The organism is Acetobacter sp. JWB (assembly GCF_003323795.1).
GTDB classification, from domain to species: Bacteria; Pseudomonadota; Alphaproteobacteria; order Acetobacterales; family Acetobacteraceae; genus Acetobacter; species Acetobacter oryzifermentans.
Genome location: NZ_CP030871.1, coordinates 1,622,672 through 1,680,342, shown reverse-complemented (window position 1 = coordinate 1,680,342; position 57,671 = coordinate 1,622,672). Strand labels below are relative to the sequence as shown.

At 49.0% G+C, this 57,671-nt stretch carries 43 protein-coding genes, 1 tRNA gene and 2 pseudogenes (1 of these 46 cut by a window edge); 26 read left to right on the top strand and 20 right to left on the bottom strand.

The window, feature by feature from the left end:
* Positions 1-208 precede the first annotated feature (208 nt).
* The 17 genes and pseudogenes from aspT to DS739_RS07880 all read left to right on the top strand — a co-directional run bounded on the left by aspT (position 209) and on the right by DS739_RS07880 (position 25,186).
* The gene (gene aspT / locus DS739_RS07960; RefSeq protein WP_006117249.1) at positions 209-1,900 is read left to right on the top strand and encodes an aspartate-alanine antiporter; all 1,692 of its coding nucleotides are present in this window, start codon (positions 209-211) and stop codon (positions 1,898-1,900) included.
* 25 nt (positions 1,901-1,925) lie between these two features.
* Complete coding sequence (locus DS739_RS07955) at positions 1,926-3,515, top strand: bifunctional aspartate transaminase/aspartate 4-decarboxylase (protein ID WP_006117248.1); 1,590 nt, start codon at positions 1,926-1,928, stop codon at positions 3,513-3,515.
* Positions 3,516-3,631: 116 nt separating this feature from the next.
* Complete coding sequence (locus DS739_RS07950; protein WP_006117247.1) at positions 3,632-4,732, top strand: asparaginase; 1,101 nt, start codon at positions 3,632-3,634, stop codon at positions 4,730-4,732.
* A 31-nt stretch (positions 4,733-4,763) separates the two neighbouring features.
* Positions 4,764-5,753, top strand: a complete 990-nt coding sequence (locus tag DS739_RS07945; protein ID WP_006117246.1) for a transporter — start codon at positions 4,764-4,766, stop codon at positions 5,751-5,753.
* Between the two features lie 273 nt (positions 5,754-6,026).
* A complete protein-coding gene (locus DS739_RS07940) occupies positions 6,027-6,779 on the top strand; it encodes a tetratricopeptide repeat protein (RefSeq protein WP_231621162.1) in 753 nt (250 codons plus the stop codon).
* Between the two features lie 149 nt (positions 6,780-6,928).
* Positions 6,929-9,367: a TonB-dependent siderophore receptor gene (locus tag DS739_RS07935; RefSeq protein WP_006117244.1), complete on the top strand. Its 2,439-nt coding sequence runs from the start codon at positions 6,929-6,931 to the stop codon at positions 9,365-9,367.
* Between the two features lie 103 nt (positions 9,368-9,470).
* On the top strand, positions 9,471-10,160 hold the full coding sequence (locus tag DS739_RS07930) for a Fe2+-dependent dioxygenase (RefSeq protein WP_035350985.1): 690 nt from the start codon (positions 9,471-9,473) through the stop codon (positions 10,158-10,160).
* A 539-nt stretch (positions 10,161-10,699) separates the two neighbouring features.
* A complete protein-coding gene (gene cydD, locus DS739_RS07925; RefSeq protein ID WP_170315340.1) occupies positions 10,700-12,388 on the top strand; it encodes a thiol reductant ABC exporter subunit CydD in 1,689 nt (562 codons plus the stop codon).
* Positions 12,385-14,075, top strand: a pseudogene (gene cydC, locus DS739_RS07920) (thiol reductant ABC exporter subunit CydC). Before cydD ends, cydC begins: the two are co-directional and overlap by 4 nt.
* A 64-nt stretch (positions 14,076-14,139) precedes the next feature.
* Positions 14,140-15,753: a cytochrome ubiquinol oxidase subunit I gene (locus DS739_RS07915; protein ID WP_006117238.1), complete on the top strand. Its 1,614-nt coding sequence runs from the start codon at positions 14,140-14,142 to the stop codon at positions 15,751-15,753.
* Positions 15,754-15,767: 14 nt separating this feature from the next.
* Positions 15,768-16,907 carry a cytochrome d ubiquinol oxidase subunit II gene (cydB, locus tag DS739_RS07910; protein WP_006117237.1) on the top strand — a complete coding sequence of 380 codons (1,140 nt, stop codon included), beginning with the start codon at positions 15,768-15,770 and terminating at the stop codon, positions 16,905-16,907.
* Between the two features lie 13 nt (positions 16,908-16,920).
* Complete coding sequence (locus DS739_RS07905) at positions 16,921-17,115, top strand: hypothetical protein (RefSeq protein WP_035350982.1); 195 nt, start codon at positions 16,921-16,923, stop codon at positions 17,113-17,115.
* Between the two features lie 342 nt (positions 17,116-17,457).
* A complete protein-coding gene (locus DS739_RS07900; protein WP_006117236.1) occupies positions 17,458-18,798 on the top strand; it encodes a sorbosone dehydrogenase family protein in 1,341 nt (446 codons plus the stop codon).
* A 326-nt stretch (positions 18,799-19,124) separates the two neighbouring features.
* Positions 19,125-19,943 (top strand): mechanosensitive ion channel family protein, encoded by an 819-nt coding sequence (locus DS739_RS07895; RefSeq protein ID WP_081461466.1) that lies wholly within the window; start codon positions 19,125-19,127, stop codon positions 19,941-19,943.
* Positions 19,944-20,143: 200 nt separating this feature from the next.
* On the top strand, positions 20,144-22,420 hold the full coding sequence (locus DS739_RS07890) for a TonB-dependent siderophore receptor (RefSeq protein ID WP_035350979.1): 2,277 nt from the start codon (positions 20,144-20,146) through the stop codon (positions 22,418-22,420).
* Between the two features lie 292 nt (positions 22,421-22,712).
* Positions 22,713-23,234, top strand: coding sequence for a DUF4142 domain-containing protein (locus tag DS739_RS07885; RefSeq protein ID WP_006117233.1), 522 nt, complete (start codon positions 22,713-22,715; stop codon positions 23,232-23,234).
* A gap of 344 nt (positions 23,235-23,578) precedes the next feature.
* Complete coding sequence (locus DS739_RS07880) at positions 23,579-25,186, top strand: B12-binding domain-containing radical SAM protein (protein WP_006117232.1); 1,608 nt, start codon at positions 23,579-23,581, stop codon at positions 25,184-25,186.
* Positions 25,187-25,359: 173 nt separating this feature from the next.
* Here the strand turns inward: DS739_RS07880 and DS739_RS07875 are convergent, their stop codons facing one another.
* On the bottom strand, positions 25,360-27,720 hold the full coding sequence (locus tag DS739_RS07875) for a TonB-dependent receptor (RefSeq protein WP_006117231.1): 2,361 nt from the start codon (positions 27,718-27,720) through the stop codon (positions 25,360-25,362).
* A gap of 301 nt (positions 27,721-28,021) precedes the next feature.
* Between DS739_RS07875 and DS739_RS07870 the strand changes: the two genes are divergently transcribed.
* The 3 genes from DS739_RS07870 to DS739_RS07860 are packed head-to-tail and all read left to right on the top strand — an operon-like array spanning position 28,022 to position 30,068.
* Positions 28,022-28,612: a PadR family transcriptional regulator gene (locus DS739_RS07870; protein WP_006117230.1), complete on the top strand. Its 591-nt coding sequence runs from the start codon at positions 28,022-28,024 to the stop codon at positions 28,610-28,612.
* Between the two features lie 24 nt (positions 28,613-28,636).
* A complete protein-coding gene (locus DS739_RS07865) occupies positions 28,637-29,260 on the top strand; it encodes an O-methyltransferase (protein ID WP_081461465.1) in 624 nt (207 codons plus the stop codon).
* 28 nt (positions 29,261-29,288) lie between these two features.
* Positions 29,289-30,068 (top strand): siderophore-interacting protein, encoded by a 780-nt coding sequence (locus DS739_RS07860; RefSeq protein WP_006117228.1) that lies wholly within the window; start codon positions 29,289-29,291, stop codon positions 30,066-30,068.
* A gap of 567 nt (positions 30,069-30,635) precedes the next feature.
* Here the strand turns inward: DS739_RS07860 and DS739_RS07850 are convergent.
* The 3 genes and pseudogenes from DS739_RS07850 to DS739_RS07840 form a co-directional block, all read right to left on the bottom strand.
* On the bottom strand, positions 30,636-33,125 hold the full coding sequence (locus DS739_RS07850) for a phosphocholine-specific phospholipase C (RefSeq protein WP_006117226.1): 2,490 nt from the start codon (positions 33,123-33,125) through the stop codon (positions 30,636-30,638).
* Positions 33,126-33,155: 30 nt separating this feature from the next.
* Positions 33,156-33,428 (bottom strand): annotated as a pseudogene (locus DS739_RS07845) (purine nucleoside permease); the annotation flags it as partial.
* Between the two features lie 229 nt (positions 33,429-33,657).
* Complete coding sequence (locus DS739_RS07840; RefSeq protein WP_006117224.1) at positions 33,658-34,428, bottom strand: phosphatase PAP2 family protein; 771 nt, start codon at positions 34,426-34,428, stop codon at positions 33,658-33,660.
* Between the two features lie 145 nt (positions 34,429-34,573).
* Here DS739_RS07840 and DS739_RS07835 point away from each other — a divergent pair, with 145 nt between their 5' ends.
* Positions 34,574-35,668: a nitronate monooxygenase family protein gene (locus DS739_RS07835; protein ID WP_006117223.1), complete on the top strand. Its 1,095-nt coding sequence runs from the start codon at positions 34,574-34,576 to the stop codon at positions 35,666-35,668.
* On the opposite strand, the gene DS739_RS07830 is transcribed toward DS739_RS07835, so the two are convergent.
* Genes DS739_RS07830 through DS739_RS07810 form a run of 5 tightly spaced genes read right to left on the bottom strand, consistent with a single transcriptional unit; the run spans position 35,663 to position 41,337 of the window.
* A complete protein-coding gene (locus DS739_RS07830) occupies positions 35,663-36,643 on the bottom strand; it encodes an ABC transporter ATP-binding protein (RefSeq protein ID WP_035350972.1) in 981 nt (326 codons plus the stop codon). The two genes, DS739_RS07835 and DS739_RS07830, sit on opposite strands and share 6 nt — an antisense overlap.
* Positions 36,640-37,671 (bottom strand): ABC transporter ATP-binding protein, encoded by a 1,032-nt coding sequence (locus DS739_RS07825; protein ID WP_035350967.1) that lies wholly within the window; start codon positions 37,669-37,671, stop codon positions 36,640-36,642. The genes DS739_RS07830 and DS739_RS07825 overlap by 4 nt, the downstream gene beginning before the upstream one ends.
* A 1-nt stretch (position 37,672) precedes the next feature.
* The gene (locus DS739_RS07820; RefSeq protein ID WP_006117220.1) at positions 37,673-38,647 is read right to left on the bottom strand and encodes an ABC transporter permease; all 975 of its coding nucleotides are present in this window, start codon (positions 38,645-38,647) and stop codon (positions 37,673-37,675) included.
* A gap of 12 nt (positions 38,648-38,659) precedes the next feature.
* The gene (locus DS739_RS07815) at positions 38,660-39,679 is read right to left on the bottom strand and encodes an ABC transporter permease (protein ID WP_006117219.1); all 1,020 of its coding nucleotides are present in this window, start codon (positions 39,677-39,679) and stop codon (positions 38,660-38,662) included.
* Positions 39,676-41,337: an ABC transporter substrate-binding protein gene (locus tag DS739_RS07810; RefSeq protein ID WP_035350965.1), complete on the bottom strand. Its 1,662-nt coding sequence runs from the start codon at positions 41,335-41,337 to the stop codon at positions 39,676-39,678. Before DS739_RS07810 ends, DS739_RS07815 begins: the two co-directional genes overlap by 4 nt.
* Before the next feature lie 213 nt (positions 41,338-41,550).
* Between DS739_RS07810 and guaB the strand changes: the two genes are divergently transcribed.
* The 3 genes from guaB to DS739_RS07795 all read left to right on the top strand — a co-directional run bounded on the left by guaB (position 41,551) and on the right by DS739_RS07795 (position 46,280).
* On the top strand, positions 41,551-43,029 hold the full coding sequence (gene guaB, locus DS739_RS07805) for an IMP dehydrogenase (RefSeq protein ID WP_035350963.1): 1,479 nt from the start codon (positions 41,551-41,553) through the stop codon (positions 43,027-43,029).
* A 9-nt stretch (positions 43,030-43,038) separates the two neighbouring features.
* Entirely contained in the window at positions 43,039-44,352 is a 1,314-nt protein-coding gene (locus DS739_RS07800) for an RsmB/NOP family class I SAM-dependent RNA methyltransferase (protein ID WP_006117216.1), read from the top strand.
* Between the two features lie 95 nt (positions 44,353-44,447).
* The gene (locus DS739_RS07795; protein ID WP_006117215.1) at positions 44,448-46,280 is read left to right on the top strand and encodes a sodium:proton antiporter; all 1,833 of its coding nucleotides are present in this window, start codon (positions 44,448-44,450) and stop codon (positions 46,278-46,280) included.
* Here DS739_RS07795 and DS739_RS07790 read toward each other — a convergent pair.
* Complete coding sequence (locus tag DS739_RS07790; RefSeq protein ID WP_170315339.1) at positions 46,277-46,792, bottom strand: L,D-transpeptidase; 516 nt, start codon at positions 46,790-46,792, stop codon at positions 46,277-46,279. The genes DS739_RS07795 and DS739_RS07790 overlap by 4 nt on opposite strands.
* A 146-nt stretch (positions 46,793-46,938) precedes the next feature.
* Between DS739_RS07790 and DS739_RS07785 the strand changes: the two genes are divergently transcribed.
* Entirely contained in the window at positions 46,939-47,661 is a 723-nt protein-coding gene (locus tag DS739_RS07785) for a response regulator transcription factor (protein ID WP_003623877.1), read from the top strand.
* Between the two features lie 575 nt (positions 47,662-48,236).
* Here the strand turns inward: DS739_RS07785 and DS739_RS07780 are convergent.
* Positions 48,237-48,311, bottom strand: a tRNA-Val gene (locus DS739_RS07780).
* Between the two features lie 122 nt (positions 48,312-48,433).
* On the opposite strand from DS739_RS07780, the gene DS739_RS07775 reads away from it, so the two are divergent.
* Positions 48,434-49,165 (top strand): YoaK family protein, encoded by a 732-nt coding sequence (locus tag DS739_RS07775; protein WP_035350995.1) that lies wholly within the window; start codon positions 48,434-48,436, stop codon positions 49,163-49,165.
* Between the two features lie 13 nt (positions 49,166-49,178).
* On the opposite strand, the gene trpS is transcribed toward DS739_RS07775, so the two are convergent.
* From trpS to DS739_RS07730, 9 genes are all read right to left on the bottom strand, one after another.
* On the bottom strand, positions 49,179-50,174 hold the full coding sequence (trpS, locus tag DS739_RS07770) for a tryptophan--tRNA ligase (protein ID WP_006117212.1): 996 nt from the start codon (positions 50,172-50,174) through the stop codon (positions 49,179-49,181).
* A gap of 33 nt (positions 50,175-50,207) precedes the next feature.
* A complete protein-coding gene (locus tag DS739_RS07765) occupies positions 50,208-50,672 on the bottom strand; it encodes a cytochrome c (protein ID WP_035350992.1) in 465 nt (154 codons plus the stop codon).
* 59 nt (positions 50,673-50,731) lie between these two features.
* Positions 50,732-51,229 (bottom strand): FKBP-type peptidyl-prolyl cis-trans isomerase, encoded by a 498-nt coding sequence (locus DS739_RS07760; RefSeq protein WP_012813070.1) that lies wholly within the window; start codon positions 51,227-51,229, stop codon positions 50,732-50,734.
* 43 nt (positions 51,230-51,272) lie between these two features.
* Positions 51,273-52,514, bottom strand: coding sequence for an argininosuccinate synthase (locus DS739_RS07755; RefSeq protein ID WP_006117209.1), 1,242 nt, complete (start codon positions 52,512-52,514; stop codon positions 51,273-51,275).
* Positions 52,515-52,624: 110 nt separating this feature from the next.
* A complete protein-coding gene (rlmN, locus tag DS739_RS07750) occupies positions 52,625-53,851 on the bottom strand; it encodes a 23S rRNA (adenine(2503)-C(2))-methyltransferase RlmN (RefSeq protein ID WP_006117208.1) in 1,227 nt (408 codons plus the stop codon).
* A gap of 121 nt (positions 53,852-53,972) precedes the next feature.
* Positions 53,973-54,554, bottom strand: a complete 582-nt coding sequence (locus DS739_RS07745) for a hypothetical protein (protein WP_035350957.1) — start codon at positions 54,552-54,554, stop codon at positions 53,973-53,975.
* 137 nt (positions 54,555-54,691) lie between these two features.
* Positions 54,692-55,429, bottom strand: coding sequence for a TlyA family RNA methyltransferase (locus DS739_RS07740; RefSeq protein WP_006117206.1), 738 nt, complete (start codon positions 55,427-55,429; stop codon positions 54,692-54,694).
* 6 nt (positions 55,430-55,435) lie between these two features.
* Positions 55,436-57,424 (bottom strand): 1-deoxy-D-xylulose-5-phosphate synthase, encoded by a 1,989-nt coding sequence (gene dxs, locus DS739_RS07735; protein WP_096884302.1) that lies wholly within the window; start codon positions 57,422-57,424, stop codon positions 55,436-55,438.
* A gap of 4 nt (positions 57,425-57,428) precedes the next feature.
* Positions 57,429-57,671, bottom strand: the 3' end of a protein-coding gene (locus DS739_RS07730; RefSeq protein ID WP_006117205.1) for a polyprenyl synthetase family protein. It continues 696 nt past the right edge of the window; the window shows 243 of its 939 coding nt (coding positions 697-939); its start codon lies off the right edge, out of view; its stop codon occupies positions 57,429-57,431.

Genomic DNA, 57,671 nt, shown 5'->3' with positions numbered 1-57,671 from the left:
TCAGTATATTAACAATGGTAAAAATTATAATAAATAAAAAAGTAATACTTATTATAAGTATAAAATTAGAATATTTTAAGTATTGTTACTTAAATGAAATGTAATAACAAAAATAAAATTAAATTAATTGACTCGAATCAATTACAAGTGCGTGAGTTCATATATATGTTGCGCAGTTCGGATAGAATAAATTCTAAGGAACTTCATTTTGCACGCATTCACTGCTCTTTTATCCGGCCTGTTTGGTGCGTGTCCGGAAATGGCTCTGTTTCTTGCGCTGGTTATAGGGTGCTGGATTGGGCGCTTTCGTTTCGGTTCGTTCCAGCTTGGTGGTGTGGCAGGCTCGCTTCTGGCGGCCGTGCTTATTAGCCAAGTGGGCGTTCATATTGATTCTGGCATCAAGAGCGTTCTGTTTGCTCTTTTTATCTATGCTGTAGGCTATCAAAGTGGCCCGCAGTTTTTCCGTTCCTTGGGGCGGCAGTCTCTTAAGGAAATTCTGATGGCTGTTGTGCTGGCTATTACGGGGTTAATTACCGTTGTAGCTGTTGCGCGTATATTCCATCTTGATAAAGGGCTTGCTGCGGGGCTTGCTGCAGGTGGGCTTACCCAGTCGGCCATTATTGGCACGGCAGGATCATCATTGGAAAAAATTGGCCTGCCGCTTGCGCAGGTGCAGCAGCTTCAAGGCAATGTTGCTGTTGGATATGCCGTAACGTATATCTTTGGTTCCATCGGGCCTATTCTTCTATGCGTTAACGTTCTGCCATGGTTCATGAAGCGTGGTATCCGTGAAGATGCCATCCGTGCTGAAGCCGAGCAGGCGGGCGGGGTGCATGTTATGGGCGAGGGTGAGGTTTCTGCTTTCCCTAATCTTGTTGGGCGTGCGTACCGTTTAACACAGTCTGATCTGACTGTTGCAAGCGTGGAAAGCATGACTGCTGGCGTTACGGTAGAGCAGGTGCTGCGTAATGGTAAACCAGCCGGAGTAGGGGCTGATACGCCGCTATTGCCGGGTGATCAGATTTTGCTTGTTGGGCAGCGTCCAGATGTTCTGGCCGCTGGGCAGAGCATCGGGCAGGAAATTGGTGAAGTTCCGGGGCTGGATCTTTCCCTCATTCGCCGGGATGTTGTCTTGTCTCGTAAGGATTTTGTAGGAAAAACTGTTGATCAATGCGTGCAGTCTCTTTCTGCTGCTGTGCGCCATGGTGTTTACCTTGTTGCGCTCTCCCGCGCAGGTAAGGCTATGCCTATTACGGGCTCCATGCAGGTAAAAGACGGAGATATTGTGACGTTGCTTGGCACATCAGCAGATGTGCAGAGGGCAGCAGCCCAAATTGGCACAATCCTTCTTCCCAGTATCAAAACCGATCTTGTTTTCCATTCTCTGGGTGTAGCCCTTGGTTTGTTGATTGGTTTGGGGGTGGTGCATATGGGATCTGTTCCGCTTACACTTGGCAGTGGTGGCGGAGCTTTGCTGTCCGGGCTGCTGTTTGGTTGGTATCAAAGCCGACATCCCGTTATGGGGAATATGCCGCAGGGGGCCTCAACTTTTCTGGTAGATTTCGGGTTGGCTGGCTTTGTGGCTGTAACTGGTTTGCAAACGGGCCAGCAAGCCATTGCCACCATCATGCAGCATGGCATAACGCTCTTTCTCTTGGGCGTGGTTGTTACACTGGTGCCACTTATTCTCACCATGTTCTTTGGGCGCTATGTGCTGCGCTATAATAATACGGCCATTTTTGCAGGTGCTCTGGCTGGTTCTCGCAGTGCCAACCCTGCTTTTGGTGAAGTGCTGAACAAGGCGGGTAACGCTGTTCCCACCACACCCTTTGCCATTACTTACGCGGTTGCAAACGTACTGCTTACGCTACTTGGACCACTTGTGGTCGCATTTTCCTGAATACTGAAAAAAAGGAAACGTAATAATGACACTCGACTATTCGAAGTTTCGTGATCTCAGCCCATTTGAACTCAAAGATACGCTCATCAGTCTTGCTTCATCAAAGGCTGATCGCGTTATGCTAAATGCAGGCCGGGGGAACCCCAACTTTTTGGCAACACTTCCACGTGCTGCTTTTTTCCTGCTTGGGCAATATGCTTTGGCAGAAGCGCGCCTGTCTCTTTCTTATCTGTCACCGGGGCTTGGGGGCACGGTACGGATTGAAGGTATTGAAGCACGCTTTGATCGCTTTATTGAAAGCAATGAAGATAAAGAAGAAGCTGCACTTTTGGGGCATGCCCTAAGTTATGTGCGTGATCAGATGGGGCTGCCTGCCGATACATTTCTTGTTGAAATGGTGGAAGGTATTCTGGGCTGTTACTATCCAACTCCCCCACGTATGCTGACACTGAGCGAGAAAATTGTTGGCCAGTATGTGCTGCGCGAAATGGTGGGGGGCCGGATATCTCTGGATTCCACAGATTTTTTCGCAACAGAGGGCGGCACGGCGGCTATGGCCTATGTGTTTAATTCGCTCAAGCAGAATAATCTTATCAAAAAGGGAGATAAAGTGGCTATCGGTATGCCAATCTTCTCTCCCTATATCGAAATTCCACAGCTTGAAGAATATGGCCTTGAAGTTGTGCCTGTACAGGCAGACCCTTCTCTGGATTGGCAGTATCCGGAAAGCGAGTTGGAAAAGCTGCGTGATCCAGCAGTTAAAATGTTCTTCTGTGTGAACCCCAGCAACCCGCCATCAGTCAAAATGAATGATGCATCGCTGGAGAAAATTGCATCCATTGTTAAAGATCGTCCAGATCTGATGATCCTGACAGATGATGTCTATGGCACGTTTGCTGATGGTTTCCGCTCGCTGTATGCAATCTGCCCGCGCAATACGATCCTTGTTTACTCCTTCTCTAAATATTTTGGGGCAACGGGGTGGCGTCTTGGCGTTATCGGCATGCACAAGGATAACGCGATTGATGCACGTTTGGCGCAGCTTCCGGCAGATGCAAAAGCAGCACTGGCAAAGCGTTATTCCAGCCTGACCACAGATTCTGCTGATCTGAAGTTTATTGACCGATTGGTGGCGGATAGTCGTGCTGTGGCACTTAACCACACGGCGGGCCTTTCTACGCCACAGCAGGTTCAGATGGTGCTTTTCTCTTTGTTTGCACTCATGGATCACGAAGGCCGTTATAAAGCTACACTCAAGAGTGTTATCCGCCGTCGAGAAGCTGCGCTCTACCATGAACTAGGTGTGGCGCCATCAGAAGATGCAAACGCGGTAGATTACTACACGCTGATTGATCTGGAAGACACCTGCCGTGCTCTGTATGGCGAAGACTTTGCTCAGTGGATGCTCAAGCGCGCCAGCACAGGTGAAATTCTGTTCCGGATTGCAGATGAAACTGGTATTGTGCTGCTTCCCGGCGCAGGGTTTGGAACCACACGCCCATCAGCCCGTGCATCTCTCGCCAATCTGAATGAATTCCAGTATGCCGCAATTGGTCGTTCATTGCGCAAGATGGTTGAGGAATATCATGCTGAGTTTGTGAAGCCTCAGGCGTAATGAACGTTGTGTCTGGAAGGATAAGGTTCTTCTTTCGGTAGGTTTGGTTTTTTAACGATGAGAAAGAGAGGTAAGGGCATTCCCTTATCTCTCTGCGTCGGAAAGAGTGTTCTTTTATGGTTTCTGTGCGTGGTCTGCCTATTCTTGCTGCAATTTTGGGAGTAGCTTCTGTTATGCCTGTTTTTTCCCACGCAGAAGGGGCCAGTGCACCTCCTGTTGCGCATAAGCAGGTTTCCTTGCCACGTGTGCTTGTGCTGGCTACAGGTGGCACAATATCCGGTAAGGCCGATACCCGTTCTGCTATTGGCTATGATGCCGGTGCCGTAACTGGTGAGCAGTTGATTGCAGGTGTGCCAGGAGTTGAAAAACTGGCCCAATTGCAGGTGGAGCAGATCTCCAACATCGCTTCTCAGAACATGAACAGTCAGGTCTGGTTTAAGTTGGCTGAACGTATTCGGCAAGCGTTTGCCAATAACGAAGTTGATGCCGTTGTGATCACTCACGGAACTGATACGATGGAAGAAACGGCCTTCTTCCTGGATAATGTGATTGGGGATGCACGCCCGGTTATTTTAACTGGAGCAATGCGGCCGAGCACGGCCATTAGTGCAGATGGCCCCGCTAATATGTATGAAGCCGTAAAGGTAGCGGCAGACCCGCAGGCCCGCGGAAGAGGCGTTCTGGTTGTGCTGAATGATGAAGTGCAATCTGCTCGTGGCGTGAGCAAAATGCATACAACTGCGCTACAAACATTCCACTCACCTAATCTGGGCCCAGTGGGTTATGTTGATCCAGCAAGCGTGCGTTTTGTTGCCCCAGCCAAACCTCAGCAGCATCTCGATTTACCGGCAGATCACACATTGCCACGGGTGCAAATTGTATATGCCCACGCAGATATGGATGCCCAGCAAATTGATGATGCCGTAAAAAATGGGGCTCGGGGTATTGTCATTGCAGGTATGGGGGATGGAAATGTCTCAACAGATGCCTTGGCAGGCATAGAACGCGCCACAAAGTCTGGTGTGATTGTTGTGCGTTCTACCCGCGTAGGCAACGGTTTTGTAAACCGCGATGTGGAAGTGGATGATGATCACTACGGGCTTGTGGCCTCTATGGATTTGAACCCACAAAAGGCACGGATACTTTTGCAGCTTTTGCTGGCTAATGGAAAAACCTCAGCAGCAGATATTCAAAAAGCTTTCAGCGCAGGCTTTTGAGCAGAAAGAACTCAGCAGGATGAGTAAGTGAATGAGAGTACGCCTTAAGCAATGGGCATATGCAGGTGGCAAGGTTTCCGTAAGAAAAGCGTTTGTCTGCTTTCTTGCATCTGGTGGGAGCTTTGCATCCGCCCATGCAGATCAGTGGTATACAGGCTCGCTCGTTTCCCCTTCTGGCACAACGCGGGAAGGGGTGCTGAATGTTGAACCTTATTATTCCTATAGCCAGCCCTTAGGGTCTTTTGATGCGCATGGACGGGCAGAGCCTGCATCTCACCCTATGCAACGCATGTTTTCCAATTCAACTCTTTGGAAATACGGGATTTCTCAGGATTTCAGCATTCAAGTCCATACCATTGTAGATTATGGATGGAAGCATGCAGATGGCCATTCTCATGGCCCCAAAACAGGTGATGTGCCTGTTGATCTTATCTATCGTTTGGTGCGGCCTAATCCTAAACGTTACATTCCGGCGTTTAACCTGTTTGCAGGTATGATTTTTCCTACAGGGGATTACAAAAAACTTGGTGATGCACAGGACGGAGTAGGGAGTGGTGCATACGTTTTCCGCTTTGCCTTGACTGAGCAATCTACTTATACATTACCGGGCAACCATGAACTGCGCCTGCGTGTATGGAACTGGTTCCGGCGTGCTGTAACATCAGCTAAACTGACGGATGTGACCAGTTATGGCACAGCTCACGGGTTCCGTGGCCGTGGTCAACCGGGAATGAGCGGCCAGACGGGTTTTTCATTAGAATATGGTTTAAGCCAGAAATGGGTTCTGGCCATGGATCTTGCACGAGACTGGTCTAATGGGTCTACGCTTCGTGGGCATGATGGTAACGGCAATTACATCCATAAAACAGGAACATCCGGAACGGATTGGCAAATTGCTCCTGCGTTTGAGTATAATTGGAATGCACGTTGGGGGGTTATTGTGGGCTCGGCATTTTATTTTGCAGGACACAATAAGAGTATTCAGGTTTCCCCACAGTTTGCAGTCAATGCCATGTTCTGAGGTTAACTTTGTAAGGTTTTTGAGTATTGCTTTAACGCGAGCAGAATTTTTATAGGTAACACTTGTAATGACAAGAACAATGGTGGATGCCGTGTTCTTGTCTGCGACCTGCTTTGGTGATTTTAACCAGATACCTGTCATAACAATTCAATGATATTTTGTTGCTGGATGCTCATTTCAACGTGAGAATTAAAAAATCTCAGTATATGTATTATTGAGAATAATTTGCATTATCCTTATGTTGCATCCCCTTATCAGGGAGGGTTTACGGTAATGTATTTTAGAAAATTCTGGAGATATGGGAAAAGGAAGAAAGACGTTTCTAAACCGGTGGAATTACCCTCTGAGATAGAAGCTATTCGCCAGAAAGCGTTGCGTGGGTACCATTTGGAGCAGGTGTTATGGGGTAAAATCCTTTTAGACAGTGTATATGTACCTTCAGATCCCGAAACGGCGATGATATGGTTTCGCATGGCTGCTCAGGCAGGGTATGGGCCAGCACATAACATGCTGGGGCGTTGTTATTATTTTGGCTGGGGATGTACCCAAAGCCATCAGAAAGCCATTACCCATTACACTTTAGCGGCAAAATTACATGATAATTGGGGGCGCTATAATCTGGCGATCATGACAATGCGGGGTATTGGCATGCCGCAGGATCTTCCGTCTGCATTTGTGCTTTTTCAAGAAGGAACCCAAGCTGGGCACGCAAAGTCCATGAATGTTTTAGCAAGATTTTACGAAGAGGGGTGGGTTATTTCTCGAGATAAGAAAAAAGCGATCACGCTGTATAAGCAATCAGCACAAAAAGGTGATTACCGAGGCCAGCACAATTACGCGGTATGGCTGGCAGAGCAAGGGCATATTGAAGAAGCAATGTTATGGTGGCAGCAAGCTGTACCGCAAGCCACATTAGATGTTTTGCTTGCAATACGAGATATTACGCAACATTTGCAACACAGTTCAATTTATAATTTGAAAAATATGATAGAAAAAAGAATAGGTTCAAATAAAAATAATAATTAATAAAATATACTTTTCTAATTGAGTGTGCATATTGATATATTTATAAGAATATAGATATCATAAAATTATTTTAATAATCTTTAAGTTGCGAATCATTCGCGGAAAATTCTATATGCAACTCATTCGCATTAATATTTTTGTAAAGTCTCATGACAGATTTATCTTCATCTCGGCAGATACCTACATCTTCTTTTATGTTTGGCTTGGCTATGGGGTGGGGTACACTTTCATTGCTAACAGGGGATGCATACGCAGCGTCTGCCGCAGCAGAAGGGCAGTCTCTTAAAAATCAGAAGGCCCCGGAAGCCATAGATGCTTCATCCAAAGCAACTCTTGCCACATCAGGTAAGAAAGGGCCGCATTCTGCCAAGCAGAAAGATGGCTCAGAGGCAGAGGAATGGGTGGTTACTGCATCCCCCATGAACACGCTTCGGACACCCATGGGTATTAGCCGAATGCCGCATGATGCTTTGCATACCCCGCAAACTATTAACGTGGTGCCGCAAATTCTCATGCAGCAGCAGAATGTGAAATCTCTGGATGAGGCTCTTAAAAACGTTCCGGGTATTACGGCTTCCGTTGGGGAAGGTGAAGGCGGAATGGCAGGAGATCAGTTTCTGATCCGAGGCTTTGCCGCTCAGAATGATATTTATGAAAATGGCTTACGCGATTTTGGTGTTTATACGCGTGATAGCTTTGATTACGAAAATGTGGCCGTTATTAAAGGTCCATCATCACAGGTATTTGGTAATGGCACCACAGGCGGCGCTATTAATATTACAACCAAAACACCCACATTAAAAAATCATATTCGCGCTTCGTTTTCTGGCGGAAGCGGACAATATTATCGCGGCACATTGGATTTTAACCGCATGCTTACGGATAGTATTGGTATCCGTATTACAGGCATGGGGAATGAAAACAATACTGTCGGGCGAGATTATGTTTATTCTCACAGATGGGGTATTTCACCGTCTATTACATTCGGTATGGGAAAAAAGCTTTCTTATACCCTAGAATACTTTCACCAAACAGATAATCGTGTTCCAGATTACGGTGTGCCTGTGCTGAAAAAACCGGGAGCGGCTTATGGCAAACCAGCCACAGAATATGGTGTCAAACGCACCAATTGGTATGGCACCACGTTTGATCAGGATAACTCCAGTGTGGATATGCTAACAGGGCGTTTAAAGTGGGAGGCTTCTCCCTACGTTACTGTGTATAATGATACACGCGGTGGGCTTTATAGCCGGTATTTTTCTGCTTCACAGGAAGGCTGCACAAGCAGTCAGCTCTCTTATAATGCCAGCGGTGGGCTCAAGAATGGGGCTGCCTATAATTGTAATACCGATTTCTTTGGTGGGAATGCGGCAGCGGCCAAGCTTTCCAGAACTGGTGGCGTGTTTGGGCCAAATCCGTATCAGCAAAATGATTGGTCTGTGCAAAATGTGCTTTCTGCAGTTGCCAAGTTTGATACAGGTAGCGTGAAGCACGAAATGATTGGCGGCGTAGATATCATGCATGTGTATGATCGCCGCGAAAATTTTGCCTATAATAATGCAGTTGCGCGTCAATACGTAAATCTTCTGGATCCATCTCCAATCGTGCCGGGGCTGAATGTTGTAAATGGGTCTTCTATGCCCGGAGGGTTGGTCAACACAGCTACAGCTGGGCAGAAAAAATGGAAAACAGGCGATGCAACAGATGTAGGGGCTTTTTTTTCAGAACAGGCCCAGCTTGCCCCGTGGTTTTCTGTTAGGGCAGGTTTTCGGTGGGATCATTGGGATACGCATTACAGCATGACTGGTGGAAGCTACGCCAAACCGGATGTGCATATGGGGCAGACGCAGGATACATTTAACCCTAACGTGAGCTTGATGTACACGCCTAATGATCACGGCATGATCTACTTTAACTGGTCGGAATCAACAACGCCATTGGGCTTGTATGTTACAAACAGTTCTGAACCATTGAACTTGAAGGATCAAGGCTCCAAACCAGAACGTAGCCGGCTTTATGAACTAGGGGCTAAATATTCAGCTTTTCATGATCGCATTGGTTTTGCTGCCTCTGTTTTTCGTTTGGAAAAGGGTAATTCCATTCAAACAGACCCAAGCTCTGGTACTGTTACGCCAACCAGCGATACGCAGCGCAACCAGGGTGTGGAGCTGAGTGTTTCTGGCATGATCATGAAAAACTGGAACGTGATTGCCACTTATGCACGGTATGATAGCAAAACGCTTTCTGGCACAGCCACAGATGTTGGTAAACAGGTGCAGTATGTTCCCAGAAACCAGGCAACGGTTTGGACAACATATGAGATTGCGCCTTCTAAGCCCTACAATTTTCTTGTAGGCGGAGGGATGACATGGCGGGAAGGTGTGTTTCTTGATAACGCCAATACAGCGCGTGTTCCAGCAAACGTAGAGTTTGATGCAGTTGTTTCCCATCGTTTCGATCAGCATTGGAAAGTTACGATGAATGGTTACAATCTTGCTAATCGTCTGAATTACGGAAATCTGTTCAGTAACCGTGTTACACCATCTATTGGGCGGGCATTTTTGTTCAATTTGGCAGCGGATTATTGATAGGCTTGCGGCCAGAAATAACGGAGGGAGCGTATAAAAAGTGCTCCTTCCGTTTCTAATATAAAAATAGAACATTCATCAATTATTAGAAAAGTTTTTGACTATGTTCCTGCGCATTCCTTCTGTTCTGACGGCTGATGAGCTTGCCTATTGTCGGATGAAGTTGGAGGCAGCGGAATGGACGGATGGGCGGGAAACAGCCGGAGCGCAATCTGCAAAAAGCAAGAACAATCTACAGTTGCCGCGTCATTCAGACATCTGTTTGGAGTTGGGTGAAGTGGTTTTGCGCGCTTTAGGGCGAAATGCCACGTTTAATAGTGCAGTTTTACCTTACAAAGTAACGCCTCCTTTATTTAACAAATATAAAGGAGGTATGAATTTTGGTGCTCATGTTGATAATGCTATCCGGGGTGTTTTTGCTGGCGGCATTCATACGCGCATTCGTACAGATGTTTCCTCAACATTATTTTTTTCTGCGCCAGAAGAATATGATGGTGGAGAACTGATTATGTATGCCAATGGCACAGAGCAATCGGTCAAGTTGTCTGCTGGTGATATGGTTATATATCCTACCACGGTATTACATAGTGTCGCACCAGTTACGCGGGGTGTAAGGCTGGCTGCATTTTTTTGGTCACAATCAATGATAGCGGAAGAAAGCCGTCGGCAAATTATGTTTGATCTGGATACACAGATTATATCTCTGCGCGAAAGGTTAGGGGATACGGATCATACTGTTTTAGCACTTACAAATACTTATCATAATTTGATGCGCCAGTGGTGTATTCTGTAATAAATAATTTATAATTACCATAATAAACGTATATTTATCATCATAATTATTTATAGTATTTTAGTATATAACTCTTCTGTATTATTTTTTAATTTAATTATTATCAGCGTTTTGGCCAGTTTAAAGCGTACATGGGTATTCTCATGTGCGCTATTACGCATTGGGTCATGACGAACACGCGGAGGAGTGTGCCGTGTTGTTCCTTAAAAGCGTTCTTCTAGAAGCAGATTAGCATCATGTGTTCTGTAGGCTGTGCCTCGATCATATGCCTTATCTATTCATAACCCTGCATAACCAGAAATCTTTCTTCATGCCTATTTAGCGTGAAGATAGTTAATAAAAATATGTAAGTTAAAGGGCGCATAATCCCAAAAATTTTAGATATTCTATATTTTTATAAATCATATTTTCGAAAATATCCCTTCCCAAGATATCTTGACATAAATAAATACATAATTACATTAACTATGAATTGAGGTATGGCGCATTCTAAATCCTCATCCGGTTTTTTGTGATGGTGGGGGTATGGGTCAATGAGTGTGAAAGTGATGATGCAATCTTCGGGCAACAAAACTCTTGCGGGCTTTACGCGGCGCATAAGCTTTTGGCTTGGTGCATCTGTGCTGCTTGGTGGCGTTGCTGCCGTATTATTGGTGCTACAACTTACTGTTTTCGCGCAAATTGTTGCTGGTCTTGCTTTTCAGCATCACTCTTTGGCAGATGAGATTCCAGCCTTAAAGTGGTTGGTGTTTTTTCTGGTTGCTCGTGCGCTGTTGCAATGGGCTGCCGATATGGTTGCCGCACAAGGTAGCCTGCGCTTGATCTCTAATTTGCGGAGTGAGCTGTTACAACATTTGTTTAATGTTGGCCCAGTGGGTATGGTCGGCCACGCAACAGGGGCGACAGTTACGGCGCTGGATGCTGGGCTAGAAGGGCTGGAACCCTATTTTACCCAGTATATGCCACGTGCTGCCATGATGGTTGTCTTGCCATTTATGATATTGGCAACCGTTTTGCATCTAGATGGCTGGAGCTTTCTAATTCTTGCCTGTACTGGGCCGCTTATTCCCGTTTTTATGGCGCTGGTTGGGTATCGGGCACAGGCGATTATGGATCGACAATGGACCCAACTGCTTCTGCTGGGTTCATCCTTTCTGGATGCATTGCAAGGGATGACAAGCTTGCGGTTATTTGGCCGCGCGCGGGATGCTGTTGCTGCGGTGGCTGACATGGCAGATGAATATCGCTGCACAACTATGTCTGTCATGAAAGTGGCATTTCTTACCTCTGCGGTATTGGAGTTTTTTGCCAGTCTGTCCATTGCTCTTGTGGCTGTTGTGTTTGGTGCCCGTTTGCTAGAAGGAAAAGCAGATTTTCAGTCTGCTTTTCTGGTGCTGCTTCTCGCACCAGAATATTTTATGCCTCTGCGGGCTTTTTCTGCCAGTTATCATGCACGGCAAAATGCAACTGCAGCTATGGCAGGTATTAGCAAACTGTTTGCGCTCCCAGCGATGGCGGCACGTCATGAAAATCAGCTCCTTACAGAGACTTTGGTATCTGTAAAGTGCGAGAATCTGTCAGCAGAATATGAAGCGAATAGACCAGTTTTATCCAACATAAACTGCACATTTGCACGTGGCACACTCAGCCTGATAACCGGCGAAAGTGGCGCAGGTAAAACAACGTTAGTGCGTCTGCTGCTTGGCCTGTTGTCACCCGTTACAGGGCGCATTGTTGCGGAAGATGCTTGCGGCATAGCACATAAGGATTGGCAATCTAATATTGGCTGGGTGCCACAACGGCCTTGTCTCGTACATGGCACAGTGGCGGAAAATTTACGCATGGCAAACCCACAAGCAGATATTGCAAGCCTTCGCAATGTAGCTCGACAAGCCGATGCGCTCTCATTTATCGAAGCTTTGCCTCAAGGTTTTGATACTTTGATAGGTGAGCGCGGGACATGTCTTTCTGGTGGGCAGGTGCAGCGGCTGGCATTGGCGCGTGTGTTGTTGCGGAAGCCGCAAATTCTCATTCTGGATGAACCTACAGCCCACCTTGATTCCGAAAGTGAGCGACGTGTGGCGACTGCCATCGCGCATGTTGCAACCCATTGCATTGTCATCGTGATCGCTCATCGTGGGGCAATCATCACTCACGCACAGCAAGTATTGAGGGTGCATAAGGGGCAGGTTTTTAGTGGTCCACATCTGTTGGAGCACGCAGCATGACGCAGTTTTCACGCCTTGCTGTGCTTATGAGACCTATCCGGCGTGAAATGCTGATGGGGCTTGCTCTGGCAGTGTTGGCATCTCTGGCTAATTTTGGGCTGTTGTTTCTGTCTGGATGGCTTTTGGCGGCTGCAGCAGTAGCCGGACTTGGGGGATTGTTGCGCAAAATGCCTTCAATATTTTTCTGCCCGCGGTAGGCGTCAGGTTTTTTGCCACTGTGCGTATTCTTGCTCGGTACCTGGAGCGTGTGGTGACGCATGATGCCACGCTGCGGTTTATTGGGCGTGTGCGGGCATGGAGTTTTGAGAGCCTTGCACCGCAGGCTCCAGCTGTTCTGGCTCGGCAACGTAGTGGGGATATGCTGTTCCGTTTTGTGTCTGACACAGACCGGATGGGGCAGTTTTATCTGGAAGTCATGTTGCCTTTTGCTGTGGCGGCCATTTGTTGCGCTGCATATGTGGTGGTAACGGGCCTTTTTTCTGTTTCAGCCGCCTTGGTGCTGGCGACAAGTCTTTTGTTGTGCGGAACCATCATCCCGTTGATAGCGGCCAAATTTTCAGCATGTGCAACCGCACAGATCAGCCTTCAGCAAGACATTATGCATGCGGATCTGACGGAGATATTACAGGGCATGGGTGAATTTATGTTTCTTGGCGCTGCAGGCAGCGTGCAGGAGCATATTGCACGCCAACAAACCAATATTCGCGTATGCCGCCAAAAAGTGTTGCTGCTGGAAGGAGGCGCCCGCTTCCTAAGCACTCTAATCGGCACATTAAGTGCAGTAGCAATGCTGGCTCTTGCTACGCATGCTTATCATGCAGGCACTCTTTCTGCGGCATGTTTGCCTATGCTGGCGTTAGGTGGGCTTGCTGCGTTTGATGTTGTGGGGCCTTTGCCAGCAGCATGGCAGTTACTGGGGCATGTGCGTGTGGCAGCGCAGCGCGTATTTGCTGTATGTGATCAGCCCCCATGCGTGCCTCTGCCTGCTGTAACAGCCTCTCCAGTTCAACCATTGGATCTGTGCTTTTGTAATTTGGGAATGCGTTACCCAGAAACAAAATACTGGGCGCTTCGGCATGCAAATCTGTTGATCCGGCAAGGGGAGCATGTCGCTCTGGTTGGTCCATCGGGGGCAGGTAAAAGCACGCTGATAAATCTGCTGTTCCGTTTTTATGATTATCAGGAAGGAACAGCCAGTTTTGGCAACGTTGATCTGAAAAACGTTGATGCAGATACCATGTCGCAACATGTTGGTGTTGTTGCGCAGGACTTTCACCTATTTCTGGGCAGTATTCGGCGTAATCTGATGATCGCCCGCTCCAATGCCACAGAAGATGAAATGTGGCAGGCGTTAAAAATTGCGCAGCTAGCAGAGTTTGTGCGGGCTGAGCCAGCAGGGCTTGATACCTTGGTTGGTGAAGAAGGTATTTGCCTTTCTGGCGGCCAGGCGCGGCGGTTGGCCATAGCGCAGGTTGTGCTGCGTGCGCCTGCATGGATCATTTTAGATGAGCCAACGGAGGGGCTGGATGCACAGACGGAGCAGGATCTTATGGCTGCCTTACTTGCTGCACTACCGCCGCAGGCAACCATCATGTGCATTACCCACAACCGCAAAGTGGCGGGATTGATGGACCGTATCGTGCGCGTTGCAGAAGGCCGGTTTTATGAGGTCGGGAGAGCGCCATGATCCGACGATGATCTGATCCTCCCCAAACCTTTATTTGCTTTTACCGTAATCAGGAGATCTGACGGTGGAATTTATTGATCCCAATGTCGTTGATCTGTCGCGCTTTCAATTTGCGCTGACGGCATTGTACCATTTTATGTTTGTGCCGCTTACCCTTGGCCTTACATTTATGCTGGCGGCTATGGAGACAGTTTACGTTGTTACTGGTCGGCAGATTTATAAAGATATGGCGCAGTTTTGGGGTAAACTGTTTGGAATAAACTTTGCCATTGGTGTTGCAACTGGCATCACAATGGAATTTGAGTTTGGCACCAATTGGTCCATGTATTCTCATTTTTTCGGGGATATGTTCGGTACACCCTTAGCGATTGAAGGCCTTATGGCCTTTTTTATGGAATCTACATTTGTAGGTCTCATGTTTTTTGGTTGGGATAGGCTGAGCAAGCAGGCGCATCTGGCTATCACTTATTTGGTGGCGTTGGGCTCTAATTTATCAGCCTTATGGATTTTAATTGCCAACGCCGGGATGAATATGCCCGAAGGTGCACATTTTGATCCTGAAACAATGCGGATGCAGTTTGAAAGTTTTGTAAATCTGGTTTTCAATCCAGATGCACAAGCCAAGTTTGTTCATACATCTGTTGCGGGTTACGTCTCGGCAGCAATGTTTGTTATGGGTATTAGTGCTTTTTACCTACTACGCGGTCAGCATCGGCAGTTTGCGGCACGTTCGTTCCGTATGGCAGCGCTATTTGGCATTATCTCCACTGTGGCTGTTATTACGTTGGGAGATGTATTGGGCCGGTTGGATTATGAAAAACAGCCCACCAAAATTGCGGCAATCGAAGGCCTTTGGCACACCAGCAAACCGCCGTTTGAACCGTGGATTTTGGCGGCTTTGCCAGATGACGCCAAGCAGGAAAACCATTTTGAAGTTGGTGTGCCGCTTGTGCTCACTCCACTGATTACCCATACGTTTGACCAACCCATTACCGGTATGCATGAGCTGGAAGATGCAGCCGGACCGCGTATTCGTGCGGGTATCGAGGCTGTGAGCGCTTTGCGCCGCTATGGTGTTACGCATAGCGATGCAGATCTCACTCTGTTTACACAGCATGAGCAGGACATGGGATACGGCCTGTTGGCCGCACGCCACGCCCCCAATCAGGATGTTACGAACATTCCTGAAGATCAGATTGACGCTGTGGTGAAAGCAACTCAGCCCGATATTCTCCCCAACGTATTTGTTACGTTCTGGTCTTTTCGGTTTATGGTATTGCTGTCTCTATGGTTTTTCGCGCTGTTTGCCATCTCAGCCTATGTCAGTCTGAAACGTCGGCTAGAGCATAACAAGCTGCTTCTAAAACTCTGCATGTGGTCAATTCCTTTGCCAATTTTGGCAACAGAATTTGGATGGATTACTGCTGAAGCAGGCCGTCAGCCGTGGACAGTGTTCGGATGGTTGCCCACCTTCCTTTCCGCTTCAAGCCATGGCGTGTCTTACATGGTGTTTTCGCTCATTGGTTTTGTGCTGCTTTATAGTGTGTTTATTGCCGCAGAACTTTACCTCATGTTCAAGTTCGCGCGTCTGGGGCCAGAACACGACAGCATGGAACCACATGCTCAACTGCATGCTCCCAAACCGTCAGCCTTTGACATGCACCCTACGGCCTCCTGACAGGAAACGGTGATATGGAACTTTACGCGATACTGAAGATAGTTTGGGCCGTTATGTTGGGTGTGCTGTTTATTGGCCTTGGCACCATGGTTGGTATGGATATGGGGGTAGGCACATTGCTGCGCTTTGTAGGGCGCAATGATGCCGAACGCCGTACAGCACTCAACATTATTGGCCCGCATTGGGATGGTAACCAAGTCTGGTTTATTTTAGGGGGAGGGGCAATTTTTGCCGCTTTTCCTACACTCTACGGCACATCATTTTCGGTTTTTTATGTGGTTATGATTACCCTGCTGTTCAGCATGATTTTGCGGCCTGTAGCGTTTGAATATCGTTCCAAGGCAGATAGCAAGTTGTGGCGCGCAAGCTGGGACTGGGTATTTCTTGTTTCGGGCTTTGTGCCAATGTTTATCTATGGCGCAGCGTTTGGGAATATTCTGGAAGGAGTAGGATACCATTTTGGCTGGACGGGGCAGTATTATCAGGATGAATCCTTCCTGTCTTATCTGCTTAATCCCTTTGCCGTTTTATGTGGTTTTATGTCTGTCAGCTTAAGTATTTATCAAGGTGGCGCCATGCTGATGTTGCGGGCTGATAATCCCATTTGGGCACGTGCACGGCATTATGCCATTGCCGGAGGTATATTTGCGGCCATCCTGTTTGTGGCTGGTGGCATATGGATGCAGTTTCTGCCCGGATTTGTTATGACAGCTCCGGTTAATCCGGCCATGCCAGCAAACCCTCTACATGGTCAATCTGTGGCAATGGTTGCCGGGGGGTGGATGCATAATTTCCGTCATCATCCTGCCTTATGGCTGTTACCACTTATGGGGGTAAGCTGCATGCTGGCAGGTTCTGCAATGCTGTCGGCTGGGCGTACTGTGGTTGCGTGGTGGTTAGGTTTGGGCGCATGGGCCGGTACTATCACGACAGTCGGCTGCGCTATGTTTCCATTTCTCATGCCGTCTTCCACCGTGCCAGACCAAAGTTTGACGGTATGGAACAGCACGGCAAGTGAATACGGTTTAGGCTGCATGCTGGCCGTTGCAGCCATTTTTGTGCCGATTATCCTATCTTATACTTCGTGGTGTTATTACGTCATGCGCGGGAAGGTTCATACCGCTGATGTCGTTAATGATACCCATAGCTACTGATTGTGAGGTCGTGATGACAAAGCTTTTGCGTCTGGTCGGTCTGGCTGTTGCTCTTGTTGTTTCTTTGCTGTTTGCCGTGTTTGTGGGGGATCAGGGGCCATGGTATTTTGCGTGGGTGATTGGTACGGTCATGATCATCCTGATTTCCGGGGCAGGGGCCATTATGCTGGATGCCCAATCTAACCTTTCATCCGATGAGGAAATCTAACCATGATGGGTGATCTTGAGCGGATTATTTTCTTTATTCCCGTTGTATATATGGGCCTTTACCTAATTGCTTACCAGTGCGGACGGCGTTGGTTTCCATAAGTAAAAATGCGCCACCCAGCAGATGCGGGTGGCGCGATTATGAGGTTAAGCAGACAATATAGCTGGCAGGGTGTGGAACTCACTGAGATGTTCGGATGTTACACACGCACTACGCATTGACCAGACGATCATGCTGTTGTGCTTACGCTTGCTTTATTCTTGGTTTGTCTTCCAAAAAATAGGGCAAAGGTTTTTTGTTGGGTGCATGATCTTGGTCGTAACATAGAGCCGAGAGAATGTTATGAAAACATGGGTGTACTGGGCCGGTGTCGGAGTGCTGAGCCTTGCGGTTATGAGTGCCGCTGGGTGGAAACTTTTGCTGCATCCAGAGGCAGCAGAGTTGCCCATTGCGGCCGGGTTTGGCCCTAGTCCTGATCTTCCCAAACCCAACCATACCTTGTTCCCAACGGTTAATATTGCAACGCCTATTGGGTGGTCGGGCACACAAACACCATCACCCGCGCAGGGGTTGGCTGTTACAGCTTATGCAAAAAACCTGAACCACCCCCGATGGCTCTATAAGTTACCCAATGGTGACATTCTGGTGGCCGAGAGCAACTCCCCCAAAACGGACTTTAAAAGCGTTAAAAATCGTATTGCTGGGCTTGTAATGGGCAAGGCCGGTGCGGGCGATAGCAGTCCGAACCGGATTATTCTGCTGCGTGATACATCAGGGAGCGGAGCCGCAGATACGCGCACGGTTTTTCTGGATCATCTTTATTCTCCCTTTGGAATGGCGCTTATAGGGAATAATCTGTATGTCGCTAATGCCAATGAGATTTTGCGCTTTCCTTATCACGATGGTGATACGCAGATTAATACACCCGGCACCAAAGTGGTGGATCTACCTGCTGGATATAACCATCATTGGACCAAAAACTTGCTTGCAAGCCCAGATGGCAGCTTTTTGTATGTAACTATCGGATCTAACAGCAATGTTGCTGATAATGGAATGGAGGTTGAAGAGGGCCGGGCACGGATAGACAAACTTGACTTATCCACAGGAAAGCTCACTCCATATGCAACCGGATTGCGTAACCCAAATGGCTTGGCCTTTGAGCCAGACAGTGGAGCCCTATGGGTGGCGGTGAATGAGCGGGATGAAATAGGGAGTGATCTTGTGCCCGATTACATTACCGCCGTGAAGGAAGGCGCATTTTATGGCTGGCCTTACAGTTATTACGGCCAGCATGTTGATAGCCGTGTTTCACCTCAACGTCCGGATCTTGTAGCGCAAGCGGTTGTGCCTGATTATGCTGTTGGTGCGCATACAGCTTCTATTGGTATTGCGTTTTCTCATGATGCCATGCAACTCCCTGACGTATGGCGGCATGGATTGTTTGTGGCGCAACATGGATCTTGGAACCGTAGGCCTAAAAGTGGCTATAAGGTAATCTATGTGCCGTTTGCCGATGGGCGGTCAGCAGGAATGCCTATTGATGTGCTTACGGGCTTTTTGACACCAGATGAATCACATGTGCATGGCCGACCAGTTGGTCTTGCGCTTGATCGTGCAGGCGCGTTGCTGGTTGCTGATGATGTTGGCAATGTTGTGTGGCGTGTCATAGGCCAGAACCCGTAATGATAATTGTTTTGAATACCTTTCCTGATATTCATGATGATAAAACAAATATCACAGTTATGTGATTTTGGTGCCTAACAGATGCGTATGTTTTCAACGTGATGGAAGCATACGCGCTCGGCTATCTATTTGTTTGCCAAGAAGCCTGTATGGCTTGGCTCGGCCTTCCTAATGTGGTGGTGATGCATAGTTAATGAATTTACAACAATGTGTGTAAATTTTAGTCAGGCCATAATGATGACGGATAGCAGTGAGATATCTTACCATGTCAGGAAGGTGCGGGCGTTGCATGCTGTCGTGTGGCGCACGCGAAATATGATTTAGGGATGATTATGGAAAATCAGGTTCATTCAATTTGGTCGCAATTAAGCGGGCTGTTGCCTGTATTGTTAGGGTATGCAAGCCAGTTTGTTCTGGCATTGATCGTTCTTTTTGTGGGCTGGAAAGTTGTTAACGCTGTAACGCGGGCAATGGGCCGGATGATGACGGCCAGCCATATAGAACCAACATTGCGTGGTTTTTTGCTAAGTGTTGTTGGCCTGTTCCTAAAAGCTCTTTTGCTCATCAGCGTAGCTTCTATGGTTGGCATTGCTACAACGTCGTTTGTTGCGGTGTTGGGTGCAGCGGGCTTGGCTGTTGGTATGGCATTGCAAGGCAGTCTTGCGAACTTTGCCGGCGGTGTTTTGATTCTGCTTTTCCGTCCTTTCAAGGTAGGGGATTCCATTACTGCGGGTGGTAGCTCGGGCACAGTGACATCAATCGAAATGTTCCGCACTGTGCTGCTGGATGCAAACCACGAGATTATTTACGTTCCTAATGGAACCCTTTCAAACAACATTGTTATTAACAGCTCGGAATCAGATCGGCTTCTGGGCTCGGTCAGTTTGCTGATTGATTATAATGATGATCTCGATAAAGCGCGGACACTATTGCTGGGGCTGACAGAGCAGGATCCGCAGGTTCTGAAAGACCCGGCAGCTTCGGTTTCCTTTTTGCCCAAGCCTGCAAATATTCAGGTTACTCTGGGGTTCTGGTGTGCTCCGGGTGATGTTTCCTCTCTCGTGGCAAAATATTCCGAGGATTCAATCAAGGTGCTTCAGCGGGAAGGTTACCGCTTGGGGGTAACTGCACGAGCTGCCGCGTAATTCAGGGTATTCTTGTTAGGAGCTTAATAAGAGCCATCTGCTTAGGCGAAGGGGTAGGCATTGTCCTACCCCTTTCTGATTCTATGGGGTGTTGCGTGTCTTGCGGAGGATTCAGCGGAAACTCATGGGATTACGTACTTGCAATTTATTCTTAGTTGCTAGATAAGGCGCAGGCATATTCCTATGCAGTGAGCCTTGCCATGAGTTTTCGTGTGTTTTGTTTGAATACGCTTTGTGTTTCCAGCTTGCTTGCAGGCATTGCAGAAGGCGTTTTTTTTCCTGGTTATGTGCAGGCAGAAGATATCAAGCCGTCACATAAGCCAGTACATGCACCTCTTTCGGATACAAAACAGCCAAGTGCAGGCCAGACAAAAAAAACGATACAGGGGCAAAATAAGCAAACAACAGATACGGTTGCAGCCAAGCAGGAAGATCTGGTTGTTAAAGCATCGCGCAGCAACCGTATGTATGTGACGAATGGAGGAGATCTGGGGGTTTTAGGCCATAAAAAGGGCTTAGATGTTCCGTTTAATATACGAAGCTATAATTCCAGCCTTATCTTGAACCAGCAGTCTCAAACGCTTGGTGATGTTTTGCTGAATGATCCAACCGTTCGCACAACTATGGGGTATGGTAATTACGCCCAGCTTTTCCAGATACGTGGTTTTACCCTGTATGGCGATGATATTGCGATTGATGGCTTGTATGGCGTTACACCGCGCCAACTTGTTTCTCCTCAGCTCTATGATTCAGTGCAGGTTCTTAATGGCGCCAGTGCGTTTTTGAATGGTGCGGCGCCGGGCGGTTCTGCCATTGGCGGGAATGTAAATCTTATTCCCAAACGTGCGGCATCTACTGATATCACCCGCGTTACAGGTGATTATACAAGTAGCGGGCAGGGCGGTGGCGCTTTTGATTTAAGCCGTCGGTTTGGTAAAGATCGCGCCTATGGTTTCCGCTTCAATGCCGCTGGCATGGATGGTGAAACACCTATCAAAGGAGAACGGCATGATGACATTGCCCTTGGCGGTTCCTTTGATTGGCATAATGATGATACGCGCATCAATATGAATATGAACTACCAGAAACAGCAGGTTTTTGGGGGGCGTAGCGCTATTATTGTTTCCAGCCTTGCAACAGATATGCCTACACCAAAGGCTACCTCTCCCTCCAAAAACTGGGGGCAGCGCTGGGCTTACACAGATCTCTCCTATCTGTTTGGCACGCTGAATATTGAACATGACTTTGGCGAGCATATTACCACCTACGCAAAGTTTGGTGCCCAAAGTGGAAACGAAATGGGTAATTACGCCACAACCACACTAAGCAATTCTCGTACAGGGGATGGCTCTGTGGGGGCTATGGCGGATGCTTATAATGTTATGAACGAGGCAACGCAGGCTGGGGTGCGTGCCCATGTAAATACAGGCTTTATCAAGCATGAAATCAATGCGGGTGGTTCTGCAATCTGGGAAGAATCAGACGCAGCTTATGCTATGAGTCTGGTAGGGGAGTCCGGGAATATTTATCACCCAACTCAGTTTACGCCCAATGAGACGTTTGCCGGAGGCAATTTGCGCAACCCAGGGCGCGTTTCATGGAACAAACTCTATAGCTTGTTTTTGTCTGATACGATGACATTCTGGCATGACCGTATCGCGTTGACAGGTGGCTTCCGGTATCAGGATATCCTATCAGATTCCTATAATTACGGGAGCGGAAGTCTGCTTTCGCATTATAATGCTTCAGCTTTTTCGCCTGTTATCGGCCTTGTAGTGCACCCGGTTAAGAATGTTGCGTTGTATTTCAACCGTATTCAGGGGCTTTCTGCTGGCACCACTGTTGGTTCTACCTATGTAAATGCAGGGCAAACCTTTGCGCCGTATCAGAGCACGCAGTACGAGGTTGGTGCCAAGTACGACGTGGGGCGTTTTTCTGCCGGTGTCGCATTTTTCCAGACATCCATGCCGTATGGTATGACAGAACCTTACGGAGATACGGGTGAATCTATCTATACCCAAAGCGGCAAGCAGAGAAACCGGGGTATGGAACTGACATTTAATGGAGAAATCCTGCGTGGGTTGCGGTTTAACGGAGGCCTTACGCTGATTGATGCCAAACAGGTGCATACAGCCGGAGGTGAATATAATGGCAAGACCGTTATTGGTGTTCCAAACTATACAATTAACGGAAATCTGGAATATGATGTGCCCTTCGTAAAAGGGCTAACGCTTGTTGGCCGTGTTGTTAGTACTGGCAAGCAGCAGTTCAATAACGTCAATTCAGCCCACCTGCCTGCATGGTCTCGGTTTGATCTGGGGGCACGTTATACCTTTTTGGTTCATAACAAGCCCCTTACGGCACGGTTTGAAGTCGATAACGTTGGAAACCAACGGTATTGGGCTTCTGTTTATCAGAGCGATCTGGTTATGGGGGATCCGCAAACATTTAAGTTTTCTGTAAGTGCTGATCTCTGATAACGGTAGATGAGAAAATAATACCATTTTTTGCCGGATGTTGCTCAATAGACAGTGCAGCATCCGGCTTTATTTATGGGTAAATGCGATTTATTACTGTATAGGCCATAAATTTTTTCTAATAAAGGGAGTTCCAGAATTTTTAAAAGTTTTTTGTAAATAAAAATTATTCAATAGCAGAATTGTTCTTTGATTGCGTGAAACCTTTAGTAAAGGGCGCCGTTCAACATAGTGCGTACTTTGCGGATGTATCTTTTTTCAAGAAATTACCGCTTTCAAAAGGACAATACTCATGAAAAAGACGTACTTTCTTGTTGCGGCTTTGTGTGTTGCGACGCCAGCATTTGCAGAATCTTTACCAGAACGAACCGGCATAAATTCTGCAATGGGTATAGCCCCTAAAACGGATGATTTTATTCAAGGTGCTGTATGGAGCGATCTTTTCGAGATTCAATCCAGCCAACAGGCACTTTCAGAACCTTCTCTTAAAGATTTTGCATCTAAAATGATAGAAGATCATCATAAGACATCAGCAGAACTGAAGCAGATTGTAAGTGATAACAACATAAACAATATGCTTCCGGTTGACGTTGATGAATCAAGCCAAAAAAAGCTTGATACGCTCCACGGCCTGCATGATGAAAGCTTTGTGCGGCAGTATAGGCAAGATCAGATAACGACGCATGAAAATGCTCTCTCACTTTTCCAGCGTTATGCAAAAAATGGGGATAATCCTGCCTTGAAAAAGTGGGCCGCAAGCACTGTGCCAACGCTTGAAGAGCATCTGAGACTGGCAAAGAACTTGCCTCAGTAAATTTGTATTTTTATGTGAGTTGTAGAGTGCCAGCGTTCTGGCTGGAAATTTCATACCGAGGTGATAAGCATCTTGGTATGTCTTTTTCTTCTAGGATAGTGATTGATTTGCAATACATGCGTTCTTGAGCGTATAAGCAGAATTCACTCAGATGAAAGGTCATGAAATGACCTTTTGCTGGCTCTTGCTACCCCCAGCTCTCAGATACGACGCCCATATGGAAGGTGTCCAGAGCATTCACCCTCCATAGGAAACCAAGCCCTGCAGGGGGCTGCGCGCCGTCGAAGAGAGCGAGATATCGTCCGCTTTGATTGTGATCAGCTGTTCAATCAAAGGATATCTCCGTGACGACCGATAGCTGCAAGGTCTTGATGATCTTTCCACTTTTTAATGCCAGTTCGTTCTGGAATTACAAAGAGGCCTGTGATCTGGCTGGGGCGCGCTATCCGGCGGCTCCGCTTGGTTTGATTACGGTTGCAGCGTTGCTTCCCAAACACTGGGAGGTTAAATTGGTGAACCGGAACACCGAGCTTCTGACAGATGAGGATTTCGCTTGGGCCGATATGGTGATGACCGGCGGAATGCTTCCCCAAAGAAATGACGCCCTGCGCATTATAGAAATGTGTCGCACTAGCAATAAGCCAGTGGTGGTTGGTGGGCCGGATGTGACATCCAGCCCAGATTTGTATAGCGCGGCAAATTTTCAGGTGCTGGGTGAAGCTGAAGAAATCATGATTGATTTCATAACAGCTTGGCGAAAGGGGGACACGCAGGGCGTCTTTAAGGCCCCGATGGGGAAAACGGACGTTACAAAAAGCCCTTTGCCGCGTTTTGATCTGTTAAAGCTGGATCAGTATTTGCATGTAGGTATTCAGTTTTCACGTGGATGTCCGTTTAGCTGCGAGTTCTGCGATATTATTGAGCTTTATGGCCGTGTACCGCGAACCAAAACAAACGCCCAGGTTATTGCAGAGCTGGATGCATTGTATGCTCTTGGTTATCGGGGGCATGTGGATTTTGTTGATGATAATCTGATTGGTAACAAAAAAGCGCTTAAGAAGTTCTTGCCGGATTTGAAACTCTGGCAGAATAAAAAGAAATTTCCATTTGAGTTTTCAACCGAAGCATCTATCAACCTTGCAGATGATACGGATTTGCTGCGCAGTCTGGCAGAAACAAATTTCTTTGCTGTATTCATCGGGATTGAAAGCCCGGATACAGATACGCTGGTGATGACGCAGAAAAAACAGAATACTCGGCGCAGCTTGCAAGAAAGTATTACCAAAATTCATGAGGCTGGTATTTTTGTAAACGCTGGCTTTATTGTTGGCTTTGATAGCGAAAAAAGCAGTGTTGCAGCAGGGATGGTAGAATGTATTGAAGATACTTCCATTCCGGTTTGCATGGTTGGGTTACTTTATGCCCTGCCAACAACACAGCTTACGCGCCGCCTGCTAGCCGAGGGGCGCTTGTTTTCTGGGGGCGAGCAGACGCAATCTGGAGATCAGTGCACAGCGGGGCTGAATTTTGAAACAAACCGCCCGCGCCGCGATGTATTGAATGATTACAGAACCGTTCTGGCAGAAATTTACAATCCAGTTGCATATTTTGGGCGTGTTCGACGGATGGGCCGGATGCTCAAGCGTGAGCGCGCCCATAAAATGATACGGGGTGATTTGCGCAGTTTTGCACGTTTGCTTTTCCGTATTCACCGTGCTGGCCCAGGAACAGCCAAACAATTCTGGCGTATGATGATTGATTGTGGCCTGCATAACCCAAAGGCAATACCTTATGTGGTTATGACGAGTGCACTTTATTTACATCTCGGCCCATTTTCACGGCAGGTGGTGCGTGAGATTGATAGGGAAATTCAGAATGTAGACGAAGGGCGCTGGCATGCTCCACCAGTGCAGGTTTCGCCAACGGCTGCGGCAGCACTTTTGCCTGCATAACCTAAAAGGGTCTTCTCATAAGGCTTGTGGTTAGGTGCACTGTGGATGTGCTTTTTGGAGCATTACGCTGTGTGTTCTGCGGTATCAAACTATTGGGTGTTCTATAGTGGTTCTGTGCACTGCTTTTAAGAAGCAGAACACAGAACGACTTAATATCCTGATAATGTGCAAAATTAAAAATCAGCAGAAAGGGTGGCAGTTACCACAAATGGGGAACCAATAACGTAAGTAGGCTGTGAGCCAGAAAGGCTTTTGCCCGTAAGCACACCATGCTGTGTTTTGGCGTTTGTTGTATAGCCATACATTGAAGACAGATAATGGTTGTCCCCAAGGTTAACGAGGTTCAGCTTGATTTTAGGAGAGACGTGGCCAATTTGCGGCAAGCGCCTGCCAAAGCCAAGGTTGGCCGTAACGTAACCGGGAATACTCTGATCATTCATGAGTGTGGCGTATTGAGCACCAGTATATTGCAGCGTAAAGTTGCCAAACCATTTGCCATCATTATAGGTCAGGCCCAGAGAACCAGAAAATTGTGGAGCACCGACTTCTTGCTTGCCTTTGGTTGCAAGATAATCTCCTGCATAAGCAATATTGTTTCCATTTTTAGTGTGCATATACTGGCCAGATGCGTAAGCGCTTACATTGTGCCAGGGGCGCGTGGCAAGTTCTGCCTGAATACCGTAGGCTTCCAGACCACCGGCGTTGATTAACTGTGAAATTGTTGATGTTGATCCCGGTTGATAGCTTATGGCCGAAACCTGATGGTTCGTTACGTTATAATGAAAGCCTGCAAGGTTAGCCATAAAGAGGCCACTATAGCGATACCCTATTTCTTCTGTAATCATATATTCTGGCTTGTAATCGGACATCGGGAGCGATGTCGCCTTGCCAGTGTTATAGCTGTAGGATGCAAGCTGTGAACTTAACCCTGCAGGAAGGTGGTAACCAGTTGTGCCGTTAACATAGATCTGATGGTTGGGATTGAAGCGGTAATTGATAAGCACCTGAGGGGAGGGAACAAACACATTTTTAATGGATTTGCTTGCCGTTACGCCCGGCAGATCCTGAGTGTATTGGCGGTTTGCCATTACCATTCTAATACCACCATCAATAGTCAGGCGGTCATGCAGGAACGACATTTTATCGTCCACAGCAAAGCTATTCAACTGCTGTAAGGCGTTTTCATTATCTTGGTTAATAAGCAGTCCGCCGTTAGCTGTAAGGGGGGCACCATTAGAGTTCCAATGCCCATTGCCATTTACAGGATAAAACTTCTGGGTGGCGGCTTCCTGAGCGTAAGAATACCAATAGGTAAAGTTAAGTGTATTGAATTTATGCTTCCAATGTCCGGTAAGGGTTAAACCGGAAGAAATTGTATACCAATCTGAAACTTCAACAGACGTTAATTTGCTAACTGATGGGTCATATCCAGGTAGGTTTTTATAATCGTCAAGATGTGCGTATTTTTCCGCGCCAGCATAACCATTGGAGACAGGCACGGTTTCGCCGTAATAATAAGGTCCATGAAATTCAACAGAATAGGCTTGTGCGTCTAAGCTTAACCCATGCCCAAAGCTGAAATGATTTTTTAATGTACCGTAAATAGCCCCAGTATTTTTGCCGTTCAGCCCAACGTAGTGTGTATCACCATTATAATACTGGTTGTTCAGGCCATATTTGGTTCCGTAGGTTTTCCAATTCGCCAAGGATGGATAAAGCCATTCACCTTGTGCGGCATCTGTAAAACCAAAAATAGCTTCTGAATGGCTACCGGGAGCCCAGCTTTTTGTAAGTGCTGCATCTACGTGCCACTTGCGAATGTCACCAGCACCACGCCACATATCACTGCGGGCATAGGAACCAGAAACAAAGCCCCGCACGCCGGAGTGTCCGATTTCTCCGCTATCGTAGCGGATAAAGTCTTTGTTCGTGCCGTAGGAGCCGCCAGAGGCCGCAACATGCACATTTTGGTGGTCCATCGGGTGGCGTAATGTTGCAGAAACCTCAGCCCCCGTTGCGTTGTAGGTGGGGGAATTAATATCCACCGAGCCCTGCATCACATTCACTTGGCCCATATTCTCACTATCAACGAGAGAAGGGGTATAGGTACTGTATGTAAAGGGGTTGGCTGCTGGCATGCCTTCAAGCGTGACACCAATTTCTGCTTGCGCCATCCCGCGAATATGAATGGTGGAAAAGGAGGTTGTAAGAGGCCCTTCACTGGCAGAAACCACGCCAGGCACTGTTTGGATCAGTGATTCGATTGTGGAAGTGGGAGACTGCATCTCGATATAGCTATGGGAAAGTGAGCTTATCGTTTTGGCAGATGTGTGTTTCACCATCATTCCGCCGCCTGCTGTTTTGCGCGAGACGACGTCGACGTTCTCATCCTTGGGTTTCGGCAATTTAGCCGTTTTTTTTGCAGCAAGGGGAGCGTGGTTTTTGTGTTTATCCGGGTAGCTGCTCGCTTTGGCTATGGTTGTGGTGTTTTGAGCAAATATACAAACTGTGCTCAGGATCAGGAACTTTTTCATTGCGGTGTCTCATTTTCCCATAAGGCGCCGCAACCTATCTGACTTTTTGTGGGTTTTTGAGAGATATTTAAAAAATTCATTTATATTAAATAGAGTATTCATAAAACATTCACGCATTGTGCGAAAAACGGGGATTCTACATATATGGTAAAATATCGACTGCTTGTGTTTTGCCGCATTTGTATGCCTGCGCACGTGTGCCTGTTGCTTGTGTGAAGAGGGTAGGGAGCAAAACAGATCGACTAAGAAATATATCTAGATATATCTTGACATACGATATATCGGAACATATATCGGAATTATGAAACACAGAAACAAACACGCAGGCGGTCGTAACCGCCCGGTTTTCTCCCCTGAAGGAACAGCAGGTTCTGGAGGGAAGCATCGCCATCAACATGGTCGGGGTGGAGGCCGACGGGGTGGCCGCAGCAGGCTTTTTGATTATGGCGAAATCCGTTTGCTGGTTCTTAAGTTAATTTCGGAAAAACCAACTTATGGTTATGAACTTATCAAGGATATCGAAGAAAAATTTGGGGGAAGTTATACCCCAAGCCCCGGTGTTATTTATCCAACACTCACTTGGTTGGAAGAAGCAGGATATATTCGCCCATCTGAAGGTGAAAGCCGTAAAAACTACCAGATAACACCAGAGGGTGAGGCGTTTTTGTCTGCCAACCAGGCCGGGTTGGAAGAAATCCTTTCTCGTGCAGCGGCAGCGGAACCCGAAGGAAGAGGTGGGCGTAAGAATATTCCCATGCCTATAATGCGCGCCATGGAAAACCTGAAAATTGCGTTGCGTCTTCGGTTGCGTAACGGTGGGCTTGACCCAGCGGCAGAAGAAAAAATTGCAGCACTTTTAGATGAAGCTGCACGTGGTGTTGGGCAAGTTTAAATCTGTAAGACAATAAGAGGGAAGATAATCATGGATGATAAAATTCAGACAGTTCTCAACCTCTATCATGAACGTATACAGCAAGAACGTCGCCAGCCGCGTATTGAAGCGCCTGGCGGTCGTGATGGGGGGCATGACCAGCGCATGCGTTCCATCGGGCCAGAAACAGGGCAACTGTTGAATATTTTAGCCAAGAGCCTGAAAAATCCAACTATTCTGGAGCTCGGCACATCCTTCGGATATTCTGGCATCTGGCTTGCCGAAGCTGCCCGCGTTGCTGACGGTAAGCTGATTACAATGGAACTGCATGATTATAAATCTGCTTATGCTCAGAAAATGGCACAGCAAGCAGGCTTGGCGAATTGGATAGACTTTCGCGTAGGTGATGCCGTGCAGATGATTGATGAGATGGATGAAAAAGTAGATTTTGTTTTTGTTGATCTTTGGAAAGATCTTTATGTGCCTTGCTTAAAGGCGTTTTACCCACGCCTTAACCCCGGTGCAATTATTGTGGCTGATAATATGATCCGGCCCGGTACAGAAGATGTAAAACGCTATGGGCAGGCCATACGCGTATTGCCCGGTATTTCCAGCGTTTTGCTACCTGTCGGGACGGGCATAGAAGTGAACCGTTTAGAAACAAAATAAAACTTCGAGTAAGCAATAGGATAAATAAATGACAACCCAGAATGTTGTTTCTGGTGCTTGCGATGTGCCAGAAATCCATCGTGTGCGGCATGAATTGCATCGCCGTTCTTTAGAAGTTGTAAAGGTGGAGCGGTTAACACCGCATATGATAAGGATAAGTCTTGCAGGTTCGGATCTAGCGGGTTTTGTAAGTTCCTCTCCGGATGATCATATCAAAATATTCATTCCTGGTTTGGATGGTGCGCCAGTCCGTCGGGATTACACTCCGCGCAAATATAATCCAGCAGCAGGTACGCTGGTGCTGGATTTTGTGAATCACGAAGGTGGACCTGCTGCCGCATGGGCACGGGCTGCAAAGGTTGGTGATCATCTAGATATTGGCGGCCCAAAAGGATCTCAGATTATTTCTGGCAATATCGCGCATTGGTTACTGATTGGGGATGAGACAGCCTTGCCAGCCATTGGCCGTAGGGTGGAGGAGCTTCCCGCTCAAAGCCATGTGACAACAATCGTTGCTGTGCCAGGGCAAGAAGACGAGCAGATATTCGAAACATCTGCACAGCATATAGCGCATTGGGTTCATCGTCCTTTGGATAAAGCTGATGATGCACAAGGTATTGTGTCTGCTCTATCCGGCATGGATATTTCAGAACACACATTTATTTGGATTGGGGCAGAAGCCCGTGTTGCAAAAACAGTGCGCCAATATTTTCTTGAAAAACGCGGTATTGCCACACAATGGATCAAGGCATCTGGTTATTGGGTGCAAGGGCAGGCAGATGCATCTGTTAAGGATGTGAGTGCATAATAAAGAGACCAAGACATAATGCAGTAGTATTGCTACTGCATTATGTTACCAGCCGCACAATGGCTGCATGCTTGATCAGAGTATTGTTTCAACGGCTCTGCTTACCATTGTCAGCGACCTTGGTGGCTTGGTATTCAGAGGTCACGGTTGCTGGACAGTGAGACCAAAAATAGCCTTCTTGCTTATGCTGGTGGAGATGGCAGCCTCTCTGCTCAGGAACAGCTCAAACTGAAGAACTATGTGTTTCCTAGCGCTTTAGAATTGCGGACAGGAAATGGCACGATACGTTTGCACCTTAGGGCGCGGGCCATTCTTGCATCATGATTCATCTGTTCATATACAAAAGCCAAAAACGCTCATTCAATCAGGCTGTTTATGATCTGTATTTCACTGTTGATCAGTAAATTGCGTGAATGAGAAATTCTATATTTATGGTTAGAGAAATTTATAAGAATTCAAAAGTTTATAAAATAAAATACATTATTTTATTTTTAATATGCTGGGTGTTTACATAAATCAGCATGTAAACACCCAGTGTTTTATCCTGTATAGAATAATAACCTGTATTTATTTTATGAGGCCCATTTCTGGGTCCGTAATGCTATGGTTCCCATTGTCGAGATGGCCTGCAAAAACATAAGAAAATTCAGGTTCTTTGGGTGCTGTCAGTGTTAAATTATACCACATGTTGGATTGAGCAAGAGGTATAACCTGCCTGACATTGCCTTGGGCAGGAATGTGCAGGACATGTAAAGCTGCGTGCCCTAGTCTATTGCAGTGGATTTCCAATGTATCATGTCCCATGTTTTTTAGGCAAAGAAGCATGCTTTCCTTGCTCGAAGGCATATATTTACATTCAGCTAAAAGTTTTATGCCATGCTTGCGCCCAGTAAATTTGCGGTAGAAGCCATTGGGTGCGTGAACAGATACATCGTAAAGATTGCTTTCAGATAAACGGCTATCAATATTTACCGTTATGTTATCTCCAGCAGCTACAGCATAGGTGCTGGATCGCATACCGCTTTCTTGCCGCATGTTGTGGGTGTACACATTAAAAGGGGCACCAGATGAAAGGTGCTTGTGTACCTTTGTACCTGCTTGCAGATGCAGGGATATGGTTTGTCCATCTGCGCTTAGGCCGCCATCACAGTACAGTTCATAGGGTAGGGCGCAGGCTGGCCGTGTGCCTGGTTCCTGTTTTACATAGCGCTGTAGTTGGAGGGGATCGTTTTTCAGCAGCGTAATGTCTGCTTCTTCGAGAGATTTAAATCCACTGGGCATAGGCCGGTAGCGTGCATCTTCGATAATTTCTAGATGTTTATCTCTTTCAATAAATGGAAGTTGTGGAACCGTGCCATCATAAGGGCGGAAGCATGATGTTAAATCCCCACTAATGGCACGGCGCCATGGAGAAATATTGGTTTCGGTAACCTTTTTACCAAACTTACCTTCAATAAACTTTTCAAGAAACTGAAGTGTAGAGCTATGCTCGAACAGCTGAGAATTCACCCAGCCTCCACGGCTCCACGGAGATGCAACAATCATGGGAACCCGAAAGCCCAGACCAATTGGGCCACTACGTGCTAATGCAGGAGGCACGCCCATAATTTCTTCATCTTTGGCGTAAGTATATTCTAGACCATCAGGCCCTATGCTGGCGGAGGATTTGCCTGTTTCCGGGCGTTTAGGGTCTGGTGCCGTGAAGGAGCAGCAATGGTCAAAGTAGCCATCATTTTCATCGTAAGTCATGATGAAAATGGTTTTTTTCCAGATTTCCGGATTTTCGGTAAGAATATCCATAACTTCTGATACAAACCATGCACCATACCAAGGTGAGGCTGGGTGATCAGAAAAATGTTCCGGTGCAGCTAACCATGAAACAGTGGGGAGTTTGCCGTTCTGTGCATCCTTGCGGAATTGATACAGGACATCTCCCTTGGGAGCATCCATATGGCGTGTAGTGGAGCCATCTGAAAAAGTGAGTGTTTCAAGTGTCCGGTAATTTTTGTCTGCTTTGTTGGTTACAAAAGCGCGTTCAAACAAGCTACGTTCTGCCGAAGTAAGCTGTTCTACTGTTTTTGTAGCAGTATCGCGGCGGCATTTTAGAACAGCCAGCAAGGCATTGGCTTCAGCTAACTGTTCCTGATGTTTTTCTGAAACAAGCCTTTCTTCGGCCTGAAGTTTTTCAATATGTTTGGAGCAGGCTTTTATACGCTCATCTACCCATTCATGAAATCTGGGGTTTGCAGATGTATTATAATTTTCAAAGCATTCTAAAATATTAAGTGCAAAGTTAGAAAGCCATGCGCGTTCTTTTTCATCCAGACCGCCAACCTGATCGGTTTCATTTTGATATACTTTCCATGAAATGCCAATCTGTTCCAATCTTTCAGGAAAGGTTGTCCATGTTAGGCCAGATTTAAGAATTTCTGGGTTGCGCATATAAACTGTGGAGTCAGTGCTTTGTTTATTACGCACAGTACCTGTCCAGAACACCAAACGGTTCGGGCAAGTGCTTGTCATCACACCGCAGTAATTTTGGTCACAAACAGTAAAAGCATCTGCCAATGCATAATAAAACGGGAGGTCTTCTCGTGTATAATATCCCATAGTCATGGGGTAGTGTTCGTATTTCTTGTAATGTGACTTTTTGACGTCTACCCACCGATCATGATGCCCGTTGTTCCACGCATCAACCTGGCTTTCTCGTGAATGAGGAATAGAGCCCATCCATGTAATGCGTGTGTCATGAATATTCAGGCGCCAAGGCACGTAGGTTTGCCCTTCTGTGCTGGATTGCACAAATACCGGGTTACCGTTGGGCTGGCGTATGGCGCGAGGGTCGTTAAACCCACGTACACCTTGTAATGTACCATATAAATGATCGAACGAACGGTTTTCCTGCATCAAGATAACAATATGTTCTGCATCCTGATATGTCGTTCCTGGATCGGGGGAAATAGCAAATGCGCGGCTAATGGCAGAAGGCAACATGCCAGCAGAACCCGCCGCCCCGGAAAGGAACGCATATTTCAGAAAATTACGGCGTGTCGTCATGTTTCGATCCTGTCAGATACGTAAAAACGTCTAATGAGAGGGAATGGTGTTTTCGTAATGGGCCCAGTATGTTGCAATTTCTTTTACAACCACACTTCCTGCCTGATACGCAGCATCCAGAGCAGGTAGAAAACCAGAAAAACCAGATTCTTCAGTTTCGGCCTTAAGTAGGTTTGCAGCCGTCTGTCCGGATGGAGGCATGTCGAAATTGCTGCCAGCGCGTAAAACAAGAATACAGTTCATATCAACGCGGCCAGCGCGTGCTTGCAGGGAAAGAGCCTGAAGTATGCCAATTTCTTCTTCTCTGGGTTCATGCCAAAGCAGTTTGCAAGTTTGGTGCATTCATATGCTACCAGATCGGATAGGCGAGAACCCCACAAGCCATGCAAGCCGATAAGCGGTGCCGGTGCTTTAAAAGCCGTTGGCAAGGCCTGTTGTGCGTAACCTGCCAGCGTAAACAGCCGCAGGACAGGCAACGCAGATAACCGGCAACTCATGAATATCCAAACCCCAGAATCAGAAATATCAATTATTAAAAAATATCTTGCGCGGCTTGCTGTTCTACTGCGCAAGTTTTTGTGTCTGGTTCTGTTTTAGCATTACGCAAGGCAAGGAGTTCCTGGCGAACTTTTGCCATTTTCTGGGTAAAAGCGGGCTGTTCTTGAAGTGTTGCAAACATGGCGCTTCCGTTCATATAGCCAGCTTGCACGTCGCTTTTCCAATGCACGCCGCAAACAATACGGCTTTCACCAAATATACGGCCGCGTTGCATGATTTGCGTTGCACGATCAGGCAGAGCGCTGGCAAGAATGGACGCCGTAAGCCAACCCCAGGTTGTATGGCCAGATGGGTAGGCATAGCTATGATCAAGCCCATCTGAATGCGCGGTGCAGATGTCTTTATCTGTTCCAACAAAAGGCCTGCGCCGTTTCCAGAAGTCTTTTTCGTTTGAAACATCTTGCTCTACGGGCTGCGCAAGCGATGTAAGAAGATCGACCATTGCGGGAAGTTTGGCTGGATCCAGATTAAATCCGGCAGCGCATGAAAAATCCTTGATAACATGGTCTGGGTTCAGGTTGGCGTCATTCTGGGCCAATTTCCAGCGCGCCTTATCTTTCAGCCCCCGCGTTTTTTCAAAAGCCCGTAAGTCTGCCTGTTGTGCAGGTTCTTCGGCCCGCGGAGGAGGCGGCAGAAATGCACGCCCATCAGGTAGGGTAAACTGTTGCGCCTGTGCGGTATGTCCAAAAAAGGTGTGCGCCAAGGAAAGACTTACGGCATAAAAAACGGCGTTACGAAAACGCATAGTGACTTATTCCCACATCAATCGTCATACTGGCGTATAATTTACCTGCATTTCACATTTATAACTGTGACGATTGCATGAAGATCGTGGAGAGTGGACTTTGTAGATAAAGTGCTAAACAGCAAAAACATAGAAAGGCTAGCACATGCCGCATCATACTTTGGTCGAAAAGTTAGAGCTTGCCTTGCCAGTTATTCAGGCTCCTATGGCTGGCATAAGTAATGCTGAAATGGTTATTGCTGCCAGTAATGCAGGTTTTTTAGGCTCTCTTGGTGCTGGCATGATGTCTCCAGAGGAAATTGAGGCTTCTCTTCACCAGATTAAATCTGAAACAACATCAGCTTTTAACGTTAACCTTTTTATTATTGATCATCTGCCCCGTTATCATCCTGCCCCGCAAGATACTCTGTTTTTGCGTCATGTTTATGAAAAACTGGAATTGGATTTTATATTACCCAATCAATATGCTCCATCATTTCAGGAACAGTTTGAAGTTCTGCTTCACGCCAAACCGCCAGTTGCAAGTTTTACGTTTGGTATTCTCACACAGGAGCAGGTTTCCATGCTGCATGCTCAAGGTATTTTTGTATGTGGCACAGCTACAACCAGTGCAGAGGCGCGCGCATGGGCAGACGTTGGGGCAGATGCTGTGTGTGCTCAAGGTATAGAAGCGGGTGGGCACCGCGGAAGTTTTCTCTCTGATGGAGGAAATGGCGTAGGATTGCTTCCTCTTGTCCGGGAAATTGTAAAGGATATCTCAATTCCAGTTATTGCCGCAGGAGGTATCATGGATGGAGAAGGTATAGTAGCAGCTATAAGCTTGGGTGCAGAAGCCGTGCAAATGGGCACAGCATTTCTGGGTTGTTCAGATACCGAGTTGGCCCCAGCGTATAGAAAAGCGCTTGAACAGCATTTGCCAGCCGAAAGCACCGTATTGACGAATGTTTTTTCAGGCAGGTTGGCGCGTGGTATATGTAATCAATTTATTGAAGAATATGGAAGTTCCCAGCCGTTTCCTTATCCTGTCCAGAATGCCTTAACCCAAGCGTTACGTAAGAAGGCCGCGCGAGATGGAAACGCTGAGAATATGTCTTTGTGGGCAGGGCAGGGGCTGAGACTGATACGAAATAACTCTTTCAAAGAAATGGCGCATATTTTGCAGGATGAAATATATTCAGCAGTGGAAAAGGTAAACATAGCTTTATCTGTTGAAATAAGGTGCGGCCGCGGCGGATCATAACGGAAAATGGCAGGCCACTTCATGCCTATCGTGATGGATGGGGCGTAAAGCCGGGTCTTCCTGCTTGCAGCGTGTTTGTACGTAGGGGCAGCGTGTATGAAAACGGCAACCACTCGGGCGGTTAATGGGGCTGGGAACATCCCCTTGCAAAGGCACAGGGCGTGCTAGCCCTGTAACAGGCCGCGGGATGGCAGCAGTAAGAGCGGCTGTATAGGGGTGGGCGGGGGTGTGTAGAACGCTATCGGTATCACCAATTTCTACAATGCGGCCCAGATACATGACAGCTACCCGGTTTGATATCTGGCGCACAACAGCCAGATCATGCGCTACAAATACGTAGGTAAGGCCAAGTTGTTTTTGTAAGTCAGCAAACAGATTGATGATTTGGGCCTGAACAGAAACATCCAGGGCAGAAACAGGCTCATCCGCAATAATCAATTGAGGGGACAGCGCTAATGCACGCGCAATGTTAATACGTTGGCGTTGCCCGCCAGAAAATTCATGTGGATATCGTGCCAATGCTGTAATGGGCAGGCTAACAACTTCCATCAGTTCGTGTAAGCGCGCCGTAATTTCGGTGGAGGAACGCTTGCGGCCTTGGGCATTAGGATGAACTTTAAGAGGTTCGGCTAGTAAGTCTCCTATTCTTCGGCGCGGGTTTAGACTGGCGTAGGAATCCTGAAAAACCATCTGCATACGCTGGCGTAAGGGACGTAAGGTGCGTTCAGACAGATGCGTGATATCACGCCCTTCAAATACAATCTGGCCACTTGTAGCGGGCGTTAGTTTGAGCAGACAACGCCCTAGGGATGATTTTCCGCACCCAGATTCACCCACAACGCCCAGCACTTCCCCCGGCATAACGAAAAAGGAAACACCATCTACAGCCTTGAGTTCCTGCCCGCGGGGAAGGCGGTATGTTTTGTACAGATCGCGCACATCCAAAATGGGCGAGGGGGCTTTAGGTGCTTTCATGGCCGGAGGTGTTCCTGTGCAAGTGCATCACTCAGGCGTGGTGGCAAAGATTTTCCTTCTTGCGGGAGGACGCAAGCGGCAAAATGGTTCGGCCCTGTTTGAACGTAAGGCGGCAATGCTATTGTGCAGGTTGTATGTGCGTATTGGCAACGTGGTGAAAAAGCACATCCTGCCGGGCGGTTTTGCGGAAGCGGAGGGGAACCCGCAATGGCTGGTAAACGTAATGGTCTTGGCCCATCCAATGGCGGGATAGAGGCTAGAAGCCCGGCTGTATATGGGTGAGCGGGGGATGCAAATAGGGCAGATGTTGGCCCATATTCTGCAACACGGCCAGAATAGAGCACCATGGTGTTATCGCAGGTTTCTGCCACTACGCCCATATCATGCGTAATCAGTAAAACGGATGAGTGGTGCATACCTCGCAAGCTGCGTATCAGTTCCAGTATCTGTGCTTGTACGGTTACATCCAACGCGGTTGTGGGTTCGTCTGCAATCAGGAGAGATGGGTTGCATGAAAGGGCCATGGCAATCATGGCGCGCTGGCGCAAGCCCCCAGACAGTTGGTGTGGGTAGCGGTTGGCTGTGCGCTCTGGGTCTGGCACGCCCATATCCCCCAACAGTTTCACTGTGCGGGTGCGGGCCTGTTTGCGCGAAACACGTTCATGGGCCCGTATTTGCTCATCAATTTGCCAGCCTATTGTGTAAACAGGTGTAAAGGCTGTCATGGGGTCCTGAAAGATCATGGCAATTTCTTTGCCACGTAGGCGCCGTAGCTTTTTTGGCGGCATTCCTATCAGTTCCTGCCCCCGGAAGCAGACAGAACCCGTTACCTGCACGCCCGGAGCATCAATCAGCCCCATAAGCGCTAAAGCCGTGACAGATTTACCTGATCCAGATTCCCCCACCAGCCCTAGAATATCTTGATGGTTTAGGGTGAAGGAAACGCCATCTACAATCGGAATCATCTTCCCACGGGCCGGAAAACTTACCCGTAGGTCTCGCACATCCAGCAGGGCGTGGGGGGGCATGTTAGCGAGCATCGCGCACTCGCGGGTCAAGCAGAAGGTAGATCATATCAACCGCCGCATTTGCCAGCACAACAAATACGGCAGAATACATAACGGTGGCCATAATAAGAGGCAGATCCAGATTGGTAAGGGCCTGATAGGTGAGGCGACCAACTCCAGGCAGCCCGAAAACCACTTCGGTCAACAAAGCGCCCCCTCCGACCAACTGAGCAAAATCCATACCGAACAGAGATACAAAGGTAACCATAGCCGTGCGCAGTCCGTGCCGGATAAGAATACGAGAAGGAGAAAGCCCTTTGGCGCGGGCCGTGCGTATAAAATCTTCTCCAGATAGCGCAACAAGGTCTGCCCGCAGCACGCGGCTATAAACACCAATAAACAAAACCGCCAGCACAACCCACGGAATAACCAAGGCTTTGAACCAGCCCCAAGGGTTTTGTGTAAGCGGCACATAGCCCAGAGCCGGTACCCATGAAAAAAGCCAGGTATCGTGGTAGCGGTTCTGCGTTATCAGGTTTGCAACTTGCCCAAGCCAGAAAACGGGTATGGAAATGCCAATTAACCCCAGCATCATTAGTGTGCGGTCAATCCATGAGCCTTTAAGGGCGGCAGCCAGAGTGCCCATGACAATGGAAACGACAACCCAGATAATGGCCGCACCACATACTAAGGAAACTGTAACCGGGGCCGCGCGTGCAATTTCGGGCACCACTAGTTCGCCTCTATCTGCGTAAGAGGCCAAATCTTGTGTGATGAACAGCTTTTTCATCATGATGGCATATTGAACGGGTAAGGGGCGATCAAACCCGTATTCCTGCCGCACTTTCTGCATGGTCTGAGGCGATGCGTTTTTGCCAGCAATCCGAGCTGTAGGGTCTGCGCCCGGTGTGGCAAAAAATACAGCAAATACTAATGCGGAAATACCAAACAGCACGAAAACTGTTTGTCCCACTCGGCGGAGGGCGGCCATCAACATGTGGTGGGCCTCCTATTGTTCGCGGTGGCTGGCATCACGCACATCCAGCGCATCTCGCAGGCCATCGCCTAGAATGTTCAGGGCCAGTACTACAGCTATAATGGCCAAGCCCGGGGCAATGGCCACCATAGGGCGTGTATAAATCAATCCTTCACCATCTTGAATAAGCGTACCCCAAGATGCCGCAGGGGCCTGCACCCCAATGGACAAAAACGAGAGCGCGCTTTCAGCCAGCAAGGACATGGCCATGATAAGTGGCCCAAGAACAACAAGGGTGGAGGTGACGTTGGGGAGAATATCTTGCAGCACAATACGCCAGCGGGGTACGCCAAGGCAGCGTGCGGCCATAACAAACTCAGCTTCCCGCAATGCCATAACCCGTCCCCTAATAGGGCGTGCAGCATAAGGCACATAAACCAGCGCGATAATGCAGATAGGCAAAAGCAGGTTATCAGATTCAATAACAAACGGGCCCAGATGCAGCCCATCACTTACCGTGACAATGGAAAGAGAAATAGCAAACAGATATACGGGAACAGACCACATAATATCCATCATGCGGGAGAGAATGGTATCTATAATGCCACCGCAAAAACCAGCAGTTATTCCGACAGCAGCAGCCATTACAAGGCATAGAACGGCAGAGCAGAACGAAATCAGCAAAGAGTTCCGTCCGCCATAAAGTAACCGCGCGGCAACATCACGCCCCTGGCTATCCGCCCCTAGCATGTAAGCTCCATGCCATGTGGGGCCAATGGGGCTAAGGCCAAGGTGCAATGGGTTATCATTGGGTTGCATGATATCCACTTCCTGCCTACCCACCGTGATGGCACCTGCTACGTTGGAAACGAACGGATCTGTATGTGCAACATAGCGTGCGTAATAAGGCGCAAGCAGGCTGGCTACAGCCAGAAATACCAAAACGGCAAAAGAAAACAATGCAGAGCGATTATGGCGTAGGGACCGCAACGCCATCCGCCAAGGGCCGGGTGGTTTGGTATTTTGCGCAAAAGTGGGGGCGAGATCAGTCATGGAACCTGTAGCTGAGAAAGCAGGATTTCATCATTAAGCGTAATAATTATATTTCGTGTGCGTTTAGAAACCAGCACAACCCTTTTGGTTTGTACAAAAGGCACGGCAGGGGCCTGTGCCATCAGGGCTTTATCAACCTGAGCCCATGCCGCATTGCTGGCTGTGCGATCTGTTAAGGCAAGCTGGGCAGCGTGGTGCATCATGTCGTCAATATGCGGATCACAAAAGCCGGACATATTGGGTGAATTATCGGAATGGGGATGAAAATTGGAGCACGCAAACAACGTGTCCAGAAAGCTGGCAGCCGATGGGTAATCTGCACTCCACCCACCAATGGAAATCTGCACATGGTTGTCTGAGTTCTGCACAAACGTGAAATGGATGGCCGGGCTGATACTGTGAACCGAAGCCTTGTACCCCAGATTTTCCAATACACTGCGCAAATCTAGTGCAGTATTGTCCGATTTACCGCCAGATGGGGTTACAATAGTTACCCGCATACCCTTGGTGCCACTTTCCTGCACAAGCTGACGGGCTTTTTCCATATCCGGTTTGGCCCATTCTGGTGCAGGGTTTTGAGGGGATGCGCCAGCGGTATAGGAGCAAAAGCGTTCATACCCCGGAGTGCCTTCTGGCAGAAGCTGGCACTGCGGAGATGCAACAGCACTGCCGCCATCGTAAATCACCATAGCATGACGGTTTACCGCGTAATTAAGTGCCTGCCGCACCTTGAGGGATGTAAACGGCGGTTCATTTACATTTAACGTCGCGTAGTAATACAACAGAGGGGTAAAGATATGCACTTGGCCTGCATATTTACTGCCGACCTCACCCAAGCGGTCTAGTGGAACGTTTTCATACATTAGATCAGCTTGGCCATTTTCTACCGCGGTTACAGCGGCTTCTGGCTCCAATCCGAACGTTACTTCTACGTGGTCAGGAAAGCCCGCAGGCTGCGCATTATGCGACCATTCATGAAAGTATGGATTCCGCTCAAAACGCATATGCGTTGTGGGGTTGTAATCTGTAATTTGGTAAGGCCCCGTACCCGGAGGGGCTGTATTACCCATATCATGCGTGGGCGTGTTCGCTGGCAAAATAGCTGCATGAACCCACGCCAGATGTTCCAGAAATTCCGGGTCCGGGTGGCTGAGATGAAATGTAATGGTGTTTGCCGTTGCGTCTGTTTTAATGCCCTCGGCTAAAGTGCAATGGGCTGTGTCTTTCAGGCAGGCATCAGCCCCTTTGATTGCGCTGTAATACGGCCCTGTAGTCGGGCTGCCAGCAGCAAAAATACGCCGGAAAGAAGCCGCCACATCCGCCACGGTTAAAAGTTGCCCGTTGGAGAAGCGAATACCTTTGCGCAAGGTGAGCCTATAGGTCAGCCCGTTATCTTCTGGCTGGGGCACGTTTTCTGCCAGATTGGGAATAACGGGTTGCGCGCCTGTTCCTGCAAATTTGGGGTAGGTTAAAAGCGTATCGTAAACAGGCGTTTCAAAAAACTTGGTTAAGCCAATATAGGATATCTGTGGATCAAGTGTGCCCGCTGCGCTGGAAACCAGAATGCGCAGCGTGCCTCCTGTATGTGGAGTTTCCACTGCATGTGCAGCAGCAGGGGCCAGCATAAAACCCCACAGGAAAGGAAGAACACGTTTCATCTCCCGTGTTATGGCCTGTATGCGGGTGTCTTTCAAACTTTCCTCCTCTGCTTTTTTGCATTTACGTTAAAAAAACAGACAGAAGGTGCGTGTAACGCTTGCGTTTATGCGTGCATCATCATAAGAGGGAGCGCCAATGGTCGGGTGACCTGCGGCGTAGCGTATGCTTCAGGGTAACCTGCCTTTTTGTATTTCAGCAAGGGTGCCCGCAGCATGACCTCTTCTCCCTATAGCCGTGTTACGGAAGCTCTGGCGTTTGACGATGTGCTGGTTGTGCCGGCTGCATCTGACGTTGTGCCCAGCCAGACAACCGTTCGCACGCATCTCACACGCTCTATTGAACTGAATATTCCGCTGGTTTCCGCCGCGATGGATACAGTTACGGAAGACCAGATGGCTATTGCCATGGCCCAGCAAGGTGGCCTTGGCGTGATCCATAAAAACCTGCAACCAGAAGAACAAGCCGAGCAGGTTCGTCGCGTTAAGCGCTTTGAATCTGGCATGGTAGTGAACCCGGTAACCGTTGGCCCGGATCAGACACTGGCCGAAGTGCGTGATATCATGCACCGCCACGGTATTAGTGGCCTTCCTGTGGTGGAACCCGGCACGCAGAAGCTGGTGGGTATTCTTACCAACCGTGATGCCCGCTTTGCCGTAGATCCCAACCAGCCCGTTTCTGAGTTGATGACCAAAGATCGGCTGATCACGGTTAAAAATGGTGTGGATGCAGATACGGCCCGTCAGTTGCTGCACAAACACCGGATTGAAAAACTGCTGGTGGTTGATGATGCAGACCGTTGCGTAGGTATCATCACTGTTAAAGACATGGATAAGGCTGTAGCCCATCCGCTGGCTATCAAGGATAGCTTGGGCCGCCTGCGCTGTGCGGCTGCAACCGGAGTGGGTGAAGACGGCTTTAGCCGCGCCAAGATGCTGATTGAAGCAGGCGTGGATGTGTTGGTGGTAGATACAGCGCATGGCCATTCTGCAGGTGTTTTGGGGGCGGTTGAACGCCTGAAAGCCTTTGATGCCAATGTGCAGATCGTGGCTGGTAACGTTGCCACGCCAGAAGCGGCACATGCCCTGATTGAAGCTGGCGCAGACTGCGTGAAAATCGGTATCGGCCCGGGTTCCATCTGCACCACACGTATTGTGGCTGGCGTAGGTGTGCCTCAGTTCTCTGCCGTGCTTGAAACCTCTCTGGCATGTAAGGAAAAAGGTATTCCCTGCATTGCAGATGGCGGCATTCGTACATCGGGCGATATCGTAAAGGCCATTGGTGCTGGTGCTGATGTGGTCATGGTAGGGTCATTGCTTGCTGGCACGGAAGAGGCGCCGGGCGAAGTGTTCCTTTATCAGGGGCGTTCTTACAAATCCTACCGTGGCATGGGCAGTCTTGGCGCCATGGCGCGTGGCTCGGCTGATCGGTATTTCCAGCAGGAAGTCAAAGATGCGCTTAAGCTGGTGCCAGAAGGCATTGAAGGCCGCGTGCCTTACAAAGGCAGCATGGCTGCGGTTATTCATCAGCTGGTGGGCGGCCTTAAAGCCGGTATGGGCTATACAGGTTCCCGCGTGCTGAAGGAGCTGCAAGAAGGTGCTCAGTTCCGCCGTATTACCGGTGCGGGCCTGCGTGAAAGCCATGTGCATGATGTTTCCATCACGCGTGAAGCTCCTAATTACCGTCGGGATTGATAACCACATATGACACCTTCAGCCAGGCTTGCGGCCGCTATTGATCTGCTTGCAGCAATGGAAGCCGCCCCGCGCAAACCCGCCGATGCTGTCGCCAACAGCTTTTTTAGAGAGCGGCGCTATATGGGCGGTGGAGACCGCAGAGCCATATCCGGCCTTGTATGGGATGTTATGCGGGCGTGGCGTCGGCTTGGCTGGTGGTTGGAGCAAAAAGGGCAGGTGGCGTCTGCTCGGCTCCGGGCCGGAGCGCGTCTGTTGTTCGATGGTTTCTCTCTTGCAGAAGTAGAGGAAATGTTTGAGCAGGGGCGCTTTGCCGCAGGGGCGTTGACGCGTGGGGAACTTTCAACCCTTACGCCGCTTGCGGGCAAAACTCTGGATAACCCGGAAATGCCTCGTGCTGTTCGGCTGGAACTGCCGGATTGGCTGTTGCCCCATCTGGAAGCAACGTTTGGCGATAAGCTGGAAGAAGAGCTTGCAGCTATGTCCACCCCAGCGCCTCTGGATTTACGGGTGAATATTCTGCGCGGCCCCCGTAAGGAGGCACAACGTAGTCTGGCATGTGAAGGCCTGCATGCTGAACCTACACCGCTTTCTCCGTGGGGGCTGCGTTTACCTGCACGTTTGCCAGTTACAACAAGTGTGGCATTCCGTGATGGGCTGGTGGAAATTCAGGATGAAGGCAGCCAGCTTGTTGCTGCCATAAGTGGCGTTGAACCCCAGATGCGTGTGTTGGATTATTGCGCAGGTGCGGGCGGTAAAACGCTTGCTATGGCCATGATGATGGAAAACAAAGGCCATATTGTTGCATGCGATGTTTCTGCGCCTCGGTTAGAAGGTGCAGTTAAACGCTTGCGGCGTGCAGGCGTGCATAATGTTGAACGGCACTTGCTTGTGCCGGGAGATAAATGGGCCAAACGTCGGGCTGGATCATTCGATCGGGTATTGGTGGATGCACCATGTAGCGGAACGGGCACATGGCGCCGGAATCCAGATGCACGTTTCCGCACTACGGAACAGGATCTGACAGAGCTGTTGGAAAAGCAGGCTGCCATTATGGATCGGGCGGCAGCACTTGTTCGGGCCGGAGGGCGCATGGTGTATGCAACCTGTTCTTTGCTACGCGCAGAAAACATGGACCAGGTTACAGCATTTTTGGCACGCCATCCTGATTTCAGGCTTGTTCCTTCAGGTAGCCCAGAAATGCCGCAGGCCTTGCGTCAGGAAAGCTCCATCAGTTTAAGTCCTCTGCGGGATGGAACAGATGGCTTTTTTGCCGCCGTAATGGAACGTGCCGCGCCAGAAGCTGAGGCAGGTATAGAATAGGAAAACATTTTTAACTGTTCATCTTATTGGTCTTACGCATAATACTGATGCCTGATTCATCAGGTTCTACAGACCAATAAGATAAATGGCCTAGCATGACTGAAAGCGTAATTCTTTTTGTTTTTCTCGTGCTGGGCGGCGGTATGCTGGCACAATGGGCGGCTTGGCGGTTCAGGTTACCTGCCATTGTTCTGCTTTTTTCTCTGGGGCTGCTTTTGGGGCCGGGGTTGCAGATCATGCATCCCTCAGAGGTTGCAGGTAGCGCTTTCCACCAAATGGTTTCTTTGGCGGTGGCGCTTATCGTGTTTGAAGGCGGCCTTGCATTAGATTTTCGTCAGTTAAAAGAAGCCGGTGAGGGCGTTTTGCGCCTTACGCTGGTGGCATTGCCGATCAATTTAATTTTAGGCAGCATTGCCGCCCATTACGTTGGGCGTATGGGCTGGGGCCCAGCCTTTTTGTTTGGCGCCATTATTGTGGTTACCGGCCCAACGGTTGTTTTGCCCCTGTTACGCCATGCCAAGCTGAAACCGCGCATTGCAGCCTTTCTGCGGTGGGAAGCTATTTTGAATGACCCCGTAGGTGCCATTCTGGCCACGTTAGTGCTGGAAGTGTTGCTTATGCAGCCGGGTGAGGGGTCTGGCACATTTTTTGTATCTATCATCCCGCATATGCTGATGAGCGCTACATTGATGATTGCGCTTGGCATTGGTGCGGCATGGTTTGTGCGGTGGCTGTGCATACGGGATTTAATGCCCGATCTTCTGAAAATGCCGATACTGCTTAGTCTTGCGCTGATTCTCTACGTTATCGGCACTTTAACCATGGATGGGGCTGGGCTAATTGCCTCTACCGTGTTCGGCATGGCTTTGGTTAATCTGCGTATTCCCGGTATGGCGGAAATCCAGCGGATGAAAGAAGCGCTGGTGGTGCTCATTGTCTCCATCCTGTTCATTATGCTTACAGCCGATCTGACACGAAGTGAGCTTGCTGGTTTGTCATGGTCTATTGGGGCTTTAACGCTAGCAGTGCTGTTTGTGGTCAGGCCTTTGGGTATTTGGTTGGCTACCATAGGTTCCAGCCTAAGCCGGGCCGAACGGTTATTTATGGGGTGGATTGCACCGCGTGGGATTGTGGCGGCGGCAGTTGCAGGTGCCGCTGGGATACGATTGCAGGATGCAGGTTACCCTGGGGCTTCTCAGGTTATGCCGGCTGTTTTTGCCGTTATTGCCTCCACCATGATTTTGCATGGTTTTTCCCTTATTCCGCTAGGTCGCCGGTTGCATCTTACGCTTTCCAATCAACCAGCGCTGGCCATTGTGGGGGCCAATGATTGGTCCACACAGTTGGCTGTGGCAGTGCACGCCGTAGGCACACCTGTGTTGCTGGTGGATAGTTCTTTGGGTGATTTACGCCCAGCCGAGCTTGCTGGTGTGCCTGTTTTATGTGCTGAAGTTTTATCGGAAGAAGGCACAGAAAATTTGGAGGAGCGCCCGGCTGATTATCTTATTTCAGCTACGCCAGATGCCATTTACAATGGGTTGGTCTGTGCACATCTGGCTCCCCATTTCGGGCGGCAGAGAGTTTATCAGGTCAGCCCCGGCATTGCGCGGCTGGATCAGTACCGCGGGTTTAGCCGGGAAGCGCGCGGAAAGGTTTTGGGGCAGCCTGCGTGGAATTTTACCGTGTTGGAAGCGCTGGTGAGCCAAGGCTGGCATTTTGTTGCGATAGAAGTTACCGAAGCTAATCAGGATTATCTGCTGAGTGAAAGCAGCCATTTCCTGTTGTTTCTGGTGCTTCAGAAAGATGCGGCCATCACGATTGTATCGGCAGAGGATGAGCCACAACCAACTTTAACACCAGGCTACGTGGCAATAGGGTTGGTTGCGCCGGAACAAATAGCCAAGCCTGCTTCTGGCAATGCGGCTTAACGTGGCTGGTGAATGGTTATTTCTGTAGCCCCTGCAGCCAGCACAAAGCGTAGGTCTGCTTCTGTTAGGGCAACGCATCCTTCAGTTGGTGTTTTGTTGGGGCGTTGCAGATGCATAAAAATGGCAGAACCTTTGCCGGGTTCTGCTGGGCAATCGTTATAACCAATCACAACAATCAGATCATATACAGCATCTTCACGCCACAGTATTTCATGGCGGAAAGAAGAAGGTAGCTGGATGTGCTGGTTATAGGAGGATGATGATGGATCATCACACCATCCGTCCTGCGGGCTTAAAGGGATAACAGGCAGCGCTGCTTGTGGTTTTATAATCCGGTCAGCCCGATAAAATACTTGCCGTAGAGGAAAGGTTCCCAGCGGTGTTGCCAGATCCCCTTCGTGCTTATGGTGCGTTACGCCATTCTTGCCGATAATGGCGCTCATGCTTTTGTGTCTGCAATGCAGTTGTGCATCCATATTGCTGTTTACTGTTGGCCAGACGTGTATCATCATAAACAATCTTACCCCTGCTTTATGGCTTTCGCGTGAGGTTGACGTATCATGCCAGAAAGTGGTTTCGATACGATTCGTTTTGTGATCGTGCAGGAAGCAGGCCAAGGCAGCCGAGCCAGAGGGCTGACATAAGGAGACGATGTTCCATGACGGGTGCGCGCCCAATTTTGGTTGTAGATGACGATCAGGTCATTCGCAGAACACTGGCAGAGCAGTTGCAGTTGGATGGGGAATTTCAGGTTCTGGAGGCGGCAACATTGGCCGAAGCCCGCCAGAAGCTGAAGGAACCAGATGCGCGATGTGATGCCATTCTGCTGGACGTAACGCTACCAGATGGAGATGGGCGCGATTTTTGTGCAGAACTGCGCAAGGATGGCTTGCGTATGCCCGTTATCATGCTCACAGGATCAGATGATGAATCTGATATTGTAAAAGGGCTTGATGCTGGAGCTAATGATTACGTTGCCAAGCCTTTCCGTATTGCAGAACTTCTGGCCAGATTGCGGGCGCAGCTCAGACTGTTTGAAAACAGTGAAGATGCAGTGTTTTCCATTGGTCCATATACGTTCCGCCCTTCTGCTAAACTGTTGCAGGAACCGGCTAAAAACCGTCGCATTCGTTTGACGGAAAAAGAAACGGCTATTCTCAAGTTTCTTTATCGTGCAGGAACGCGCCCAGTGCCTCGGCAGGTTTTGCTGAATGAGGTGTGGGGATATAATGCAGCGGTAACAACACATACGCTGGAAACGCATATTTACCGCCTTCGCCAGAAGATTGAGCCAGATCCAGCTCATGCATCCTTGCTGGTAACAGAGGGAGGGGGGTATCGGCTTAATCCTGAACCAGAAGTTGCGACAACAGCCGTTTGATTCTTGCTAAATTGAAAATAGATTCAATTTCTAACGGTTTCGTAATTTAAATTATATTAGGAAAGCCCTCCAACCTTGGAGGGCTTTTTTATTATGAACGGTTGAGATGCTACATTCTGCCGTAAAAATCATGTCATCGTATGTAAATTCCATTCCACCCCTTGAAAGGCCATGTTCAGACCGAAATGGAACTCCTCATTCTGATTACGGCCAAGCTGAACCTACGATAGGATATGCCATGCGACTGAGGTTTGGCATCTATATCCCTCTGCATTACCTGCTGCTGTCTAGCCGCAGCTCTCAGTTTTGCTGGTGTTAGTTTCTGATGAGCGTTCCCAGAAACGACTTTCCTCGTGAGATCGAGGGGAGGGCTCAGACATTAGGAAGGGGATAGCAGCTTATCACCTCGTGAATCTCATGCGGATTGGGGATGGGTGCAAGGATGCGAATTATGCACCAGTTTTGCACAACTTTGGCAACGATTTACCGATTCTAAGTGGAACAAAACGGAGCCGAATAGAACACGTTAATGTTCCAGAATTCGCCCAAAACCCGCAGAAAACTAGGAAAAACCGTGGTGGGTGCGACAGGGATTGAACCTGTGACCCCCGCCGTGTGAAGGCGATGCTCTACCGCTGAGCTACGCACCCGGTTTATGGGAGCTTAATATCTGCCTCCAAGACATTTGGCAAGGGGCTTCTCATATAAAAAGTGTAAAAAAAACAGGGCAATGGCATTGCTTTGCATCATTAAAGCAGAGAAATTCTTAGTCATGCTTTTGCGAGAAAAAAGTCAGCGCAGTTTTCAGATGAACCGGCAACTCGGCAGCTCTCTTGCTGTGGTGGCAGGAACTGTAAATGTGCTTGGCTTTCTGCAGTTTGGATATTACTGCGCCAATATGACAGGCAATGCGTCTAGTCTGGCTCTAAAAATCAATGCCTTGGATGTTAGATCTGCCTTTTTATGTTTTGCTTTAATTGCAAGTTTTGTTCTGGGCGCCATTGTCTGCACCGTTTTAGTTAATATGGGGCGTCGGAAAGGGTGGGGCGCTGTATATGCTTTCAGTTTGGTTTTAGAGGCAGCTATCCTTGTAACTTTAGGTATAAAATCTGCTTGGTTTGCACAGGCGGGAGTGCCAGATGGGGGCGCTACGTTGGTTTTAAGTTTTGTCATGGGGCTACAAAATGCCACAGTCACGCGCATTTCGGGGTCTGTTGTACGTACCACCCATGTTACCGGAATGTTGACAGACCTTGGGATAGAAATATCAGATTGGCTTGAATCTTTTTACCATCATGTTGATGATGAATATTTGGATGTTATTAAAAAACGCTTATGGTTACATGCGCAAATTGTATTTTGTTTTATTGTAGGAGGTATTTTAGGGGCTGTAGGCTACATGCATTGCAAAAAATATATTTTATTTATAGTCGCAATTATTCTGGTAGCTTTGGCGGCGCCGGGCATTATTGAGAATGCCCGAACATCCGCACGCAAAACATAGTGTCAGATTGCGTTTATTTGAGAAAACCAACAAGTTTTTCAGCTTCAGAAACAATAGGCTCCGCAATGCTTTGCGCGCGTTGTGCACCAGAGTGCAGAGTATTCAGCAAATAGCTTTTATCTTGCAAAAGCCGTGTAGTTTCTTGCCCGATAGGAGCAATAGCGTTGACAACAATTTCTGTCAGCGCGGCTTTAAATGGTCCAAAACCTTGGCCTGCATGCTCTTTTAGTACCTGCTCGGTAGGAATATCTGCCAAGGCAGCATAAATGGAAACCAGATTTTTTGCTTCCGGGCGATCTGCAAGGTCAGAAATATCTTCGGGTAGGGGGGCTGAGTCTGTTTTTGCACGGCGAATTTTTAAGGCAATCGCATCGGCATCGTCCGTTAATTCAATCCGGCTTTGTGCAGAAGGGTCGGATTTGGACATCTTTTTGGTGCCATCACGCAAGCTCATGATGCGCGCGGCTGTAGGTGGAATAAGAGGTGCTACCTGCGGAAAAAACTCTACCTTGTAATCATGGTTAAATTTTTGGGCGATATCATTGGTGAGTTCCAGATGCTGCTTCTGGTCTTCGCCTACAGGAACATGCGTGGCTTTATAGGCTAAAATATCGGCAGCCATAAGGTTGGGGTAAACATATAGACCGGCCGAATGATTTTCGCGGTCTTTTCCGGCTTTATCCTTAAATTGCGTCATACGGTTCAGCCAGCCGATCCGTGCAACACAATTAAAAATCCATGCCAGCCGCGCATGGGCAGAAACAGCAGACTGATTGAAGAGAATATGCTTATCAGCATCAATGCCCGCAGCAAGCAGGATAGCGGCTTGTGTTAAGGTATGTTCGCGTAGTTTTTCTGGGTCCTGCCACACAGTAATGGCGTGCATATCTACAAGGCAGAAAATGCACTCATAGTTTGCCTGTAAATGAACCCAGTTTCGAATTGCCCCCAGATAATTACCAAGTTGGGGAACACCAGAAGGCTGAATACCAGAAAAAATACGCTGCATAAGAAAAATATCACCGCATGTTATAGGGACGGATTATGGGATTGGATGTATGCGATCCAGTTCTTCCCGCTCGTCTGCAACTTTACCGGCCGATTTCCGATCAGCCCGTGCGGTTGCAATGTCTGCCGCGCTTATTGTTGGGGCAGGTTTTAGGTTTCCGCGCTGAGAAAGCCAAGTCAGAATAGCGGCAACTTCTTCATCTTTAAGGTAGCGGAAAGGGGGCATTTCTGCGCTATAAGCCGCCCCATGAGCCTTAATAGGCCCGCTTACACCATTCATAAGCACATCGGCCAGATATTTGCGCCCTTCTGGGGTGCTGGCAATATGGTCAATGCGGTTGACAAGAGGCGGAACAGCGCCGGGCATACCATCGCCACCATGATGGCAAATACCACAATTGGTGCCGTAAAGGCTGGAGCCGCTTTTAGGAGAACAAGCCGCTACCAAAAGCAACATGCCGCCACATAAAAGACGATACGCAAAGCGTGAAGAAAACATGGGCAAAAACCCAAGCGGGTTCTTGAAACCAAGAACCCGCATTATCATAAGGGTTTATATCAGGGCGAATTGTGTGCGTGTTCCACACCCAAAAGCTGGATGCGGAAAATCAGCGGGCTATCTGAAGGAATAATGCCCATGGATTTATGTCCATACCCAAGTTCTGGCGGAACATACAACATCCATGTATCACCCACATGCATCAAGGGCAGAGCTTCCATCCAGCCCTGGATCAGGCCAGCAAGAGGCATCTGCATATAGGCACCACTACCATGCTGGTCTGAGCTATCAAAGATGGAGCCGTCTGGCAGACGCCCTTCATAAATAAGCATCATGCCATCACCCGGGCGTGGTTGTTCACCATCCTTGGGGCCAGATTCCAGCACTTTATAAGCCAAGCCATCTTTCAGAACGGTTACGCCAGGTGCAGAGCGCAGCTTTTCCATCTGCTGAGCAGGCGTAAGTTCCTGTTCTTCCTTGTGAGAACCACAGGCCGTAAGAGATACGGCCAAGCTGGCCGCAAGCATGCAGGGGATAAGAGAAAAGCGACGGATCATGATCTTCTTCAACACCTTCTGATGGATGGTGGAAAGGGGTGCCTTACAGGGCACCACCTTTACGCCCGATCTGCGCACCAAGGCGCAGGCGCAGTGCATTTAGCTTAATAAAGCCTTGAGCATCCTGCTGGTTATATGCGCCTTCATCATCTTCAAACGTTACAACGCGCGCATCATACAGGCTGTTGGGGCTTTCACGCCCAACGCAGATAACATTGCCTTTGTAAAGTTTGAGACGAACACGCCCCGTAACAGAATGCTGGGAGGCATCGATAAGAGCTTGCAGCATCCGCCGTTCTGGAGAGAACCAGAGGCCATTATACAGAATGGAAGCGTAGCGCGGCATCAGGCTATCTTTAAGATGCATGGCTTCGCGATCCAGCGTGATGGATTCCATGCTACGATGCGCAGCAAGCAGGATGGTGCCACCGGGTGTTTCATAAATCCCGCGGGATTTCATGCCAACAAAGCGGTTTTCCACCATATCCAAACGGCCAATACCGTTTTCTTTACCCAACTCGTTCAGACGTGTCAGCAATGTAGCCGGAGACATAGCCACGCCGTTAATGGCAACGGGGTCACCGCTTACAAAATCTATGGTGATTTCTGTGGGCTTATCCGGCGCGGCTTCTGGAGAGATTGTGCGCTGGAACACAATTTCTTCTGGAGCAACGGCAGGGTCTTCCAGAACTTTTCCTTCGGAAGAAGAATGCAGCAGGTTGGCATCTACAGAGAAGGGGGCTTCACCACGCTTGTCTTTGGCAATCGGAATCTGATTTTCTTCAGCAAAGGCCAGCAGACGTGTGCGGGATGTCAGATCCCATTCCCGCCAAGGGGCAATAACTGTGATGTCTGGCTTAAGGGCGTAATATGCCAGCTCAAAGCGAACCTGATCGTTGCCTTTGCCCGTTGCGCCGTGTGCCACGGCATCTGCACCAACGGCTTCTGCAATTTCAATCTGGCGCTGAGCAATCAAAGGGCGCGCAATGGATGTGCCCAGAAGATACTGGCCTTCATACAGGGTGTTGGCCCGGAACATAGGAAACACAAAGTCTTTCACAAATGTCTCGCGTAAATCTTCAACGAAGATTTCCTTTACGCCAAACATTTCCGCTTTTTTGCGGGCAGGCTCCAGTTCTTCCCCCTGGCCCAGATCAGCCGTAAAGGTAACAACCTCGCAACCATAGGTCTTCTGGAGCCAGCGGAGGATAACAGATGTATCCAAGCCACCGGAGTAAGCCAGAACAACCTTTTTGACGTCTTTCCGGGCGGAAGTCGGGCCCATGAGGCAGATCTCCTGATATATAAATCTGTAACTATGGCTTTCCTCCTATCACTGCAGGAGGCGCGTAACCAGAGTGCATTCACCCACTAAGGGCTGTTTGTGTGGAAAAATTACTCTAAAACAGGTGTCGAACCTGCGCGTGCACGTTCACTTGCCGTTTTTAATTGCCCACAGGCAGCCAGAATATCCCGACCACGGGGCGTGCGGATTGGGGATGCAAATCCTGCATTCATAACAATTTCTGCAAATCGGTTCTGCTGTTCACGCGTGGAAGGTTTGTAAGCGCTGCCGGGCCACGGATTGAAGGGGATGAGGTTGACTTTTGCGGGAATGCCGGAAATCAGGCGTACCAACTCACGTGCATCGGCTTCGCTGTCATTCACACCACGTAGCATAATATATTCGAATGTAATGCGGCGGGCATTACTGGCTGCGGGGTAGCGCCTGCAAGCTGCCAGCACTTCCTCAATTGGATATTTCCTATTGAGCGGCACAATTTCATCACGCAGGTCATTCCGGACTGCGTGTAGGGAGACCGCCAGATTGATCCCCAGTTCATCACCACACCGATCCATCAGAGGCACAACGCCGGACGTAGAAAGTGTGATACGTCGGCGGGAGAGCCCAATACCTTCGCCATCCATGATAATTTTCATGGCTTTGGCAACATTCTCATAATTATAGAGCGGCTCTCCCATGCCCATCAGCACGATAGTAGAGAGAAGGCGCGGGGTTTCGCCTTTCGGGCTGGGCCATTCTCCGTAGGAATCCCGCGCAGCCATGAACTGGCTGACAATTTCTGCCGCGCCGAGGTTACGCACCAGCTTTTGCGTGCCTGTATGGCAAAAAGTGCAGGAAAGAGTGCATCCCACTTGCGATGAAATGCACACAGCGCCCCGATCTTCACGCCGATCAGGAATGTAAACGGTTTCAGCTTCCTGCCCATCGCGAAAACGGAACAGAAATTTACGTGTGCTATCCGATGATGTTTGAACCGTTGCAGCTTCTGGGCGTCCGATAATAAATCGTTCAGCCAATTTTTGCTGAAGAGGCTTGGCGATTGTGCTCATCCGCGAAAAATCTGTCACACCCTGATGATAAATCCAGTGCCAGAGTTGCTTGGTGCGGAAGGGTTTTTCGCCAATTTCTATCAGAATATCCGTGAGTTCATCGCGTGAAAGCCCAACCAAATCTCTTCGTCCATCGGATAAAGTGGCTGATGGGGGGCTAAAAAGCGCAGCCTTGGCCAGAATGCGTGAACGTTCTTCCGCGTTCAGATCGGTAAGGGCTGAACAGTTAGCGTTAGCTGATGTGGAAGTATAAGTGCGCGAAGACATTACGGATATGCTGCTACAAAAAAGGAAGGGAAAGTGGATATAACAAAAAAAGAGGCTGATAGATACCAGCCTCTTTTATATATGCGCATTCGTATCTGTTGTAGGCAGCAGCCTTTACACGTTAGTTGCTTTCCTTCAGGGCGGAACGCAGCCATGGGGCAATGGTAATTTTTGAAGCGTCTATGCCATCCAGAATCATGCCAATGGTTTGTGCGGAATATGAATCGGGTTTGGTATCCGAAGAAATAGGAAAGGCTGGTCGGGTAATTTCCAAAGTCATGGCAGGTTCTGCCGTGTCTGCTGAGTTTGCGCTGGCTGGGGTAAAACCATCGGTCTGAATATTGGCAGAGACGGTAACTTCCCGCGCATCGGGGTTCTGTCCAAAATACAGATACGCGTATGTTGCAGCAGCAGAAAGAACATCTTTCATGGCTAACCGATAGCGATTATTCGTATTAGAATCATGCGCTTGTAGTGTTGCAGGATCTGCCTGAATTGAAAGTGTACCTGCACTTATATCATCATGCAGGATTAACCCATCCTGTTCGTATCCACGCAAAAGCGTATTACCAACTTCTGTCGCCTGCATATTTTGGGTAGGGGCAGAAGTGTGGGAAGCAGAATGAAAAACTGGGGTCGCCAATGCGTGACCGCTTGTAAATGCAAGGCAGGCGACGCCAAACAGACCTGCAATTTTGCGCATAAGATGCTTGCCCTTATTCCTAGTGATAACGTGTAGAAGGATCACAAAGAAATGTGGCAAAAAAATTGATGTGCTGCCATGCAAAAAAGGCAGGGAAACCTGAAAATTTAATTTAGTGTTATAATCAGCCGTCTTAGCTAGACGCGCTGAGCCGCAATAAGAAACTCTCTATTTCCTTCTGGTCCGGTAATAGGGCTGGGTTCAATCCCCAGCACTTTCCAACCGGGAAGACTGCTCCACCAAGAAAAAATGGTTTCGCAAACGGCATCATGCACGGCAGGATCACGCACAACGCCTTTGGCACCTATTTGATCACGCCCGGCTTCAAACTGAGGTTTGATTAACGCAACAGCCCAAGCGTTTTCCGTGGTAAGAGCCAGCGCGGCAGGGAGCACCGTGCGCAGGCCGATAAAACTTGCATCACACACAACCACGGAAGGGGCTTCCGGTATGGTTGTCTTATCCAGGTACCGGGCGTTGCATTTTTCCAGCACAGTTACGCGTGGGTCAGACCGCAATTTCCATGCAAGTTGTCCGTGGCCAACATCAACTGCGTAAACATGCTTGGCATCGTGGGTAAGAAGTACGTCTGTAAACCCGCCGGTTGAAGCGCCAACATCCAAGCAGATACGCCCTTCTGGAGAAAGGCTAAAATGCTCAATGGCATGAGCCAACTTGCAGCCGCCACGAGACACCCAAGGATGTTCCTGCCCACGCACTTGCAACGGTGCATCTTCAGGAATCTGATCTCCGGCTTTGGCTACGCGTTTTTCACCAGAAAACACAAGCCCAGCCATAATCAGAGCTTGTGCTTTGGTGCGGCTTTCAACCAGCCCCTTGTCTACAAGGAGCTGGTCAACACGACGTCGTGCCATATCAAATCAGGCCATCTGTTCCGAAAAATTAATGCCCAATGCGCTTAGAGCTGTTCCGACGATGTGCGGAGCGGAGAGCCCTGCCTCGGCATATTGAGCGGCCTGAGTGTTATGGTCAATAAAGCGGTCTGGCAGGGTGAGGGGGCGGAAGCGGACGTTGTCCAAAAGGCCTGTGCGGGCCAGATGGTGGCCAACAAGGGAGCCAAAGCCACCTTCCGAACCTTCCTCAATCGTGATCAGCACCGCATGGTTGCGGGCCAGATTTTCCACCAGTTCCGTATCAAACGGCTTGGCAAAGCGGGCATCCGCCACGGTGGGCGGTAGGCCACGGGCGGCCAGCATGTCTGCGGCTTTCAGACACTCCGCCAGACGTGGGCCAAGCGAGAGAATGGCCACGCCGCCTTTTTCAGGGCCAGACTGCCCACCCATTTCACGGATAATGCGGCCCTTGCCAATTTCCAGCGGCGTGCCCTCGGCAGGCAGATCCAGCCCAAGGCCACTGCCACGTGGGTAGCGCAGGGCAATCGGGCCTTCATCAAACAGGGTGGCGGTTGCTGTCATGTGCAGCAGTTCCAGCTCGTCTGATGGCGCCATAATGGTCATGCCCGGCAGGCAGCCCAGATAGGCAATGTCGAAGGACCCGGCATGGGTGGCGCCATCGGCCCCTACCAGACCGGCGCGGTCAATGGCAAAGCGCACGGGCAGCTTTTGCAGCACCACATCGTGCATCACCTGGTCATAGGCGCGCTGGAGGAAGGTGGAATAAATGGCGCAGAACGGGCGCAGCCCTTCCGTTGCCATGCCTGCGGCAAAGGTAACGGCGTGCTGCTCGGCAATACCCACATCAAAAAACCGATCCGGGTAAGCCTTGGCAAAGGCATCCAGCCCCGTGCCAGAGGGCATGGCGGCGGTAATGGCGGCAATCTTGTTATCGGTTGCGGCGCGGCGTGTGAGTTCGCGCGAGAACACAGAGGTGTAGCTTGGTGGGCCTGCGGGGCCTTTTTTCTGCTCACCTGTAACAACGTTGAACTTGGCAACGGCGTGATACTTGTCTCCGGCTTTTTCGGCTGGCTGATAGCCGTGGCCTTTTTCCGTAATGACATGCAGCATGATGGGGCCGTTATCCGTATCGCGCAGGTTGCGCAGGATAGAAACCAACTGCGGCAGATCATGCCCATCTACAGGGCCAACGTAGTAAAAACCCAGTTCTTCAAACAGCGTGCCGCCGGTGATCATGCCGCGGGCATATTCATCCGCCTTGCGGGCCGTGCGCTCCACAGGGGCAGGCAGCTTTTTCACGAACTTGCCAGCCAGTTCACGCAAGCCCATGAACTTGCGAGAGGACATCAGGCGCGACAGGTAGTTCGACATTGCGCCCACGGGTGGGGCAATGGACATCTCGTTGTCGTTGAGGATGACAATCAGCCGTTCTGCGCCGGGGCCAGCCACGGCGGCGTTGTTCATGGCCTCATACGCCATGCCGGCGGAAATGGAGCCATCGCCAATCACGGCAATCACGTTGCGTTCGCGGTAGCTGGGGTCTTCCTCCGCCCGCAGGTGGTGGGCCACGGCCATGCCGAGTCCTGCGGAAATGGAGGTGGAGGAATGTGCTGCGCCAAACGGATCGTACTGGCTTTCTGCGCGGCGGGTAAAGCCAGAAAGGCCGCCCGGCTGGCGCAGGGTGCGGATACGGTCCCGCCGCCCTGTTAGAATCTTGTGAGGGTAGGCCTGATGGCCCACATCCCAGATTACCTTGTCATCAGGGGTGTCAAACACCGCATGCAAGGCAACCGTCAGCTCCACAACACCTAGGGATGCCCCAAGGTGCCCCCCTGTGGTGGAAACCGCGTCCACCGTTTCGGCCCGCAGTTCATCCGCAACCTGCTTAAGCTGCTCAACCGAGAGATTGCGCAGGTCCGCCGGATACTCAACCCGATCCAGCGCAGGAAAACGCCCTAACGTCGGAATCGGTGAAGTGTGGGGCTGATTGGTCATGAGTTCAGTTTTTCCGTTCGATCACATAATAGGCCAGATCACGCAGACGATCTGCCTGTGCGCCAAAGGGTTCCAGATTGGCAATGGCTTCTTCTGTTACGCGCAGGGCTTCTGCTCTTGCACCTTCAATACCTAGCAGAGCTACGAAGGTGGACTTGCCAGAGGCTTCATCCTTACCTGCGGTTTTGCCCAGTTCTTCTGCCGTGGCTGTTGCGTCCAGAACGTCATCTGCAATTTGGAAGGCTGC

Excerpts from the sequence above, each read along its gene's own strand:
- DS739_RS07955 (WP_006117248.1), top strand. The coding sequence starts at position 1,926 with ATGACACTCGACTATTCGAAGTTTCGTGATCTCAGCCCATTTGAACTC.
- DS739_RS07950 (WP_006117247.1), top strand. The coding sequence starts at position 3,632 with ATGGTTTCTGTGCGTGGTCTGCCTATTCTTGCTGCAATTTTGGGAGTA.
- DS739_RS07945 (WP_006117246.1), top strand. The coding sequence starts at position 4,764 with ATGAGAGTACGCCTTAAGCAATGGGCATATGCAGGTGGCAAGGTTTCC.
- DS739_RS07940 (WP_231621162.1), top strand. The coding sequence starts at position 6,027 with ATGTATTTTAGAAAATTCTGGAGATATGGGAAAAGGAAGAAAGACGTT.
- DS739_RS07935 (WP_006117244.1), top strand. The coding sequence starts at position 6,929 with ATGACAGATTTATCTTCATCTCGGCAGATACCTACATCTTCTTTTATG.
- DS739_RS07930 (WP_035350985.1), top strand. The coding sequence starts at position 9,471 with ATGTTCCTGCGCATTCCTTCTGTTCTGACGGCTGATGAGCTTGCCTAT.
- cydB (WP_006117237.1), top strand. The coding sequence starts at position 15,768 with ATGGAACTTTACGCGATACTGAAGATAGTTTGGGCCGTTATGTTGGGT.
- DS739_RS07905 (WP_035350982.1), top strand. The coding sequence starts at position 16,921 with ATGACAAAGCTTTTGCGTCTGGTCGGTCTGGCTGTTGCTCTTGTTGTT.
- DS739_RS07900 (WP_006117236.1), top strand. The coding sequence starts at position 17,458 with ATGAAAACATGGGTGTACTGGGCCGGTGTCGGAGTGCTGAGCCTTGCG.
- DS739_RS07895 (WP_081461466.1), top strand. The coding sequence starts at position 19,125 with ATGATTATGGAAAATCAGGTTCATTCAATTTGGTCGCAATTAAGCGGG.
- DS739_RS07890 (WP_035350979.1), top strand. The coding sequence starts at position 20,144 with ATGAGTTTTCGTGTGTTTTGTTTGAATACGCTTTGTGTTTCCAGCTTG.
- DS739_RS07885 (WP_006117233.1), top strand. The coding sequence starts at position 22,713 with ATGAAAAAGACGTACTTTCTTGTTGCGGCTTTGTGTGTTGCGACGCCA.
- DS739_RS07875 (WP_006117231.1), bottom strand. The coding sequence starts at position 27,720 with ATGAAAAAGTTCCTGATCCTGAGCACAGTTTGTATATTTGCTCAAAAC.
- DS739_RS07870 (WP_006117230.1), top strand. The coding sequence starts at position 28,022 with ATGAAACACAGAAACAAACACGCAGGCGGTCGTAACCGCCCGGTTTTC.
- DS739_RS07860 (WP_006117228.1), top strand. The coding sequence starts at position 29,289 with ATGACAACCCAGAATGTTGTTTCTGGTGCTTGCGATGTGCCAGAAATC.
- DS739_RS07850 (WP_006117226.1), bottom strand. The coding sequence starts at position 33,125 with ATGACGACACGCCGTAATTTTCTGAAATATGCGTTCCTTTCCGGGGCG.
- DS739_RS07840 (WP_006117224.1), bottom strand. The coding sequence starts at position 34,428 with ATGCGTTTTCGTAACGCCGTTTTTTATGCCGTAAGTCTTTCCTTGGCG.
- DS739_RS07835 (WP_006117223.1), top strand. The coding sequence starts at position 34,574 with ATGCCGCATCATACTTTGGTCGAAAAGTTAGAGCTTGCCTTGCCAGTT.
- DS739_RS07830 (WP_035350972.1), bottom strand. The coding sequence starts at position 36,643 with ATGAAAGCACCTAAAGCCCCCTCGCCCATTTTGGATGTGCGCGATCTG.
- DS739_RS07825 (WP_035350967.1), bottom strand. The coding sequence starts at position 37,671 with ATGCCCCCCCACGCCCTGCTGGATGTGCGAGACCTACGGGTAAGTTTT.
- DS739_RS07820 (WP_006117220.1), bottom strand. The coding sequence starts at position 38,647 with ATGTTGATGGCCGCCCTCCGCCGAGTGGGACAAACAGTTTTCGTGCTG.
- DS739_RS07815 (WP_006117219.1), bottom strand. The coding sequence starts at position 39,679 with ATGACTGATCTCGCCCCCACTTTTGCGCAAAATACCAAACCACCCGGC.
- DS739_RS07810 (WP_035350965.1), bottom strand. The coding sequence starts at position 41,337 with ATGAAACGTGTTCTTCCTTTCCTGTGGGGTTTTATGCTGGCCCCTGCT.
- guaB (WP_035350963.1), top strand. The coding sequence starts at position 41,551 with ATGACCTCTTCTCCCTATAGCCGTGTTACGGAAGCTCTGGCGTTTGAC.
- DS739_RS07800 (WP_006117216.1), top strand. The coding sequence starts at position 43,039 with ATGACACCTTCAGCCAGGCTTGCGGCCGCTATTGATCTGCTTGCAGCA.
- DS739_RS07795 (WP_006117215.1), top strand. The coding sequence starts at position 44,448 with ATGACTGAAAGCGTAATTCTTTTTGTTTTTCTCGTGCTGGGCGGCGGT.
- DS739_RS07790 (WP_170315339.1), bottom strand. The coding sequence starts at position 46,792 with ATGATGATACACGTCTGGCCAACAGTAAACAGCAATATGGATGCACAA.
- DS739_RS07785 (WP_003623877.1), top strand. The coding sequence starts at position 46,939 with ATGACGGGTGCGCGCCCAATTTTGGTTGTAGATGACGATCAGGTCATT.
- DS739_RS07775 (WP_035350995.1), top strand. The coding sequence starts at position 48,434 with ATGCTTTTGCGAGAAAAAAGTCAGCGCAGTTTTCAGATGAACCGGCAA.
- trpS (WP_006117212.1), bottom strand. The coding sequence starts at position 50,174 with ATGCAGCGTATTTTTTCTGGTATTCAGCCTTCTGGTGTTCCCCAACTT.
- DS739_RS07765 (WP_035350992.1), bottom strand. The coding sequence starts at position 50,672 with ATGTTTTCTTCACGCTTTGCGTATCGTCTTTTATGTGGCGGCATGTTG.
- DS739_RS07760 (WP_012813070.1), bottom strand. The coding sequence starts at position 51,229 with ATGATCCGTCGCTTTTCTCTTATCCCCTGCATGCTTGCGGCCAGCTTG.
- DS739_RS07755 (WP_006117209.1), bottom strand. The coding sequence starts at position 52,514 with ATGGGCCCGACTTCCGCCCGGAAAGACGTCAAAAAGGTTGTTCTGGCT.
- rlmN (WP_006117208.1), bottom strand. The coding sequence starts at position 53,851 with ATGTCTTCGCGCACTTATACTTCCACATCAGCTAACGCTAACTGTTCA.
- DS739_RS07745 (WP_035350957.1), bottom strand. The coding sequence starts at position 54,554 with ATGCGCAAAATTGCAGGTCTGTTTGGCGTCGCCTGCCTTGCATTTACA.
- DS739_RS07740 (WP_006117206.1), bottom strand. The coding sequence starts at position 55,429 with ATGGCACGACGTCGTGTTGACCAGCTCCTTGTAGACAAGGGGCTGGTT.
- dxs (WP_096884302.1), bottom strand. The coding sequence starts at position 57,424 with ATGACCAATCAGCCCCACACTTCACCGATTCCGACGTTAGGGCGTTTT.